The sequence below is a fragment of the Lentzea sp. CC55 genome, assembly GCF_021056325.1.
In the GTDB taxonomy this organism is placed as follows: domain Bacteria; phylum Actinomycetota; class Actinomycetes; order Mycobacteriales; family Pseudonocardiaceae; genus Lentzea; species Lentzea jiangxiensis.
The window spans coordinates 782,918-838,184 of record NZ_JAJCXE010000022.1 but is presented as its reverse complement, the minus strand read 5'-3'; the positions used below and the strand labels follow the sequence as shown (position 1 = coordinate 838,184).

Genomic DNA, 55,267 nt, shown 5'->3' with positions numbered 1-55,267 from the left:
TCCAGGGGTGATCGTGGCCGACAGCGAAGCCGAGAACGGCGACCGCGTCGATGAGCCCGTGGAGGCGAGTGGCGCCGGCCAGTCCTCGCCCGCGGATGATCTGCAGGCTGCGGGAGGCAGGCAGGAAGAGAAACACGAGGATGACGTTCTCGCGGCCGAGGAGTTGCGCGGCAGCCAGGTCATCAACAACTTCTACGGGCGCGTGGACGCTGAAAACGCCAGGTTCGGGGTCTCGATCTCGGCGTCGGCCAGGAGGTCGACCGGTCCGATCAGCAGCGTCGAGGTCGAGACGATCGTTGAGCGCTACGTCGGTTCCGAGTGCTTTGACAGCCTGGTGGAGCTGTTGCGGGAGAAGCACATCGCGTTGCTGGTCGGGGTGGATGGCACCGGCAAGCGAACCGGAGCCATCGCCGGGCTGCATTCCGTGCTCCCGCCTGGTTGTCAGATCACGGCGCAAGCCCCGTCGGCAGACCTCGGTGAACTCGTGGTCAAGCGGAACAAGGGCTACCTGGTGGCGGACCGGCTGGACAGCGGCGCCGCGTCGGTGCAGCAACGGTTCGAGATCGAGCGGGTCAGGGACGAGCTGGTGCGGAACGGTTCCTACCTGGTGATGACGCTGAGTTCGGCGGGCTCGTTGCGCAAGCTCGTCCGCGAACTCGTCGTCGAGTGGCAACCGCCGGATCCGCGACTGTTGTTCGACCGGTACGTCGGTGCCGCCGCGATCGAGGATCCCGATTTGGAACTCGTGCGCAAGCGCGTCTCCGATCTGACCTTCCCGCGCACGGTCGTGACCATCGCCAAGGCGGCGTCCGTCAGCTGCCGTGACGCGCTCGCTGCTCTTGACGGCTCGTCGAAGGACAACGTTCGGGACTGGTTCGACGACGAGAGCCGAACGCTGGGCGACGTCCTGTCGGCAGCGGCCGCCGTCTTCGCCCACGGTGTTCCGCTCAGGAAGTTCGAAGTGTTGCACCAGCGTCTGCTGGCTCTCGGCGCATCGGGCGGTAGCGAGGTGACGACCTCCCCGCCGCTCGACCTGGGCGACAAGGTCGTGCAGAGCCGAGTCGGCTGGACGAAGGAGGAGGGTCTTTTCGTCGTCAGGCGCGACGCCGCCGCGGGACCGGGTGATCCCGACCGTGAGCGAATGGTGGTGTTCCGCGCGGACGACTACCGCGAGCACGTGATCGCAGAACTGTCGGAGCGCTATGGGATCGAACTCTGGGCGCCCGTGCGGACGTGGGTCAGGGAGATCGCCGCAACGGCCCCCGTGTCAGAGGTGCAGGTCCAGGTCGCGCTCGGACTGGCGTTGTTGTGCCGCGACTCCTGGGGTGAGGTGGAGGAGTCGTTCCTGGACCCGTGGTCGGACGGCGCCGGGCCGGAGCGCGCGACGGCGGCCTACGTGTTGTCCTGGATGTGCATCGACGACTCCCTGGCGTCCGTCGCGCTCGACCTCGCCCTGAAGTGGGTGCGTGACGGGAGCATCCGGCGCAGGATCACAGCGGCAGCCGCTTTGGGCAGCACGCTGGGCATTCGCTACCAGGTTTCCGCACTGACCTGGTTGTGGCACCTGGCCTCCCGCGGTGGTGTCGAGCCGCGGGTCGCCCGCCAGTCGATCGCGTTGCTCTTCTGCGCGAACACAGCCGAGGGCGAAGACGCCGGCAGCCTGCTCCGGTTCATCCAACGTGGACTCGACACCGCCATTGACGCGGGCAGGGACCTTCCGGCGCTGGACGCGGTGAGCACCGTGCTGGCCGCCAGACAGCCCGATTCCGGTGAGGCTGCGATGGCTGCGGTGTTGCGCAACCAGCCGCAGAACGTCGAAGTCATCGGTGAGCTCTGGGCTGAGGCGTTGCGAAGCGGCCGGCACCGCGGCAAAGCGATCGATGCCCTCCGCAGCACTCTTGCCGGGCTGGGCGGTGACGATGTCGCTCGCCAGGTGACGGGGCGACTCGGCGAAGCCGTACGAGCCTGTCTGACCGATGCAGAAGTCGATCTTCTCCGGCGATCTCTCGACTACGAGTTCGGCTCCGCCGGCGGTGGGGGCATCGCCGATCAAGTCACTTCTGCACTGCTCACCGCTTTCTTGACCGCAAACGTTCGTTGAGGGGACCCGCGGAATGAACAGCAGCACGAACTACCCGATTTGCGAGGAGCGGACGCTCAGTCCTGTGAAGCGACGCGTGTTCTCCCGCCGGCGCGACGTGGACGAACTCCCACCGCAGGTCTCCGGCACGGTCCTCGTGTTCGAAACCGGCGGGCGGTACGAGGCCTTCACCGAGCGCAGGCACCTGACCGGCGCTGAGGAGGCGGTGGTCGACGCTGTCGCAGTCAGTCTGGTCGACGTGCGGCAGCAACTCGTGACCGTCGACCTCCCCATCCCGTCTTCCAACCCCGGCAACGACTTCTACGTGCGCGTCCGCTTCGACTGCGTCGTCACGCACGCCGAGACGGTCGTGGCCCGGCGGTTGACGAACGTCGTGCAGGTGTTGGGCGAACACCTTCGCCGTGATCGGAAGCTGGTCGAGTTGGGCATCGACCACAGCATCGACGAACTGAACGCGGTTCGCAGCATGGCCAACGCGCGGGTGACGGCGTACTGCACGCTGGAGCCTCCCATGATTCCCGGTCTCAGCGTCAAGCTGTCCACCGTGGACGTCCTCACCCCTGGCGAACTCCGCAGCCACGGCAAGCAGATCCAGGCCGTCGAGTGGAAGAGGAAGCTCAAGGAGTTCGAGCTCAGCGGTCAGCGGGCGTCCGCGGAGTTCCTGAACGAACTCATCAGCCGCGGGCCGGAGATGACCAGCGCGCTTGCGCTCGACCGAGGCGAGGTCACGGCGGCTCAAATCGCGGACCAGCTTCGCGAAGAACGGCACAGGCAGGACGAGAACCTGCTGACGGTGCTCAAACACCTGAGCGAGAACAACGCGTTGAACCGGATCGGTTACGACCCGGTCGACCTGATCAACCGCGTCACCCAGGCCCAACTGGGCATCCAGCCGGCGCAAGAGGTCGGCCCCAACCACCGTCGGCGCTCCGTGACCTCGGCCGACAGCGAGAAGCCCGGCTTCGCCCCCAACGAGGACGACGTTGTCTGAGAACAAGATGTCGATGAGCAGAAGGCTGCGCGTTTTCGCGGGTGTTGACGAGGAAGTGCTCGCCAAGGTCCCCCAAGAACGTGCTCGGTACACGGGTGTCGGCGGCGCGGTGTTGGGCACGGCGACCATCGCCACCGCTTCTTTCGGGCTCGCGCTCTCCCAGATCTTCGACGGCTGGAGCTTCTTGCTGGTCGTGCCGATGCTGATCTGGGGACTGTTCGTGCTGAACCTCGACCGATGGCTGGTGTCGAGCTCGACCGGGTCGAAGTGGACGAGGCGCGCGTGGTTGCTCGTGCCGAGGTTGCTGCTCGCGTGCTTCTTCGGTGTGACGATCGCGGAGCCGCTGGTCCTGAGCATCTTCGGCAAGGCGATCGAACAGCACGTCAACGAGGAACGGCGTGCGGAGATCGAGACGTTCGAGAAGAGGCTGGCCGGCTGCAACCCCGTTTCGGGTGCCGAACCGTCCGGAGGGTGCTCCGAGGCCGACCGCATCCGAGCGGGCATCTCGCCGGCCGCCGTGGAGCAGGAGCTCGCCGCTCGCCGCGTCGATGCGAAGAACCTGCAGGACACGGTGAAACGCGACTCCGAGGAGCACGGCAGGCTGGAGGAGCTCGCCCGGCGTGAATGTGCGGGTGCAAGCGGCGAAGGGTTGACCGGCGTACCCGGCGCCGGCCCGGAATGCCTCCGCCTGCGCAAGCAGGCCGACGACTACGCCGCCGCACACCCCGTCGCACCTGCGAAAGCCCAGCTCGACGAGCTGACGAAGCGGGTGGACGAACTCGAGGCGCAGACAGGAACCGCGAAGGCCGACTATGAGAAGGCGATCACAGCAGAGATCCAGAAGCGGGTGCAGGGCAAGCGCGACACCTACGACGGCATCGGCCTGCTCGAGCGCTTCAGGGCACTCGACGAACTGACCAGGGACAGCGGCTTCCTCCTCGCTGCGTTGTGGTTCATCCGGCTCTTCCTCATCGTGATCGACTGCTTGCCCGTGCTCGTGAAGATCTTCGGAGGTGTCAGCTCGTACGACCGGCTCATCGAGGGGCGCCTGACGAGTGCGGTCAAGGTCGACGGTGACGAACTGCGTGTCGAGGAGGCACGCCGGTTGAGTGCCACCCGCATCGCACTGCGTGAGATCGAGGCCGCCGAGCAGAGGAAGTTCTCGGAGATCGACATCGATCTCCGCGGGCACAAGGTGACGATGAGCCAACAGGCCGAAAGCGCGGTTGACCAGCTGACCGAACTGCTGCTCAAGGAGTCGCAGAAGCAGGAGACGCTGGTCAACGGGCATCGCTTGTAGGTGCGCCCTGCCGGTCGACTGAGCGCTGAAAAACCAGCTGCTGTCACCAGGCTCATGGCCGACCATGTCGCCATGAGCCTCGAACCCGCGCTGAGCACCATGAGTGATGCCGTCGCGCTCTGGTACGTCGGCGCGGGCAGCGCCGCCGGCATCGTCCGCGCGGCCTGCGAACTGCTTGTGGCGGGAGCGGACGGCCCGTCCCTGTGCGCGCTCGCGGCGGTGTCGTTCCGGCACGCCGACGAGGAGGTGCCCGAACTGCTCGAAGCGGCGATGCAGGAGGTGGGACTCGCCTTCCACCCGAGGGGCACGATCGCCGCTCACGAGGCCGGCATCAGGGTCATGGCGTCACGCGTGCTGACGGGCGACCTCACTCCCAAGGCGCTGGCCGTCTGGGCGTGGAGCACCTTCCCGATGGCGCCGGTGGAGCTGCCCCGGGAGCTCAAGCTGCTGGGTTTCGACTACGAGTACCTCGACGAGTACGCGGAGGTCGGTGTCACCCTCGAACGGTCCGCGGAGCAGCTCGACGCCGAGATCGTGGCCGAGGCGCGGAGGATCGTCGCGTCCGGGCGGCGGTGACGTGGCGGTGCACAGCGAAGGCCCCAGGTCGTGATGACCTGGGGCCTTCGGCGTGGAGCGGGTGACGGGAATCGAACCCGCCTCTACAGCTTGGGAAGCTGTCGTTCTACCAATGAACTACACCCGCGAAGCACTGCGTCGCCGATCATACACAAGCGTGCAACACGGCCCGCAGCCGTCTTCGGCTAGCCTGTCCCGGTGCTGCTGAGTGACCAGGATCTGCGCAAAGAGGTCGAGTCCGGCCGTCTCCTCCTCGACCCCTTCACGCTTGAGATGCTCCAGCCGTCGAGCATCGACGTGCGGCTGGACCGGTTCTTCCGGGTCTTCAACAACACGAGGTACACGCACATCGACCCCGCGCAGCAGCAGGACGACCTCACGAGCCTGGTCGAGACGCCCGAGGGTGAGCCGTTCGTGCTGCACCCCGGTGAGTTCGTGCTCGGCTCGACGTACGAGATGGTCACGTTGCCGGACGACCTGGCGGGGCGGCTCGAGGGCAAGTCCAGCCTCGGCCGGCTGGGGCTGCTCACGCACTCCACGGCGGGCTTCATCGACCCCGGCTTCTCCGGGCACATCACGCTGGAGCTGTCGAACGTCGCCAACCTGCCGATCACGTTGCACCCCGGCATGAAGATCGGGCAGCTCTGCCTGTTCAAGCTGTCCAGCCCGGCCGAGCACCCCTACGGCTCGACGCAGGCCGGGAGCCGGTACCAGGGGCAGCGCGGGCCCACGCCGAGCCGCGCGTACCTGAACTTCCACCGCACGGACACGCGCCGCTAGAAGCCGTAGCGCTCCAGCACCCGGCGCCGCAGGTCCGGGTCGGTGCGGGGTACCGGTTCCAGGAAGATCTCGTCGAGGTCGGGGAACTCCGCGTGCAGCTCCGAGGAGATGCGGACGCAGGCGTTCTCCAGTTCGGCCGCCGTCAGCGTGTCGACGAAGTCCAGGCGCGCGCAGAGCAGTACGCGGTCGGTGCCGATGAGCATCGTCAGCAGGTCCACGACGGCGTCGACCTCGGGTTCCCCCGCCAGGCGGTGCCAGATCGCCTTCACCACCACCGGGTCCGCCTGGCGGCCGATCAGCAGGCCGCGGTTGGTGCGCGCCAGGGTGTAGGCGACGAGTGCCAGCAGCACGCCGATCGCCAGCGAGGCGAGGCCGTCCCACACCGACGAGCCGGTCAGCTGGTGCAGGCCCAGGCCGAGGAACGCCAGGACCAGGCCGATCAGGGCGGCGGAGTCCTCGAGGAAGACCGTCTTCACGGTCGGGTCGTCGGACACGCGCAGGAAGTCCCAGAAACCGCGGCCGTGCTTCTTCGACTCGGAGCGGACCTGCCGGAACGCCTGGGTCCACGACACCGACTCGAGGGCGAAGGCCAGGCCCAGCACGATGTAGCCGACGAGCGGGCGGGTCTGTTCCTCCGGGGCGCCGAAGACCGTGCGGAAGCCCTCGTAGAACGCGAACACCGCACCCGACGCGAAGATCGAGACGGCGGCCAGCAGCGACCAGAAGTAGCGCTCCTTGCCGTAGCCGAACGGGTGTCGGCGGTCGGCGGGGCGGTCGGAGCGGCGCAGGGCCGTCAGCAGCAGGGCCTCGGTGAACGTGTCGGCCACCGAGTGGGCCGCTTCGGAGAGGATCGCGGCCGAACCGGTCACAACGCCCGCGATGGCCTTCATGACCGCGATAGCCAGGTTGACCAGCAGCGCGAGGACGACTGTCAGCGTGCTCTCGCCTGATCCCGCCGGCTTCTCGCTCATGGTGATCAGCCTAGGACCGGTGGGGTGCGCCAGCCGATCGTTACTGCATTCGAGTGACATTCGGCGGACGGGGCAACATCCGCCGCACCTGAGGTGTCTTACAGGCGGGATCCGCAACCGGGGGGACGCTGATCACCAGGGGGTGAGACGGAACGGCCCGCGTCCGGGAGAGACGCGGGCCGTTCTGCATTTCCGTTGGGGCGCAACGGGAATAACGATCAGATCACTGCGGCAACCGGCTTGCCCGCTCGTGCGAGTGACCTCTGCGGGCCCGGAAGGGCCTCTGGGGAAATCTCGAACATGGGGGAAAGCACCGATGCACAAGTTCACCGTGGGCCTCTTCGTGTCCGCAGCAGTCCTGCTCGCCGCCTCACCCGCGATCGCCGAGCGGCCGAACACCGTCAACGGCGAGGTGTGGCTCGACGTCAACGAGGACGGCGTGCGCCAGGCGGGCGAACCGCCGATGGCGGGTGTCCTGGTCGGTCTGCCGGGCAAGCCCGCCAACGCCACCACCGACGAGCACGGCCGCTACCGCTTCACCGGGCTCGCCGACGGCACGTACGAGATGGAGTTCGCCCGGCCGCTGGGGCACGGCCTGACGAAGCCGGGCCGGGACTCCGACGTCGACTGGCTGCGCAGCGGCCGGCATACCGTCACCGTCCGGCACGGCTCGCGGCAGCGGGTGGACGCCGGCTACCGCAAGGCGGTGCACGACAAGAGCGTCGGCGTCGTCGTGGCGGACCGGCCGGTGGTCGCGGTCGGCGAGCGCGTCACGTTCCAGGTCTTCTACGGCAACCGCGGCAACGTCGCCGACCAGATCCAGCTCGACGCCCGCTGGGGTGCGGGGCTGAGGCTGGAGAGCATCACCGGCGACGTCCACCACGTCTGGGAGCGCGAGGCCACCACGTTGCTCGGCGCGGTCGCGCCGAACACCGGTGAGCCGAACTTCGTGCTGGCCACGTTCGTCGCGACGGCTCCCGGCGACCTGGTGGTCGAGTTCAGCGCGCCGGCGGACCTGGAGGGCGACGTCACCCCGCAGAACAACGCCTGCAACGGGTACGTCAGCGTCACCGGCTGACGGGGAGGGCGGCCCGCGTCCGGGAAGGGCGCGGGCCGCGCCGCAACTACCATCGTGGGATGGGCAACCGTGGTGCTGGCGACACCGATGCCGAGGTCGAGTCGTGGAGGGCCCTGGTTCCGGCGATCGATCCGGTGGTCGAGGGTGTGGTCGACCGCGTGCACCAGATCAGCAAGTACCTCGACTTCCTCGCCGCGGAGATCGCCGCGCCGCACGGCCTCAACCGCGCCGACTACGAGATCCTCGCGCGCCTGTTCTGGATCGGGCCGCCGCACCGCCTCACGCCCAAGCAGCTCGCGAACGGCACGCTGAGCCCGGCCACGACGATCACCAGCCGGCTCGACCGGTTGGAGAAGGCCGGTCTGGTCGTGCGTGAGCTCGACCCGAGCGACCGGCGGTCGTTGCCGGCGACGCTCACGGACGCGGGCCGCGCGATCTTCCTGCAGATCGTCGCAGGTCAGGCGGAACGGGAGCGGGACCTCCTCACCGCGCTGCCGGAGGCGGACCTCGAAACCCTGCGCGATCTGCTGCGCCAGGTCATGGAGGTGCTGTCGGGCGAGCTGGGGCCCGCTCGCCGGCGCACGCGGCTCGCACTCGACAGCAAGGAGTAATTGCTACGAACTCGTACTGTCCGACATCGTGCTAAATGGCACGCGAGGGGGTGCGAGATGGGTGGCTACCCGCTGTCCGAGTGACGGAGTTCACGCAACACCGGAACCCCCGGATTCCGATACCCGGATGGAGTATCGGAACCTGGGGGAACTGTGCGCAAGATCTGCGCGGCCGCGCCGGCGGCTGCCTTCCTCCCGCCCGTGGCCGGTACGGCCGCCGCGTCTACGACGTCGACGCGGACTTCTCCTCTGCGCCGATCGACGTCCTCTACTTCAACCCCAAGGACGACACGTTCACGATGAAGGACCTGCTGCTGCCGGGGAAGAGCATCGACGTCAAGCTCCGCGTGAAGCTCACCTCGACCGAGCTGCCGCACGTCTTCCCGTTCGTCACCCCGAGCAGGTGGGGCGAGGACAACTTCGCCGACAACAAGCAGAAGCTGCTGATCGAGGTCGTGGAGAAGGGGGCGGAGACCACCGCGACGACCACGTCCTCGCCCGGACCTCGTCCACGCAGACCTCGGCCGCACCCGCCGCGACGACCGGCCCGGCCGCCGGCGAGGCGGGCAACGGCTCGGGCCTCGCGTCCACGGGTGCGTCGCCGCTGGGCTTCCTCGGCCTCGGCGCGCTGCTCCTGGCGCCCGGCACGCGTGCGTTCCTCGTGGCGCGTCGCCGCTCCTGAAAAACTGAAACCATTGGGGGACAACGTGAAGAAGGTGTTCGCCGTCGCGATGACGGCAGCCCTCGCCCTGCCCGTCGCGGCCACCACCGCGGCGGCGCAGGACGAGACGATCAGCATCGAGGGCCGGGTCTACCTCGACCGCAACGGCAACAGCCGGTACGACGAGGGTGAGGTCGCGCTGGCCGGGGATCCGGGCGGCACGATCGTCAAGGCGGACTCCGGTGAGAGGGTCGCCAAGTACGCCACCGACGAGGAGGGCCGCTACCGGGTGGAGAACCTCCCGGCGGGCAGGTACCGCGTCGAGTCGCCGGCGCTCCAGCGGTACAACGCGGGTACCTCCAGCACGTTCGACCGCACCACCACGGGCGGCACGGTCGACGTCCGCCTCTACGGTTCCCGCGTCGTCGGGTACTCGTACGTGGACGCCAACCTGGACCACGTGCGCCAGCCGGACGAGCAGCTGCTCGATCCCGGCACCCTGAACGGCAAGCCGCTGCCGGCACCGGACGAGAAGGGCTACTTCGAACTCACCGACCTGCCCTTCGGCGACTACGCGTTCGTCCCCGCCGACCACTCGGCCAGGAATCTCCGCCCGGTCGGCACGACCGGTTCGAGCACGTTCAAGCTCGAGCGGTTCAACAACGTCAACACGTTCGACCTCCGCCACACGGCGATCAAGGGCGACCTCGCGGTCGACGTTCCGGTGCTCACGCCGGCCAAGGACGTCTACGTCCTCGGCGAGGAGGCCGACGTCGTCATCAGGATCAGCAACAAGGGCGAGGCCGCCGAGAAGGCGTCGTTCGTGCTCGCGAGCTACGACGCGGAGACGCTGTCCCACAGCGACAACGTGGTGGCGCCGAACGGCACCGGGTTCGAGTTCGAGTCGAAGGACCCGATCGCGCCGGGCAGGAGCGTCGACGTGCGGCTCAGGATCAGGTTCACCGAGCTGGAAATCCAGAACCTGCACGTCATCGTGCGGCCCAGCAAGTTCTTCAAGGACCCGTTCCAGGACAACGTGGCGTTCCGCGCGGTGAGGGTCGTGGAGAAGGGCCCGGAGACCACGACTCCGGGCACCCCGGCGCCGACGACCACCACGACCGCTCCGGCCGTGGCGCAGGCGGGGAACAAGACCGGGCTGGCGTCCACGGGCGCCTCACCACTGGGTTTCCTCGGCCTGGGCGCTCTGCTGCTCGCGGCCGGCACGGCTGCGTTCCTCGTGGCGCGCCGCCGCCGGTCCTGACCACTTAGGACCCGCCACGGCTAGTCTCGCGGCATGGGCATCTTGGTGCACGTGCTGCTGACCGCCGTGGCGGTTTGGGTGTCGACCGCCCTCCCGGGCATCGACCTGGGTGAGGGCACCACCGGGGCGAAGGTCCTCACGCTGCTCGGCGTCGCGGTGATCTTCGGCCTGGTGAACGCGGTCGTGAAGCCGGTGGTGAAGTTCTTCGGCTGCCTGTTCTACCTGCTCACGCTCGGCCTGATCGGGCTCGTGGTGAACGCGCTGCTGTTCATGCTCACCGGCTGGCTGGCCGAGCAGCTCGACCTGCCGTTCCGCGTCGACGGTTTCTGGCCCGCGTTCTGGGGCGCGATCATCGTCGCCCTCACCGGCTGGGTCCTGAACGTCGTCTACGACAAGGTCACCGACAAGGACTGACCCGGTGACGAAGAAGGCCCTCGGTCCGATGTGGACCGAGGGCCTTCGTCTTGCCGTGGGACTCAGGCCTTCGCCTTGTCCTCGTCCGGCAGCGGCGTGCCGGTCGGGACCTCGTCGGTCGGCGTGTCCTGCTTCTCCGTGCCGCGGCGCACGGACTCCAGCAGCATCTGCGCGACGTCCACGACCTCGACGTGCGCACCGGCCTGGCCGTCGGACTGCCGCGCGGTCACGCCGTCGGTCAGCATCACGCGGCAGAACGGGCAGCCGGTCGCGATCTTCGACGGCGCGGTGCCGAGGGCCTCGTCCACGCGGTCGAGGTTGATGCGCTTGCCGATCCGCTCCTCCATCCACATGCGAGCGCCACCGGCACCGCAGCACATGGAGCGCTCCTCGTGGCGCGGCATCTCGCGCAGCTTCGCGCCGGACGCCCCGATGAGCTCGCGGGGTGCCTCGTAGACCTTGTTGTGGCGGCCCAGGTAGCACGGGTCGTGGTACGTGACGTCCTCGGTGACCGGCGCGACCGGCACCAGGCGGCGTTCGCGGACCAGCTTGTTCAGCAGCTGCGTGTGGTGCACGACCTCGTAGGTGCCACCGACCTGCGGGTACTCGTTCGCGAGCGTGTTGAAGCAGTGCGCGCACGTCACGACGATCTTGCGCTGACCGGCCGGGCGGTCCTCGAAGACCGCGTTGAGCACCTCGACGTTCTGCTGCGCGAGCATCTGGAACAGGAACTCGTTGCCGGCGCGGCGGGCCGGGTCACCGGTGCAGGTCTCCTCCGGGCCGAGCACCGTGTACTTCACGTCCGCGGTGTGCAGCAGCTCGGCGACGGCCCGCGTGGTCTTCTTCGCGCGGTCCTCGAACGCGCCGGCGCAGCCGACCCAGAACAGGTACTCCGCGTCGCCCAGGTCGCCGTCGAACACCGGCACCTCGAAGTCGAGACCCTCGGTCCAGGCCAGGCGGTCCTTGGCGTTCTGGCCCCAGGGGTTGCCCTTGTTCTCGAGGTTCTTGAACATGCCGCCGAGCTCGGTCGGGAAGTTCGACTCGATCAGCACCTGGTAGCGGCGCATGTCGACGATGTGGTCGACGTGCTCGATGTCGACCGGGCACTGCTCGACGCACGCGCCGCAGGTCGTGCAGGACCACAGCACCTCGGGGTCGATGACGCCGAGCTCGTCGGGGCCGCCGACCAGCGGGCGCTCCGACTCGGCCATCGCCAGCACGTCGATCGACTCGAGGCGCTTCTTGTAGTCCTCGTACTTGTCCTCGACCAGGCCGACCTCGTCACCGGCCATGTCGCGCGATCCGCCGGCGAGCAGGTACGGCGCCTTGGCGTAGGCGTGGTCGCGCAGCTGCGTGATGACCATCTTGGGCGACAGCGGCTTGCCGGTGTTCCAGGCGGGGCACTGCGACTGGCAGCGGCCGCACTCGGTGCAGGTGGAGAAGTCGAGCCAGCCCTTCCAGCTGAAGTCCTCGACCTTGCCGACGCCGAACACGTCCTTGTCCGGGTCGGCCTCCTCGAGGTCGAGCACCTTGCCGCCGGACATCATCGGCTTGAGCGCGCCCAAGGCGACGCCGCCGTCGTCCTCGCGCTTGAAGTAGATGTTGAAGAACGCCGAGAACCGGTGCCAGGCGACGCCCATCGTGAGGTTCCGGCCGACGACGACCAGCCAGATCATGCCGCTCAGCAGCTTGACCAGCGCCATCACCGACACCCAGATGGGCGCGGAGGGCAGGAGCTGCGCGAGCGGCTGCGTCACGAACGACGTCCACAGCGGCGCGGACTCGAGGCCGCTCGACTGCTTGAACGCCTTGACCAGGAGGATGCCGATGCCCTCGATGATCACGACCGCCTCGACGAAGTAGGCGGAGCGGAAGCTCGAGCCCGCGAAGCGGGAGATCCGGTCGGCCCGGCGCGGGTGGTTGAGCTGGCGGATGATCGCGAGGGCCACACCACCGACGACGGTGCCGAGGCCCAGCAGTTCGACCAGCAGCAGCCAGATCGACCACGTGCCGATGACCGGCCAGTGGAAGCGCGGGTCGAACACCTCGCCGTACGCCTCGAACAGCACCGCGGAGCCGATGAGGAAGCCCCACATCACCATCCAGTGCCACGGGGCGACCGAGCGGAACTTCGCCATCCTGGTGTGGGCGACGAACTCGACGATCATCGTCTTCATGCGCGGCACGAACGGCCCGAAGCGGGTGCCGTCCGGCTGCCCGAGCCGGATGATCCTGATCTGCTTCAGCACGCCGGCGACGAACACGCCCCAGGCGACGACGCTCACCGCCACGGCGACGAGTCCGAGAACCAGCTGGAGGGTCATGGCGGGAGTCTAGGCCAGGTTACCGCTGAGTAACCACTTGGACGTGGCCGGTGTCTCCTCACGGACCGGTCAAGAAGGCGGAACTGGCCCCCAAACTTCTGGAACAATCGTTCAGGTATCTGGTTCCAGTCTCCGGGGGTCGCCGTGTTGTACCTGCTCCTCGCCGCGGCGATCGTGGCGGAAATCGGGGCCACGGTCTCGTTGAAGCTGTCCGAGGGATTCACCAGGCTGTGGCCGTCGGTGGTGGTCGTCGTCGGGTACGCCATCGCCTTCACGGCACTTTCGCGCGCGTTGAAGTTGGGTATGCCCGTGGGTGTCGCCTACGCCGTGTGGTCGGCCGTCGGCGTCTCAGCCGTCGCGATCATCGGCTGGAGGTTCCTGGGCGAGACCCTCAACCCGACGATGGTCATCGGACTGGCGCTGATCATCGGAGGCGTGGTGACGCTCGAACTCGGGAGGACGCACTGACCGCCGTGGTGGAGAGCCAGAAGGTCGACGGCCGCAAGGCGCGCGGGGAGAAGAAGCGGCGGGCGATCGTCGAGGCCGCGCTGCGCGTGATCGAGCGCGAGGGCATCGCCGGCGTGACGCACCGCAGCGTCGCCCGTGAGGCTGGCGTGCCGACGACAGCGCCCACCTACTACTTCGCGACGCTCGACGAACTGCTGATCGCGACATTGCTGTGGTCGGCCGAAGCGCTGTGCGACGACATGCTGAAGATCGTCGCGAGCGGCACCGCGCGCGAGATCGCGTCGAGCCTCGCGAAGGCGGTCGGCCGCGACCGGGGGCGGACGCTCGCCGAGTACGAGCTGTACCTGCTGGCGGGCCGCCGGCCCGAGCTGAAGCCCGCCGCGCGCCGCTGGCTCGACCTGGCGGTGCAGCTCGCGCGGCCTGCCGACCCGGTCGCGTTCCGCGCGTTCCTCGCCGCGATCGACGGGCTGCTGGTGCAGGGCCTGATCGCGGACGTCGCCCCGACCGAGGACGAGCTGGAGCCAATCGTGTCCTTCTTGATCCGCGGTCGCGACGATCCGGCCCCGCCCGCCGGGGAAGAATGAGGGCATGAAGTTCGCGCGAGAGGTGTCCGGCATCAGCCACGGGGTGAGCCTCGGGCTGCTGGCCGCGCTGTACGTGCGCGACTCCCTCGCGTTGTCGGTGGACGTCGAACCGCACGTGCCCGGTCTGGACCCGCCGCTGCCGGTGCGGGTGCCGGCCGGCGTGGACCGCGTCGCGGTGACGGCGGAGTGGCCGGGCTGGTGGGCCGACGCGCTGGACGCGTGCACGCACGGCGCCGAGTCCCTGACGCCGGAGGACGCCGCGGCGTTGCTGACCCGACCGGCGAGCCGGGCCGCGGTGCTCGCGCTCAAGCCGGGCATCGAGCGGCTGCACCGGGTGCAGAGCCCGGCCCCGCTGCCGATCGGGGACGTGCTGCGCGGCGTCGAGTCGCGCATCGGCCGGTGGGCGCAGAGCGTGGAGCTGCACATCGCCGAGGTGCCGGTCGAGGGCCTGCTGTGGGAGCGGATCGCGCCCGCGCACGTGCTGGCGTCCACGCGGTTCCTGAACGACCCGGCGCGCACGGCGCCGGCGCTGCGCGCGGTCCTCGAAGACCTCGTCTGACGGGGTAGGGCCAGCCCCACCCCGTCTTCGGGGGCTGACTGCCGTGTCGCGGAGCCCCGCCACCTCTAGTTTTGTGCGCATGATGAGGACGGCGCTGGTGGCGTTGCTGGCCGGGGCGGTGCTGACAGGGCTGTCGGGCTGTGGCATCCGCATCGTGGAGTACGAGTTCTCCGACGACCACGTCGTCGCGGAGAAGTTCACGTCGGTGCGTGCGCGCAACGGCTCGGGGGACGTGACGATCAGGTACCGGCAGGGCCTGACCGAGACGAAGGTCCACCGCAGGGTGGAGCACAACAAGAACAACAAGCCGGCCGGCGCCACCCACCGGATCGAGGGCGACGCGCTGGTGCTGGACACGTGCGGGGACAGCTGCGAGGTCAACTACGAGGTCCTGGTGCCCTCGGCCGACATCGCGGTCGTCGGGGACGTCGGGTCGGGCGACGCGGTCGTCGAGGGCCTGAAGTCCGTCGAGTACCAGACCGGCTCCGGCGACATCGCCGCCCTGGACATCGCGGGGGACGTCAAGGTGAGCACCGGGTCCGGCGACTTCCGGGCCACCAGGGTGGGCGGCACCGCGACCGCCGACCTCGGGTCCGGGCGCATCGAGCTGAACACGGTGAAGGGCAAGGTCCTCGCCGTCACGAGGTCCGGCGACATCGACGGCTCCTTCCTCGGCGGCGACGTGATCGCCGACGCGAGCTCCGGCCGGGTCGAGCTGACCCTGGCGGAGCCGAGGTCGGTGCGGGTGATGAGCGGCTCCGGCGACGTCAACGTCCGGGTGCCGGGCGGCCCGTACAGGGTCACCGGGACGTCGGGCAGCGGGGAGCGCGAGGTCCACGTCGCGACCGACCCGGACGCACCGCTCGAGCTGAACCTCACCACCGGGTCCGGTGAGGTGCGGGTGTTCGCGATCTGAGCTCGTCCGAGGGGACTGTGTCGAGGGCCACTCCACAAGGGGTGGCCCTCGTCGCGTTGTGAGGGAACAACGAGACTTTCCCGGCCGTTGAGCCAGTCAGAAAGCTTGAGTCGGATAGACTCAAGGTTGAGCAGGTGGCAAACTTGAGCCAGCAACGCTCAACAAGTACTAGCGGAAGGAACTCCAATGGCGCGTGCAGTCGGCATCGACTTGGGGACGACCAACTCCGTCGTCGCCGTTCTCGAGGGCGGTGAGCCGACGGTCATCGCCAACTCGGAGGGCTCGAGGACGACCCCGTCCATCGTCGCGTTCGCGAAGAACGGCGAAGTTCTCGTGGGTCAGCCCGCGAAGAACCAGGCCGTCACCAACGTCGACCGCACCATCCGGTCGGTCAAGCGCCACGTCGGCACCACCTGGAAGACCGACGAGATCGACGGCAAGCAGTACACCTCGCAGGAGATCTCCGCGCGCGTGCTGATGAAGCTCAAGCGCGACGCCGAGGCGTACCTCGGTGAGGAGATCACCGACGCCGTCATCACCGTCCCCGCCTACTTCGAGGACGCGCAGCGCCAGGCCACCAAGGAAGCCGGCCAGATCGCCGGCCTCAACGTGCTGCGCATCGTCAACGAGCCGACCTCCGCCGCCCTGGCCTACGGCCTCGACAAGGGCGAGAAGGAGCAGACCATCCTGGTCTTCGACCTCGGTGGCGGCACGTTCGACGTCTCGCTGCTCGAGCTCGGCGACGGTGTGGTCGAGGTCCGCGCGACCTCCGGTGACAACCACCTCGGTGGCGACGACTGGGACCAGCGCATCGTCGACTGGCTGGTCGACCGCTTCAAGCAGGCCAACGGCATCGACCTGACCAAGGACAAGATGGCCCTGCAGCGGATCCGCGAGGCCGCCGAGAAGGCCAAGATCGAGCTGTCGAGCTCCAGCAACGCCTCGATCAACCTGCCGTACATCACCGTCGACGCGGACAAGAACCCGCTGTTCCTCGACGAGACGCTCTCGCGCGCCGAGTTCCAGCGGATCACGAACGACCTGCTCGAGCGCACCCGCGCGCCGTTCAACAACGTGATCAAGGACGCCGGCATCTCCGTCGGCGACATCGACCACGTCGTGCTCGTCGGTGGCTCGACCCGCATGCCCGCCGTCGCGGAGCTCGTCAAGGAGCTGACCGGCGGCCGTGAGCCCAACAAGGGCGTGAACCCGGACGAGGTCGTCGCCGTCGGCGCCGCCCTGCAGGCCGGTGTCCTCAAGGGCGAGGTCAAGGACGTCCTGCTGCTCGACGTCACCCCGCTGTCCCTCGGCATCGAGACCAAGGGCGGCATCATGACCAAGCTGATCGAGCGCAACACCACGATCCCGACGAAGCGCTCCGAGACCTTCACCACCGCGGACGACAACCAGCCGTCGGTGCAGATCCAGGTCTTCCAGGGCGAGCGCGAGATCGCGGCCCACAACAAGAAGCTCGGCATGTTCGAGCTGACCGGCCTGCCGCCCGCCCCGCGTGGCGTGCCGCAGATCGAGGTCACCTTCGACATCGACGCGAACGGCATCGTCCACGTGTCGGCGAAGGACCTGGGCACCGGCAAGGAGCAGTCGATGACGATCACCGGTGGCTCCGCGCTGCCGAAGGACGACATCGACCGCATGGTCAAGGACGCCGAGGCCCACGCGGAGGAGGACAAGCGCCGCCGCGAGGAGGCCGAGGTCCGCAACCAGGCCGAGACCCTGGTCTACCAGACGGAGAAGGTCGTCAAGGAGAACGACGACAAGCTCCCGGCGGAGATCAAGGAGAAGGTCACCGCCGCGATCACCGAGGCCAACGAGGCGCTCAAGGGCACCGACATCGCCGCCATCAAGGCCGCGGTGGAGAAGCTCGCGACCGAGTCGCAGGCCATCGGCCAGGCGATCTACGCGAACGCTCCGGGTGCTCCCGGTGCCGAGGGCCCCGGTGCGGACGCTCCGGGTGCCGCCGGTGCGGGTGCCAAGAAGGACGACGACGTCGTCGACGCCGAGATCGTGGACGAGGACGAGAAGAAGTGACCGAACCGAGGCACGCCGCCCCTGACGAGGAGCAGCCTCAGGTCGTCGTGAACGACCGGCGCCGGATCGACCCCGAAACGGGCGAGGTCCGGGCGCCGGCCCACGCGGCACCCGAGGACGGCCTTGGTGAAGGCACTGCTCCGGTTTCCGAAGAGCCCCTGGTCGCCGAGGTCGTGGACTCCGTCGCCGCCGAGCTGAAGACCCAGCTCGACGAGCGCACCGCCGACCTCCAGCGGCTCACCGCCGAGTACGCGAACTACCGCAAGCGGGTGGAACGCGACCGCGAAGCGGTGATCAACAACGCGAAGGCGTCCGTCGCGTCCGAGCTGCTCTCCGTGCTGGACGACATCGAGCGGGCCGCCGCGCACGGCGACCTGACCGGTGCGTTCAAGGCGGTGGCGGACAAGCTCGTGTCCACGTTGCAGAAGACCGGCCTGGAGCCGTTCGCGCACGAGGGCGAGGCGTTCGACCCGTCGGTGCACGAGGCCGTGCAGCACAGCACGTCCCCGGACGTCGAGGGGCCGACGGTCACCGCCGTCCTGCGCCGCGGCTACACGTTCGGCGACAAGCTCGTCCGGCCCGCGCTCGTCGCGGTGACCGACCACGAGCCCGGTGCGCCGGCTGAAGAAGCGTAGGGAGGAGGAGACGTCCGGTGAGTGCTAGGGACTGGATCGAAAAGGACTTCTACCGCGAGCTGGGCGTCTCCTCCGACGCGTCGGCCGACGAGGTCAAGAAGTCGTACCGCAAGCTCGCCCGCGAGCTGCACCCCGACGCGAACCCGGGTGACGCCAAGGCCGAGGCCCGCTTCAAGGCGGTCTCCGAGGCCTACGGCGTGCTGTCGGACCCGGCGAAGCGCAAGCAGTACGACGAGGCCCGCCGGCTGTTCGCGGGCGGTGGGGGCTTCCCCGGCTCCGGCGGGTTCGGCTCGGGCGGCTTCGACGTCAACGACCTGTTCGGCCGTGCCGCGCAGGGCGCCGGTGGCGGCGGCCTGGGCGACCTGCTCGGTGGCCTGTTCAACCGCCGCGGTGGTGCGTCGGCCGGCTCGGCCACGCGCCCGCGCCGCGGCGAGGACGTCGAGACCGACGTCCGCATCGACTTCACCGAGGCGGTGAGGGGAGCGACGGTGCCGCTGCGCCTGTCGTCCCCCGCCGCCTGCACGACGTGCAACGGCTCGGGTGCCAAGCCGGGCACCACGCCGCACACGTGCGCGACCTGTTCGGGGTCCGGCCTGGTCACGCGGTCGCAGGGCGCGTTCGCGTTCAGCGAGCCGTGCCGCGACTGCCGCGGCACCGGCCGGATCATCGACGACCCGTGCCCCGAGTGCGGCGGCGACGGCGTCAGCACCCGCACCCGCACCCTGACGGTGCGGATCCCGTCGGGGGTCGACGACGGCCAGCGGATCCGCCTCGCGGGCCAGGGCGAACCGGGCCGCAACGGCGGCCCGAACGGCGACCTGTTCGTGCGGGTGCACGTCAACCCGCACGGCATCTTCGGCCGCCAGGGCAACGACCTGACGCTGACGGCGCCGATGACGTTCCCCGAGCTCGCGCTCGGAACGACGTTGACCGTGCCCACGCTCGACGGCAAGGTGACCTTGAAGGTGCCCGCCGGAACCGCCTCCGGGCGGGTGCTGCGGGCTCGGGGCAAGGGCATCACCAAGCGCGACGGCTCCGCCGGGGATCTCCTGATCACCCTGGAGGTCGCGGTGCCGAACAACCTCTCGTCCGAGGCCCGCGCGGCACTCGAGGCGTACGCGGACGTGACGAAGGGCCACGACCCACGTGGTGATCTGAACGCACTGCTTGAAGGGCGGTGAAAGCGGTGGGTTTTCCGTTCCCTCCCGGGACCGATGAGGACACGCCGTTCTTCGTGATCTCGGTGGCGGCGCAGCTGTCCGGGCTGCACGCCCAGACCCTGCGGTCCTACGACCGGATGGGCCTGGTGTCGCCCGGCCGCACGCCCGGTGGCGGGCGCCGGTACTCGATGCGCGACATCGTGCTGCTGCGCGAGGTCCAGCGGCTCTCGCAGGACGAGGGCGTGAACCTCGCGGGCATCAAGCGGATCATCGACCTGGAGAACCAGGTCGACGCCCTCCGCTCGCGGGTGGCCGAGCTCCAGCAGGAGCTTGCGCAGGCGCACGCGGCAGCCGACTCGGCCGCCGCCGCCGTGCACGCCTCCTACCGGCGGGACCTGGTCCCGATCCGGCAGGAGACGGCGCTCGTCGTGTGGAAACCGAAGCCCCGCAAGTGATCGAGCGCCTTTACGAGGTCTTCGCGACGCCGCGTCCCCGCGTGGTCGAGTTCTGCGACCACTGCGTGGACGCCGCGAGCGTCGCGCCGTTCACCGAGGTTCCGCTGCGCCGGCTGACCTCCGAGCACGTCGGGGAGTTCTGGCTGCGGTCCGGGACGATCGGCGACGAGACCTTCGTGCGCTACCTGCTGCCGCGCGTGATGGAGCTGATCGCGGCCGGTGAGCTCGACGCCGACTTCTTCTGGCTGCGCCTCGTGACCGAGGCCCACGAGAACGGCGACCCGGACGAGCGGGCGGCGATCGAGGCCTACTTCCTCGCCACACCGCCCGCGCTGGCGGGTCTCGTCACCGGACGCCTGCGCGACCTGCCCCCCGGCGGTTCGGTGGCCGCGTGGCTGCGTGGACCGGAACCCCTCGCCGTGCTGGAGGAAGCCGCGCTGACCGAGCCCGATCCGGACGGCGCGTTCTCCGAGGCGCACCTCGAGCTCGAAGCTCACCGCTCGAAGTAGAACCCGGCTTCCAGGTCCTCCAGGAGGCCGGGTTCCCGCGGTTCCCAGCCCAGCAGGGCCTTGGTGCGCTCGGCCGACGTCGGTGAGTCGCGTGACACCATGAACGCCAGGGCGCCGAAGTGCTCCTGTGCTCGTTCGGCCGGGATGCTCTCCGTCGGCACGCCCAGTTCGCGGCCGATGACCTCGGCGATCTCCCGCATGGTCACGGCCTCCTCCGCCACCGCGTGCAGCACCGAGCCGGCGGGCGCCTTCTCCACGGCCAGGCGGTAGAGGCGTGCCGCGTCCAGGGTGTGGCCCGCTGACCAGCGATTCGTGCCGTCGCCGGGGTAGCAGGAGATGCCGGTGGCCCTCGCGATCCCGACCAGGATCGGGATGAAGCCCGCCGTGTCCAGGCGGCTGTGGACGGTCGGCGGCAGGACCACCACGGAGCCGCGGACGTCCCGGGCGTCGATGATCGCGTTGCGGGCCGCGCCGCGGGGGCTGTCGTCCGGGACGCGTTCCTCCTCGGTGGCCGTGCGACCCAGGTCCGAGTACGACAGGGTGCCGCTGGTGCCGACCAGGGGCTTGCCGGTGCCCGCCAGCTCGTCCAGGAACGCCCTGACGACGGTGAGGTCGGCGTCGGCGGCGCCCTGGTAGTCGCCCGCGTACATCTCGTCGTGCTTGAACGCCAGGTGGATCACCGCGTCGGACTCGGCCGCGCCCTTGCGCAGGCCGTCCAGGTCGTCGAGGTCGCCCAGCCGGGCGGTGGCGCCTCGGGCCTCGACCTTGGCGGCGGACGCCTCGGAGCGGGCCAGGCCCACGACCTGGTGGCCTGCCCGCAGGAGTTCGGGGACCACTGCTGATCCGACGTGGCCGCTGGCGCCCGTGACGAAGACCTTCATGGGTGCTTCTCCAGAAAGTGATGGGACTTGGTCTCATCAACCGTAGCAGAGTGATGGGACCAAGTCGCATCACTTAGGATGGGCGCATGGGTCGATGGGAGCCGGACGCGCGGGAGCGGTTGGTGCGCGCCGCACTCGACCTGTTCGGCGAGCAGGGGTACGACAACACCGCGGTCGCGCAGATCGCCGAACGCGCCGGGCTCACGAAGAGCACGTTCTTCCGGCACTTCCGGGACAAGCGGGAGGTGCTGTTCGGCGGTCAGGACGAGCTGGCCGAGGTGCTGACGACCGGCATCACCGAGGCACCGGAGGGGGCCGGACCCCTGGCCGCGGTCGGGGCGGCGCTGGTCGCCGTCAGCGCCTGGTTCACCGACGAACAGCGGGCGTACGGGCCGCAGCGGCGAGCGGTGATCGCGGGCAACGACGAGCTGCGCGAGCGTGCGGCGTTGAAGATGGTCGGATTCGCCGTCGCGATGACGGACGCGCTGAAGCGGCGCGGGGTCGCCGAGCTGGAGGCCTCCGTGGCCGCCGAGCTCGGCGTTCTCGCGTTTCAGCGCGCGTACGACACGTGGCTGGAGGCCGGCGGGGACTTCGGTGGGATCACCCGCCGGACGCTCCGCGACGTGCGCGAGGCCGTCAGCTCGCTAGAGGGCGCCGAGTAGTTCCTCGACCTCGGCCGCGATGCGGTCCAGGGCCTGCTCGTCGTCGTGGGCGGCGATCGCGCGGTCCATCCAGTCCGCGATCAGCGGCATCTGCTCCGGCTTCAAGCCGCGGGTGGTGACGCCGGGCGTGCCGAGGCGGATGCCGGACGGGTCGAACGGCTTGCGGGTGTCGAACGGAACGGCGTTGTAGTTGAGCTCGATGCCCGCCCGGTCGAGCGCCCGCGCGGCCGGCTTGCCGCCGATCAGCTTCGACGTGAGGTCGATCAGGACCAGGTGGTTGTCGGTGCCGCCGGACACCAGGTCGAAGCCGCGTTCCAGCAACGCCTCCGCGAGGGCCCTGGCGTTCTCCACGACCAGGTGCGCGTACTCGCGGAACTCCGGCTGCGCGGCCTCGTGCAGCGCCACGGCGATGGCGGCCGTGGTGTGGTTGTGCGGCCCGCCCTGCAGACCGGGGAAGATCGCGCGGTCGACGGCCTTCGCGTGCTCGGCGTCGCTGAGGACCATGGCGCCGCGCGGGCCCCTGAGGGTCTTGTGCGTCGTCGTGGTGATCACCGGGGCGTGGCCGACCGGAGACGGGTGCGCGCCGCCCGCGACCAGGCCGGCGATGTGCGCGATGTCGGCGACGAGGAGTGCGCCGACCTCGTTCGCGATCTCCGCGAACGCCGGGAAGTCGATGGTGCGCGGGATCGCCGTGCCGCCGCAGAAGATCACCTTCGGACGTTCGGCCAGCGCGAGGGCACGGACCTCGTCCAGGTCGACGCGGCCGGTGTCCTTGCGGACCTCGTACTGCACGCTGCGGAACCACTTGCCGGTGGCCGAGACGCTCCAGCCGTGCGTGAGGTGGCCGCCCATCGGCAGCGACATGCCCATCACGGTGTCGCCCGGCTGCAGGAAGGCCAGGTAGACGGCGAGGTTCGCCGGGGAACCCGAGTACGGCTGGACGTTCGCGTGGTCCACGCCGAACAGCGCCTTCGCGCGCTCCTGCGCCAGCAGTTCGACCTGGTCGATGACCTGCTGGCCCTCGTAGTACCGCTTGCCGGGGTAGCCCTCGGAGTACTTGTTGGTCAGCACCGAGCCTGTTGCCTCAAGCACGGCGGCCGACACGTCGTTCTCGGACGCGATCATGCGCAGTTTCCGGGCCTGCCGCTCGGCCTCTGCGGTGAGCAGGGCGAACACGGCGGGATCTGTCTCAGCGAGCACAGCGCGACTCCACGCCGGGCACCCAGGCGTTCGGTGCGCACGGCAGTCGCTTCCCGGTGGTCGCTTCCACCCTCGGCACGCCAGTCGCGGACGTGCCGAGCTTAGTCCAGCGTGAACGGGTCGTACTTGATCCGGTCGAGCGGAGTTCCGGCGACCAGCATGCGGGACACCGTCGACCTGATCATGGCGGGGCTGCCGCAGACCAGGACGTCGCGTTCCTCCCACGCGCCGTAGCGGGTGACCACGTCGGCGAGGCTGCCCTGCTCGACACCCCGGACGCCGGGGTCGGACTCCAGCACCGGCACGACCGTGAGCCACGGGTTCGTGGTCGCGATGCGCTGCAGGTTGTCCAGGTCGTAGAGGTCCTCGCGGGTGCGGCCGCCGTAGAACAGGTGCACGCGCGGGTTCTCGCCGTACTGCGCCATCTCGTCGATGATCGCGTGCATCGGCGCGACACCCGTGCCGCCGGCCACCATCAGGATGTCCGACCCGGCCGTGCGGTCGACCGAGAGACGTCCCATGGGCGGTCCGATGCGCCACGTGTCACCGGCCTGCGTGTGGCCGACCACCGAGCGGGACACCCAGCCGCCGTCGACGGACCGGATGTGGAACTCGATGACGCCGTCCTCGCGGGGGGCGTTCGCCGGCGTGTAGTACCGCCACAGGCGCTTGCGCTGCGGCGTCTCCACGCTGACGTACTGACCGGCCTTGTAGTTGACCGGGTGGTCGGGCTGCAGCCGCACGACCGCCAGGTCCCACGAGACGCGCTGGTGCTCCAGCACCGTCGCGTGCCAGTACGCGGGCCCGTTGTCGGCGTCGGCCGCCTCCTGCATGGCCCTGGCCATGAGGGTGTAGGCCTCGGCCCACGCCATCTCGACCTTCGGCGTCCAGGCGGCACCGGCGAACTTCTTCACCGCGGACAGCAGTGCCGTCCCGACCGCCTCGTAGTGGACGTTGATGACACCGAACTTGCGGTGGTCGCGGCCCAGCTGGCGCAGGAACGGGATGAGGTCGTCCGGGCGGTCGACCATCTGCACCACGTGCACGAGGGCACGCAGCAGACGGCTGCGTTGCACCTCCATGTTCGCGGGGAACATCTCGCGTGTGGCGGGCGAGAGCGAGAAGAGCATTCCGTAGAAGAACTTCGCCACTTCTTCGGAATGCGGCTCCACCACCGCGAAGCTCTCCCGGATCATCCGCACCATCGCGGTGACGCCGGGGGGTGGCTCTCGGTGGGGCGGGGCAGGGATGGGGCTCAGCACAGCGTTCGCAGTCATGGTCCGCGCGCAGTCTCCACGTTCTGGTTGGCGCCAGCAAGGCGCTGTCGTCCTCGTCAAGCATCCGTCCCCCGACAGGGTGGACAGTAACCCCTGCTCGGGCCGCTTGACTCCTTGATGCCACCTTCGAGCGAAGCACGATTACTTTAGGTGAGTGGTTGCTACCGCAACAGTGTGAATGTGAGGGTCCTTCTGTACCGGGTTGCGTGCTTGCGTGCTTGGGTAGGCCGCGTGTCCCCGCCTGAGTTGACTGAAACCACCTCACCCAACCGTGTCGAGCTCCCCGGCTCACGCGGAGAGCACTTCCTCCAATGTGCCCTGGAGACGTCCGATCGCGCCAGACGCTTCTACACGGACCAGGTGCTGGACCACCTCAACCCCGCGATGGCCGAGTTCGTCGGCCGGATGGAGATGGCCTTCATCTCGACGGCCGACGCCGACGGCGAGTGCGACTCGACACTGCGCTGCGGGCCGGCCGGGTTCCTCCACGTCGTCGACTCGCGGACCGTCGTGTACCCCGAGTACCGCGGCAACGGCGTCATGGCGTCGCTGGGCAACATCATGGAGAACCCGCACGTCGGAATGCTGATGGTGGACTTCACCGAGGACCTGATCGGGCTGCACGTGAACGGGCGTGCCCGGATCGCTCCCCTCTCCGAGTTCGCGGAGCTCGCCGGAGGGGACCGGAAGGTCGAGCGGTGGGTGGTGGTGGAGGTGCAGGAGGCCTACGTCCACTGCCGCAAGCACATCCCCCGGATGGTGCCCGTGGACCGGATGCGCGACTGGGGGACCGACGACGTCCGGCGCAAGGGGGGCGACTTCTTCGGGGTCAAGGCGGATCGGATGAGTTCGGCGGAGAGCTGATCCCGGCGGTGTGATGACGGCCTGTGCACCTGGTGCGCGGGCCGTCTCGTCGTTCGAGGGCCTGCCTGCGCGACTTCGCTGCTCCCGACTTCCCGGAGCGCGCCCGACTTCGCCTCCACCGGGGCGCGCGAGCCTGGTGTGACGTATCAGCCACCGAATTAGTTGGCCTAGCTAACTATCTCCAGATATAGTTGTATGGCGTCAACTAACTACTGGAGGTGTGCTTGAACCGGCCCTCGTCACACAGGGAGATCCTCGAAGCGCTGTCCGGCATCTGGGTCGCGCTGCTGGTCGCCATTCTCAGCTCCACCATCGTCTCGAACGCTCTCCCGACGATCCTGGCCGAGCTCAAGGGCACGCAGACCCAGTACACGTGGGTCATCACGGCGATGTTGCTCGCTTCCACGGCGAGCACGCCGTTGTGGGGCAAGCTCGCGGACCTGTTCGACAAGAAGAGGTTGTTGCAGGCGGCGATCGTGCTGTTCGTCGTCGGTTCCGTGCTGGCGGGGTTCAGCCGGAACATGGAGCAGCTCATCGGGTTCCGGGTCGTGCAGGGGCTCGGGATGGGTGGTGTGCAGGCGCTCGGGCAGGTCGTCGTGGGGGCGTTGCTCAGCCCGCGCGAGCGCGGGCGCTACAGCGGCTACACCGGCATGGTGATCTCCGCCGGCACGGTCGGCGGGCCGCTGGTCGGCGGGTTCCTCGTCGACTGGCCGGGGTGGCGGTGGTGCTTCTTCGTCTGCGTGCCGCTGGCGCTGGTGGCGCTGGGCGTGCTGCACAAGACGCTGCACCTGCCGGTGAAGAAGCAGCACGTCAAGATCGACTACCTCGGGGCCACGCTCATCACCGGTGGTGTGAGCCTGGTGCTGATGTGGGTGTCGTTCGCCGGCAAGGACTTCGCCTGGGTCAGCCGGGAGAGCGCGCTGTTCGTCGGCGGGGCGTTGCTGGCGATCACCGCTGCCTACTTCGTGGAGCGGAGGGCTTCCGCTCCGGTCATCCCGCTGCACCTGTTCCGGAACCGGACGGTGGTGCTCGCGATGCTGGGTGGTGTCGCGGTGGGCACGGCGATGTTCGGGGCCTCGGTGTTCATGGGGCAGTACTTCCAGATCGCCCGCGGGTTCTCGCCGACCAAGGCCGGGTTGCTGACGGTGCCGCTGGTGCTCGGGCTGAGCGTGTCGTCGACGGTCAGCGGGCAGCTGATCGCCAAGAGCGGCAGGTGGAAGAGCTACCTCGTGTGGGGGTCGTTCTCGCTGGTCGCCGGGTTGGCGCTGCTCGGGACGATCGACCACCGGACCAACCTCGTGCTCATGGGGGCCTACCTGGCGCTGGTCGGCGTCGGGGTGGGGCTGACCATGCAGAACCTCGTGCTCGCCGTGCAGAACGGGGTCGGGATGGCGGACCTCGGGGCGGCCAGCTCCACGGCCACGTTCCTGCGGTCGCTGGGCGGGACGGCCGGCGTCTCGGTGCTGGGGGCCGTGCTGGCGGCCCAGGTGAGCACCAAGACGCTCGACCCCGGGTCCCTCTCCCCGGTCGTGCGGGACTCCTACGGCGACGCGATGGGCGAGCTGTTCCTCATCGCCGCCGGGCTCGCCGTGTTCACGGTCATCGCGGTGCTGCTGATCAAGGAGCAGCCGTTGCGGGACTCCGTGGACGAGGACGTGGTTGTCACTCCAACGGGTTCTGGCGCACAGACGGTCGCCACTGAACTTGCCTCACCTGTGGATACTGACCAGCGGATTGTGGACAAGTCGGCACCTGCTGTGGACAAGCTGCTGGTGCTTTCGAGTGACGACGATCAGGACGTCGCGGCGCGCTCGGCTGCGCTGCGTTCCACGCAGAACTCGTTGCCCTCGGGGTCGCGGAGGGTCACCCAGCCGGTGCCGTCGGGCCTGCGCTGATCGTCGAAGAGCGTCGCGCCCAGGCCGATCAGGCGCTCCACCTCCTCGTCGCGGGTGGTGCCGACCGGCTGCAGGTCGAGGTGGAGCCTGTTCTTGAGCTCCTTGCCCTCCGGCACGGTGATGAACAGGTAGCGGATGCCGCTCGGCAGGTGGATCAGGCACTCCGGGTCGCCGGGGTTGTCCTCCGGGTCGAGCGGCAGGCCCAGGACCTGGCCCCACCACGAGGCGATCTCGTACGAGTCGCGCGCGTCGACCGTGATGTTGTGGATGATTGAGGTCATGGCGCTGATCTTCGCCGAACCCGCGCCGCCGGCCGCCTGGTTTTCCGGGCGGGCGTGTGATCCGCGCCGTGTTCAGGGTTGAGCGGAACACACTCAACTTTTCTGACGTTGTGCGGGATGATGGTCCATGCTTGACGCTGACCACGAGGTGGAGGAATGGACGCTTTCAACCCGACGACCAAGACGCAGCAGGCCGTGTCCGCGGCGGTGCAGGCCGCGACGCTGAACGGGAACCCGGACGTGGGTTCCGTGCACCTGCTCAGTGCCCTGCTGGCGCAGACGGACGGGTTGACCGCGCCGTTGCTCGAGGCGGTGGGCGCCGACCCGGCCCAGGTGCGCAAGGAGCTGGAGCAGCTCTCGCGCTCGTTGCCGAGCGCTTCCGGCTCGACCGTCTCCGCCCCGCAGCTGTCGCGCGACGCCGTGCGGGTGCTGAACAAGGCGCAGGAGCTCGCGACCGGGATGGGCGACGAGTACGTCTCCACCGAGCACCTGCTCGTGGGGCTCGCGCAGCACGGTGGCCAGGTGGCCGACCTGCTGCGGCGCAACGGTGCCACGCCCGACGCGCTGACCGAGGCCTTCGCGAAGGTGCGCGGCTCGGCGCGGGTGACCTCGGCCGATCCCGAGGGCACCTACAAGGCGCTGGAGAAGTACGGCGTCGACCTGACCGAACGTGCGCGCAAGGGCGAGCTCGACCCCGTGATCGGCCGTGACTCCGAGATCCGGCGGGTCGTGCAGGTGCTGTCGCGGCGCACGAAGAACAACCCTGTGCTGATCGGCGAGCCCGGTGTCGGCAAGACGGCCATCGTCGAGGGCCTGGCGCAGCGCGTCGTGGCCGGGGACGTGCCCGAGTCGCTGCGCGGCAAGAAGGTCGTGTCCCTGGACCTCGGCTCGATGGTCGCGGGTGCCAAGTACCGCGGTGAGTTCGAGGAGCGGCTCAAGGCCGTGCTCAAGGAGATCACCGACTCGGCCGGGCAGGTCATCACGTTCATCGACGAGCTGCACACGATCGTCGGCGCGGGCGCGACCGGTGAGTCCGCCATGGACGCCGGCAACATGATCAAGCCGATGCTGGCCCGCGGCGAGCTGCGCATGGTCGGTGCCACGACCCTGGACGAGTACCGCGAGCACATCGAGAAGGACGCCGCCCTGGAGCGCCGCTTCCAGCAGGTGCTGGTCGGCGAGCCGTCCGTCGAGGACACGGTCGGCATCCTGCGCGGGCTCAAGGAGCGCTACGAGGTGCACCACGGCGTGCGCATCACCGACGCCGCCCTCGTCGCCGCCGCCACGCTGTCCGACCGCTACATCACCGCGCGCTTCCTGCCGGACAAGGCCATCGACCTCGTCGACGAGGCCGCGTCCCGGCTGCGCATGGAGATCGACTCCCGGCCCGTCGAGATCGACACCGTCGAACGCGCCGTGCGCCGCCTGGAGATCGAGGAGATGGCGCTCGCCAAGGAGTCGGACGCGGCGTCGCTGGAACGGCTGTCGGCCCTGCGCGCCGAGCTCGCGGAGAAGCACGAGGAACTGGCCGCGCTGACGGCGAGGTGGCAGAACGAGAAGGGGTCGATCGACAAGGTCCGCGCCCTGAAGGAGCAGCTGGAGTCGCTGCGCGGCGAGTCGGAACGAGCCGAGCGCGACGGCGACCTCGGCCGTGCCGCCGAGCTGCGCTACGGCCGGATCCCGCAGCTGGAGAAGGAGCTCGGCGTCGCCGCCGAGTCCACCCAGGAGGCGGCCATGCTCAAGGAGGAGGTCGGCCCGGACGACGTCGCGGACGTGGTGTCGGCGTGGACCGGCATCCCGGCCGGACGGCTGCTGGAGGGCGAGACCGCCAAGCTGCTGCGCATGGAGGACGAGCTCGGCCGCCGGGTCGTGGGCCAGGCCGAGGCCGTGCGGGTCGTGTCCGACGCGGTGCGCAGGACGCGTGCCGGCGTCGCGGACCCGGACCGCCCCACGGGCTCGTTCCTGTTCCTCGGCCCGACCGGCGTCGGCAAGACGGAGCTCGCGAAGGCGCTGGCGTCGTTCCTGTTCGACGACGAGCGGGCGATGATCCGCATCGACATGAGCGAGTACTCCGAGAAGCACTCGGTGGCCCGCCTGGTCGGAGCGCCTCCCGGCTACGTCGGCTACGACCAGGGCGGCCAGCTGACCGAGTCGGTGCGCCGCCGCCCGTACTCGGTCGTGCTGCTGGACGAGGTCGAGAAGGCGCACCCGGACGTGTTCGACGTGCTGCTGCAGGTCCTCGACGACGGCCGCCTCACGGACGGGCAGGGCCGCACGGTCGACTTCCGCAACACGATCCTGGTGCTGACGTCGAACCTGGGCTCGCAGACGATCGTGAACCCGTCGCTGACCGACGTGGAGCGCAAGGACGCGGTCATGGCCGTCGTGCAGCGGCACTTCAAGCCGGAGTTCCTGAACCGGCTCGACGACGTCGTGGTGTTCCACGCGCTCGCCACCGAGGAGCTGACGTCCATCGTGGACATCCAGGTCGCTCGCCTGGCTGACCGGCTCGCGGCCCGTCGCCTGGCGCTCGACGTCACGCCGGCGGCGCGCGACTGGCTCGCGCTGAACGGCTTCGACCCGATCTACGGCGCCCGGCCGCTGCGGCGCCTCGTGCAGTCGGCGATCGGCGACCAGCTCGCCAAGGAGCTGCTGGCCGGCGAGGTGCGCGACGGCGACGCGGTGCGGGTCGACGTGCTGGACGACAACTCCGGCCTGATCGTGGGCCGCAGCGCCTGACGTGCGAACGCGTGAGGGGGATCCGGGAGGGTCCCCCTCACGCGTGTTCAGCGGCTCCCGATCTTCAGGTCGCCCGCCGTCACCGCCCGGACGTGGTCGCCCGCGAGCCGGTGCGGGACCCGGACCACCCGCTGGTGGTCCACCGCGCCGCGGACGAGCGGAGCCAGGCGGCGATGGACCGGTTGCGGGCCCGCGACCACGCCGAATAGGCACTCGGCGGCACGACGCGCGGAAGTGATCTTCGTTCCTCGCGTCCGACCCACTACGCTTCAGCTGTGGGCATACCGGCGTGGGTCTGGTTCACCGTCGCCGCGGTGGCGGCCGTGGCGGGGTTCGCCCTGCTCGCGACCGACCGGGCGCAACGAACCGCGCGTAATCGTGAACGGCGCCGTTGGGCTGCCCTGCGCGGCTGGCAGTTCGAGGAGACAGACCACGTGCTGCCGACCCGCTGGGAGGCGGGGGCCATCGCGTACTACGGCACCGGGCTCGCCCGGGACGTGGTCGCGGGCTCCACGTTCACCGCGGACGGCCGCCGCCAGGTCTACGTCCTCGACCACGAGACGGCCGGCAAGGTCAACTCGGTGCTGGTCGGCGTGCGCTGCCGCAGAGCGCTGCCGGTGGTGATCGAACTGTGGCTGTCGACCGTGCCGTTCCAGCGCGACAACGACAAGATGCCGATGCCCGACCTGCTCGGACCGGTCGGCTCGCGGTACGCGTTCGTCACGGACGTCCCGGCCGCCCGGAAGATCATCACTCCGGACCTGATCGACGCCGCCGAGGAGATCGGCGGCGACGTCACGGTCGTCTGGATGGAGAACGACTGGGTGCTGGCCGCCGCGCCGCCGAACTCCTCACCCGCGCGCCTGGAGCGGCTGCTGCGCGACATCGGTGAGCTCGCGGACGTCATCGACCCGTTCGACCCGGACCCCTCCGAGCGCGAGGAGCTGGTCGAGGAGGACGAGGGCGGCGAGGTCTACCGCCCGTCGTTCGGCCGCAAGCAGCCCTGACGACCATCTCCGGACGCCGTTGCCGAACTGCTCGGCAACGGCGTTTTTCGGTTTCACGCGATCCGCTTGATGTGACTTTGAGTAATCATCCACAGCCTGCGCTGTCATCCGCACGTTCTTGATCAGCGTATTCAGCCTTGATGTGAGCTACATCACATCGCACTCCGTGTAAAACATCCGCCGGTGATTCGGATAACCCGTGAGCAAGGCGTCGTGTCCCCGAACCCCAGGAAGGGATCCACGATGTACGGAGGAAAGGTTGTTCCGCCCGCAGCCGTCGCGGGGACGGCGTCCGTCGTGACGCTGGCCAACACCGGTGCGTCGGTCGGGTGGTTGCTGTTCGGTGGCGTGGCGCTGGTCGTGTCCGGCCTCGCGCTGCGCCTCGTCGTGCTCCGCCGCCCGGCGAAGCGCGGAACGTGATCATCGGCGGCCTTCGACCCCGGCGATTTTCCGACTACCGTGCGGTGGCATGCCTACCGCACTGGTGACCGGATCGACCGTCGGGATCGGGGCCGCCTTCGCCCGCAGGCTCGCGGCGGAGGGGTACGACCTCGTGCTGGTCGCGCGCACCGCGTCCGCACTCGAAGAAGTCGCGAAGCAGCTGCACGACCGCCACGGCGTCCAGGTGGACGTCCTGCCGGCCGACCTCAGCGACCACGGAGACCGCCTCAAGGTCGAGCAGCGGCTCGCGGAGTCGGCCGTCGACCTGCTGGTCAACAACGCGGGCTTCGCCAACTCCGGCGAGTTCTTCGCCGCCGACGTCGAGAACCTGCAGGCCCAGCTCGACGTCAACGTCGCGACGGTCCTGCGCCTGTCCAGGGCCGCCATCCCCGCCATGATCGCCCGCGGCAGGGGCGACGTGATCAACGTGGCGAGCGTCGCCGGCTTCCTGCCCGGCCGCGGCACGAGCTACAGCGCCGACAAGGCGTGGGTGACGATGTTCTCCGAGGGCATGAACCTCGCGACCGAGGGCACCGGCGTGCGGGTCATGGCGTTGTGCCCCGGCTTCGTGCGCACGGAGTTCCACAAGCGCGCCGCGATCGACATGTCGAAGACGCCGGGCTGGCTCTACGTCGACGTGGACAAGCTCGTGCACGAGGCGCTGCGCGACCTGCGCCGCGGCAAGCCGCTGTCGATCCCCGGCGCGCAGTACAAGGCCATCGTGACGGCGACGAAGCTGATCCCGAGGGCGGTCGTGCGCAAGATGGCGTCGCGGTTCGCGGGTGGGCGCGGACGCACCTGACCCGGCCGGTCGCCCGTGCGCGGTGACGCAGCGTACGAGGCAACGGGCGCGCGTATGTGCGAAGCTGACGACCCGTGCGAACTGAAGTGGTCTTGGACGCGAACGCTAAGTCGGAACTCGCTCGCCTGGTGAGCGAATTGGCCGTGGTGCACGGCAAGGTGACCCTCTCCAGCGGCAAGGAAGCCGACTACTACGTCGACCTGCGCCGCGCGACGCTGCACCACGCGGCGGCCCCGTTGATCGGCAAGCTGCTGCGCCAGCTCACGTCCGACTGGGACTTCGTCGCCGTCGGCGGCCTGACGCTCGGTGCGGACCCCGTGGCCTACGCGATGATGCACTCCGCCGCGAACGACGGTGACGTGCTCGACGCGTTCGTCGTGCGCAAGGCGAGCAAGGCCCACGGCATGCAGCGGCAGATCGAGGGCATCGACGTGCGCGGCCAGCGTGTGCTCGCCGTCGAGGACACCTCCACCACGGGCGGTTCGGTGCTCACGGCCGTCACGGCGCTGCGCGAGCACGGGGCCGAGGTCATCGGCGTGGCCACGGTCGTCGACCGCGGCACGGGCGCCAAGGAGGCCATCGAGGCCGAGGGGCTGCAGTACCGCTACCTGCTCGACCTGGACGACCTCGGGCTCGCCTGAGGTTTTGCCGAGAGCGCTTCGAGCCACCCCGTCCTAGTCTGGAGGGCGGGGTGGTGAGAATGGCCGGGTTCTTGGCGGAAGCGGTCGTGGTGCTGCACTTCACGGTGCTGGCGTTCCTGCTCGCGGGGGGTTTTCTGGCCTGGCGGTGGCGGTGGGTGATCTACCCGCACCTGGCGCTGGGCGCGTGGGCGGTCCTCAGCGTCGTCACGCCGACCGTGTGTCCCCTCACGGTGTGGGAGAACGACCTCCGGGCGATGGCGGGGATGCCGGTGCTCGAGACCGGCTTCATCGACCACTACATCGACGGCGTCTGGTACCCGCAGAGCGCGTCGACGCTGGTCCAGCTGGTGCTCGGGACGATCGTGATCGTCTCGTGGATCGGCTTCTATGCTGGCAACCGTGCTGCTCGAAGGCTTTCACGCTGTTAAGCACGCGTTGCGCTTCGGCGCCGACGTGCACCCGTTGATCACGACGGACCTCGCCGCCGCGGTCAGCCTCGCCGAGACGCACGCTCCCGACCTGCGCGAGCGGTTCGCCGCCGCCACCGAGGTCGACCAGAACCACTTCAAGCTGCGCGTCGGCCGCACGCACCCGACGGGCGTGGCCGGGTTCGCCGAACGGCCGGAGCTGCCGTTCGACCGGCACGCCCCGGTCGTCCTGCTCGACAACCCGCGCAACCTCGGCAACTTCGGCGCCGCGATCCGGGTGGCGGCGGGCCTCGACGCCGGAGGCGTGCTGTCCACCGGCGACGTCGACCCGTGGCACCCGAACGTCCTGCGCGGCTCCGCCGGCCTGCACTTCGCGTTGCCGGTCGCCAAGGTCACGAGCCTCGACTTCGAGGGCGAGCTCATCGCCTTCGACGCCGACGGTGACCTGCTGGAAGGCCCCATCCCGGACGACGCCGTGCTGGCGTTCGGCTCGGAGCGCCACGGCATCTCCGACGAGGTCAGGGCGAAGGCCTCCCGGACCGTCCGGCTGCCGATGCGCGCGAAGGTCAGCAGTTACAACCTGACAACTTCTGTGGCCATGGGCCTGTACCACTGGGCGGTTCACCGAGCTTCTTGAGCGATCAAGCACGCACGATGGCCAAGTGGTGATCGCGAAACTGCTGGCGGCGCGTGCGGGCGTCGCGGAGCGCGCGGTGTACTCCAGGCACCTGCGGCGTGTCTGGGGTGTGCCGGGCACGCTCCTCGGGGCGGGCGCGTGGCCCCCGCTCTTCAAGGACAAGATCCACACGAGCTTCAACTACTGGTGGCAGGCCCACCTGCTCGACTGCATGGTCGACGGGTACCTGCGCTCGCCGAGCGAGCTGCGCAGGAGGGCCATCGGCAGGCTCGTCCGCGGCATCCGGGTGCGCAACGTCCTGGGCTGGACCAACGACTTCTACGACGACGTGGCGTGGCTCGGCCTCGCGCTGCAACGCGTCCAGCGCGACGTCGGCATCGCGAAGCCCAAGGCGGTGAACGCGATCGCCGAACGCCTGCGCGACGGCTGGACCGACCACGCCGGCGGCGGCATCTGGTGGAAGCGCGACGACGACTTCAAGAACGTCCCGGCCAACGGTCCCGCCGCGATCTTCCTGGCCCGCCAGAACGAACGCGCCGACCTCTCCCGCGCGCGGTCCATCGTGGACTGGGTGGAGGAGCACCTGGTCGACCCCGGCAGCGGCCTCGCGTGGGACGGCCTGCACGTGCACCCCAACGGCGAGATCCGCGAGTACGAGAAGAACATCTACACGTACTGCCAAGGGGTGCTCATCGGCGCGTGCGTCGAGCTGGCCAAGCACGGCCAGACGGGCAAGTGGCTCGACAAGGCCGCCCGCACGATCACCGCCGTGCACGACGACCTGGCCACCAACGGCGTCATCAAGGGCCAGGGCGGCGGGGACGGCGGCCTGTTCGGGGGCATCCTCACCCGCTACCTCGCCCAGGCCGCGCTGGCGATCCCCGATCTCGACCCCGACCGGCACGAGACCGCGGACCTGGCCAGGGAACTCGTGGTCCGGTCGGCGGAGGCCGCGTGGCTCAACCGCACGGTGGCCATCAGCGGGCCGCTCTTCGGTCCCGAGTGGACCGAGCAGGCGCGGGAGGAGGAGGGCCGCGACCTGTCCGTCCAGCTGGGCGCCTGGATGTGCCTGGAGGCGGCCGCCCTGCTCGAACGGAGCGGCCTGGACGTCGCCACGGCCTGATGGCGCGTCCGTCAGCGTGTGCGGTGGTTGCTCCAGCGAGATCTTCGTGCCCATCGCGTCGGCGTGCTGCCGGGCCCCGGTCCGTCACCGCCCCACGCGACGGCCCGCAGCCTGCACTCCGCAAACACCGGGACGAATCCCGGGATCAGCACCCGCAGGACTGCCTGTGCATGAGCGAGGGCGGGAGCCGGATGGTCTCCGGTGCCCTCTCCGGGTCGGCGATCCGGGACAGGAGCAGCTTCACGGCGGTCCGCCCGATCTCCTCGACCGGCTGGGCCAGCGTCGTGAGCGGCGGCTCGATCAACGTCGCCCACTCGACCTCGTCGTAGGCGACGACGGCCAGGTCGGTGCCGAGCTTCAGGCCGCGGGCGCGGGCCTCGTGCAGCATGCCGACCGTGACGAGGTGGTCCGCCGCGACGACGGCCGTCGCCGGGTCCTCCTGGTCGAGCAGCGGCGCGAGCCAGCCGCTCTGCGAGACCAGGGCCTCGTCCCACTTCAGCCCGGCACGGCCGAGGCCGAGGCGGTAGCCGAGGATGCGCTCCTCGGTCGTCGCCACGCCCGCCTTGCCGCAGACGATGCCGATCCGGCGGTGGCCCAGCTCGGCGAGGTGCTTGACCAGCCCTGACGTGGCCTGCACGTTCTCCGGGCCGACCTGGTCGATGTCCTTCGCCACGGTCAGCCGGTCCACCAGCACCGTCGGGATCCCGAGCCGCTTGAGCTCGGGCAGCACCAGGCTGCCGGCGCCGGCCGACGGCGTCAGCAGCAACCCGTCGACTCTGCGCGAGCGCAGCATCCTCACCGCGGCCTGCTCCGACTCGGGGGTGTCCCTCGTGTCGATCAGCACGAGCGAGTAGCCGCAGCGGGTCGCCTCCGACTCGATGGCGGCGATCAGCTCGGCGAAGTACGGGTGGGAGACCAGCGACACGGCCAGCCCGAGCGACTTCGTGCCGCCCATGACCAGCGATCGCGCGATGGCGTCGCCCGTGTACCCGGTCTCGTCGATCGCCTTCTGGACGCGCTCGCGCGTGTCCCCGGCGACCGGTCTCGTCTCGTTGATCACGTGTGACACCGTGGTGATGGAGACCCCCGCGAGAGCCGCGACATCCCGCATGGTGACCATGGCTCGGACCTTACCCGTTTGGAGGAAGCCCTGATGGCAGCCGTGCTGTGTGTCGGGCTCACAACTCTCGACGTGACCCAACGGGTGGACGCCTTCCCGGAGCCCGGGCAGAAGGTCCGCTCGCTCGGCGCGGTGCTGTCGCCGGGCGGTCCCGCGGCCAACGCCGCCCGCGCCGTCGCCGCGCTGGGCGGGAGGGCCTCGTTGCTCACCGCGTTGGGTGGCGACGCACTGGGTGAATTCGTGAGGGCTTCCTTGGACCCGGTCCACGTGACCGCCGTGCCCGGTACGACGCCCGTGAGCATGGTCGTCGTCAGAGACGCTGATGGGGAGCGCACGGTCGTTTCCCGCAACGCGTCGGTGCCCGTCGAGGCGCCTGATTTGACCGAATTGATGGCCGCCGTGGACGTGGTCCTCTTGGACGGGCACCACGACGGCCTGGTGCTTCCCGCCGCCCGGCGGGCGAAAGCTCTCGGATTGCCTGTGGTGCTCGACGCCGGGAGCTGGAAACCTGTCCTCGATCACCTGTTGCCGCTGGTGGACGTCGTCGCCTGTTCGTCGGGGTTCGAGCGGTCCGAGGCCGAGGTGCACTCCCGCGGGGTGCCGCTGGTCATTCGCACGCAGGGTGCGAAGCCGGTGACCTGGTCTCGGAACGGCTCGACCGGCGAGGTGCCCGTGCCCGCGGCGGAGGTGAAGGACACGAACGGTGCCGGCGACGTCTGGCACGGCGCGTACGCCTACGCGCTCGCGTCAGGGGCGGACCCGGTGGCAGCCATCGGCTTCGCGTCGGAGGCGGCCGCCGTTCGCGTCGGTGCGGTCGGGGACTGGGTTGAGGAGCTGGCGCGGTGGCAGGACAGCAGGTCAGGTTCGACGAGCTGCTAGAGCGGGCTCGGGTGCTCACGGACCAGGGAGAGCGGAAGATCCTCGGCATCGGCGGGGCACCCGGTTCGGGCAAGTCGACACTCGCGCGACGGCTCGTCGAGGCGCTCGACGGCCAGGCGGTGCTCGTCGAGATGGACGGCTTCCACCTCGCGCAGAGCGAGCTGGAACGGCTGCGGCTGGTCGAGCGCAAGGGCGCGCCCGACACGTTCGACATCCCCGGCTACGTCGACCTGCTCGGCCGGATCAAGGCGTGCGGGCCGGACATGATCTACGCGCCGCAGTTCCGCCGCGAGATCGAGGAACCGATCGCGTGCGCCGTGCCGGTGCACCCGGACGTCCCGCTCGTCGTCACCGAGGGCAACTACCTGCTGCTCAACTACGACAAGTGGAAGCGCGTGCGGATCATCCTCGACGAGGCGTGGTTCCTGTTCATCGACGAGGACGTGCGCGTGCAGCGGCTGATCGAACGCCACCTCCGGTACGGGCGCACCCTGTCGGAGGCGGAGGAGCGCGTGCTGCACGGCACGGACCACGTCAACGCGCTGATGGTGAACTCGTCCAAGGGCGCGGCGGACCTGCTGATCACCGAGGTGCTCTGAACTCAGCCCGCGTGCGGGTGGCTGATGTGCTCCAGGTCCTCGCCGGCCTCGTCGATCGGCTTGCGCATCTCCTGGCGGTAGCGCCAGATGCCCCAGCCGGTGCCGCCGAGGAAGAACCCGACGCTGACGACGATCGCCGCCGTCTCGAGCCACGGCAGCTTCTGCAACACGCCCGCGCCGTAGTAGCCGGCGAGCACGAGCGTCGGCACCCAGGCGATCGCGCCGATGGTCGTGGCCAGGGTGAACCGGCGGACGTCCATGCGCGCGGCACCGGCGATCATCGGTGCCAGCGTGCGGATCCACGGGATCCAGCGGGCCAGCACGACGGCCCAGAACCCGCGGCGGTCGAGGAACTCGCCCGCTCGTTGCAGGTTCTGCCGGTTCAGCACCTTGCCGCCCTTGCGCGCGAGCACGCGCGTGCCGGTACCGCGGCCGATGTAGTACCCGACCTGGTTGCCGACGACGGCCACGACGAGTGCCACCAAGGACAGCGCCCAGGCCGACAGCTCGCTGTTGTGCGTGGCCAGCACGACACCGGCGGCGAACAGCAGCGAGTCACCGGGCAGGAACAGCCCGAAGATGAATGCGCACTCGACGAAGATGAAGCCGAGCACGATGACCCACACGGCCACCGGACCCGCGGTCTCCAACGAGGCGAAAGCATGCGCCACGGTGAGCCAGCCTACGTCGTGCCGTGCCGGCGGCAGGGCGACATCGCGTCGACGCGTGGGCGAAATCTGGATTGAGCACGCTGAGTCACCGCGTGAACCTCTTCCTGGTGGGCCACTTCGAGTGAACCAGCCGCTCCGGTGCCGTGCGCACTAGCGTGGAGCGCATGGAGACGTTGCTCGCCGAACTCCGCACCGCAGTGGGTGACCAGGGCGTCCTGACCGATGCCGACGTCACCGCGAGCTACCGGCGCGACATGATGCCGTTGGCGCCGCACGGCAGTCCGTTGGCCGTGGTGTTCCCGGTGAGCACCGAGCAGGTCCAGGCCGTGGTGCGGGCGTGTGCGCGCCACCGCGTCCCGATCGTCCCGCGCGGCGCCGGCAGCGGCCTCTCGGGCGCCGCGAACGCGATCGAGGGCTGCGTCGTGCTGGTCACGACCAAGATGAACGCGATCGTCGAGATCGACGCCGACAACCGCCTCGCCGTGGTCGAACCCGGCGTCGTCAACCTCGACCTGCGCGGCGCCGTCGAGAAGAACGGCCTGTTCTACCCACCGGACCCGAGCAGCTACGACTGGTGCACGATCGGCGGCAACCTCTCCACCAACGCGGGCGGCCTGTGCTGCGTGAAGTACGGCGTGACCACCGACTCGGTGCTGGGCCTCGAGGTGGTGCTGGCCGACGGCGAGGTGCTGCGGACCGGCCGCCGCACGGTCAAGGGCGTCGCGGGCTACGACCTCACGAAGCTCTTCATCGGCTCCGAGGGCACCCTCGGCGTGATCACGCGGGCCACCCTGGCGCTGCGACCCCTCCCGCAGGCCCCGGCCACGCTGGTGGCCGCGTTCGGCAGCACCGCCACCGCGGGGGCCGCCGTGAGCCGCATCGTCCGCGAGGGCCTGGTGCCGTCGTTGATGGAGATCATGGACCGCACCTCGATCGAGGCCGTCGAGCAGTACCTGAAGACCGAGATCGGCGCCGGACCCGGCTGCGCGGCGCTGCTGATCTGCCAGTCCGACGCGGGCGGCGAGCAGGCCCGGCACGAGCTGCAGCAGATCGAGGCCATCTGCGACGAGGCCGACCTCGTCTACGCCACCCACGACGTCAACGAGGGCCGCGACCTGCTGACCGCGCGCCGGGCCGTGCTGACCGCGCTGGAGATCTACGGCTCGTGGCTGACCGACGACGTGTGCGTGCCCCGCACCCGCATCGCCGAGCTCATCCAGGGCTGCGAGGACATCTCGGAGGAGGTCGGGCTGAAGATCGCCGTCGTCGGTCACGCGGGCGACGGCAACATGCACCCGACGATCGTCTACGACCCCGCCGACGCCGACCAGTTCGCACGGGCCCGGAAGGCGTTCGACGGCATCCTCGCGCTCGGCCTCGCGCTCGGCGGCACCATCACCGGCGAGCACGGCGTCGGCAAGGTCAAGCGCGAGTGGCTGGCGCGGGAGATCGGACCGGTCGGGCTCCGGGTCCACCGCGAGGTCAAACGGGCGCTGGACCCGGAGAACCTGTTCAACCCGGGCTCGATGTTCTCGTTCTAGGCCGTGTCCCGTGGGTCCGTTCGATGGGAGTCACGGGCGAGAGACCCGGTGGCGGTGCCGTCGCGAGGCCCTCATACCGGGCGTATTCGGGCCTTGCGACGGTGCCGCCACCGGGGCCCTCGGCCGCGACTACCGCGGACGAGACCTACGGGACACGGCCTGGCAACAGGTGGTGGTGACAGTCGGCGGCATCGGTTCCTGCGCCGCCTTCTCCACCTCGTGGAGCATCCGCTGCCTCTCCGCCGGCCCGAGCACCCGCCCGCGCGTGAGCACGGTGTGGATCCGCCGCGTGTTGCGGATGTCGGCCAACGGGTTGCCGTCGAGCACGACGAGGTTCGCGGGCGCGCCGGGCTTCACGGCGGCGTTGCGGGTGCCGGACTTCAACGCGTCCCCTGGTGAGAGTCCGGCCTCCACCAGCAGGTGCAGCTCGTCGTGCACCGAGAAGCCGGAGAACGAGTACGGGTTGCCGGCGTCCGTGCCGACCAGGACCTCGACGCCGTGGGCGTGCATCTCGGCGACCTGGTCCTGGCGGCGCCGGAAGAACTCGGCCTGGTCCCGGACCTCCCGCGGGGTCACCGGCGCCCAGTTCTCCAAGCCGTCGCGCCAGTAGTCGCGGTAGAAGGCCGGCATGTACTTCATCCGCGGATCGTCGGCGAACGCGTCCGCGGGGCTGGAGTACACCCGCATGGCGACCAGCGTCGGGCACAGCGCGGAACCGTTGCGCCGCAGGCGGTTCGCCAGTCGCGCCGCCTTGCTCCCGCTGTGCGAGAGGGTTGCCTGGCGTTCGAGCTCCAGCACCTGCTTGAACCACGCGAAGGAGTTCGCCGGGTCGAGGGGCAGGTCCGCGATCGCCTGGCGCAGCCGGGTTTCCCGTGTGCTGGTGGCGAGCGGGAGGCCGTACACGTGCTCGAAGGTGCGCTGACCCAGGTCGCTCGCGTCGCCCAGCGCCACGTGGTTTGAGCAGTGGCCCGCGAACGTGATGGCCTGCCGCGCGCACTCGTCGGCGATGGCCGCGAGCGTGGGGCGGTCGAGGTACGAGTAGACCTTCACGAAGTCCGCGCCCTGCGCCTTGGCGTCGCGCACGGCCTGGCGGCCCTCGTCCGGGGTGCCGACGACCAGGGCGCCGGGCAGCGTCGAGTGCGGGCCGTCGATGATCGAGCTGCCGACGACCAGGCGGGGGCCGAACACCTCGCCGCGCTCGATCCGCCCGCGCAGCTCGTAGATCGGCGGGAAGCCCCACATCTCCCGGATGCCCGTCACGCCGTTGACCAGGCACAGCGGCAACGTGATGCGGTCCAGGAACGCGCCGTGCACGTGCATGTCCCACAGACCGGGGATCACGTACCTGCCCGCGAGGTCCAGCACCGCGCAGCCGCGGGGCAGCGGCAGGTCGTGCGAGCCGACGGCGAGGACCTCGTCGCCCGCCAGGACGATCGTGGTGCCGGGGCGGACCCCGGACGAGTCGACGAGCGTGACGCCGCGCAGCGCGGTGACGCAGGCGGAGGCGTCCGCCCGGCCCGGTGCGAGCAGGCCCGCGCCCGCCGCCACACCGAGTCCGGCCAGCCATCCCAGCACCTCACGTCGAGTGGTGTCAGTCATGCCGTTCAACCAACACCCTGACGTTGCGGGAGGCTCAAGTCCGCCGCTGGAGGCCTAGAGGTGGTATCCGAGCTGGAGCAACACCTTGTGGAGGTAGGCCTCCAGCTCTTCCGGGGTGTTGTGCTCCGGACGGGTCAGCGCGCGGTAGAAGAGCGCGCCCGCGGCCATGTCCACGACGACGTCGAGGTCCGTGCCGGGCGGGAAACCGGAACGCACCACGTCCTTGAGCACCGCTCGCCGCGGCGCGATGAACAGCTCCCAGTAGCGCCGCATCAGCTCGAAGTTGTCCGCCGAGGCACCGACGATGCGGCGCAGCAGCTGCACGGACTGCCCGTTCGACAGCAGTGCCGCCCACCCCTTGAGCGTCTCCTCGGGCGGCGCGACCGCCATGCGTCCCGGATCGAGCGCCGCGACGGTGCGCGGCAGTTCGATCACGCTGAACAGCAGGTCCTCCTTGGTGGCGAACCGGCGGTAGACCGTCGCCCGCGTCACGCCCGCGCGCTTGGCGACCTGCTCGATCGAGGTGCCGTCGAGACCGCGTTCCAGGAACAGCTCGAAGGCCGCGGTCAGGATCGCGGTGTCCGCCTCGGGGTCGCGGGGACGCCCAGCACTTCGTTCAGCCACGCGGAAAGCCTCTCGGGGGAAGACGGGCCGCGCCACGCCAGGCGCGCGTCCGGACGCACCAGCAGCGTGTCGCCGGCGCGTTCATGGTGCACGACGTCCCCCAGCCGCTCCCGTGCCACCTCCAGGCACGCCGGCGGCCCCGCCAGCACCCACCTGCCGACGCGCGCGAACGCCGGGACGCGCTCGCCGCCGCGCCTCCCCGTGGCGAGCGGCCCGCTGTAGGCCACGTCGAGCTGCGAGGTGAACCTGACCAGCCGGCGCTGGACGGGCCCGGTGGCGAGCAGCGGCCACAGCAGCCGGTCGCGGATCGTGCGCGTCAGCAGGCCGGGGCCGAGCACCAGCCTCGTCGCCGGCGTGGTCGAGGCGAGGACCCGCGCGCCGATCGGACGCCGCTCCGCCTCGTAGGTGTCGAGCAGGCGCTCCGAGGCCCGGTTCCGGACCACCAGAGCCAGCTTCCAGGCCAGGTTCTCCGCGTCGCCGAGACCGGTGTTCATGCCCTGGCCGCCCACCGGGCTGTGGATGTGGGCCGCGTCGCCCGCCAGGAAGACCCTGCCCCGCCGGTAGGTCGCGGCCTGCCGGCGGTGGATGCGGAACGTCGACTCCCACTCGACGTGGTCCACCGGGCCCGGCGTCCAGCGGCCGCCGTTCGGTGACATCACCCGCCACTGCCCGCCGGGGAGCGGGAAGATCGTCGTCATCGACGGGCCGTCGGTGTGGACGTGGATCGACTCCCGGTCCAGGTCCCAGGCCGCGTGGACGTCCCGCAGCAGGAAGTTCTCCATGACCTGCGAGCCCTCGAACGGGATGCCCGCCCTCTTGCGCACGGCCGAGTGGGCACCGTCGCAGCCGACCAGCCAGTCGTCGGCCGGGACGGACTCGACCGGCGTGCTCCACTCGACCTCGACGCCCAGTTCCGACAGCCGGGTGCGCAGGCGTTCCTCGACGCGGGCCTGCGACACGACCAGCTGCCCGGCCTCGCGCAGGGCGGTCATGTCGAGCGCCTTCTCGCCGTTGATGCGCAGCGACCGCAGGCGCACCGCCTTCTCCGCCAGGTCTCCCAGGGCGCCGAGTCTTGCCAGCACCTCGGCTCCCCCGGGTTGCAGACCCATCGCCCTCGACGTGGTGGTTGGTCCGCCGGCCGCGTCCACGACGCGCACTTCCACTCCGCACTGCCTGAGCCCGCACGCCAGCGCCATGCCGGTCGGGCCCGCCCCCGCGATGATGACCATACGAATACAGTACAGCTCTGTATTCGAATCTGACAGGAGAAAAGCCCGCCCGTGCTCCGGGCGGGCTCTCGGGTCAGCGTTCGACGCGCGGGATGACCTGCGTCGAGTCGTCGTGGAGCGTCGCCTCCATGACCTGGGTGATGTCGTCGGCCTCTTCCTCGATGAGCGACTTCTTCTCCCGCCGCGCCTTGATCACCTCGACGATGATCGGCACGATCGACAGGAACACGATGGCGAGCAGCGTGATCTCGAGGTTGTCCTTGATGAAGGACACCTGGCCGAGGAAGTAGCCGAGCACCGTCAGGCCCGCGGCCCACGCGACGCCGCCGATCGCGGAGTACGTGAAGTACTTCTTCGGGTCCATCTTGCCGACGCCCGCCATGGCCGTGATGAACGTGCGGACGATCGGCACGAAGCGGGCGAGGACGATGGCGCGGGCGCCGTACTTGTCGAAGAACTCCTGCGTCTTGTCGACGTACTCCTTCTTGAAGATCTTCGACTCCGGCTTGGCGAACAGCGCCGGACCGGCCTTCGCGCCGATGTAGTAGCCGACGACGTTGCCGACGAAGGCGCAGACCGTCAGCAGCACGCAGACGAGCCAGAGCGGGGTGTCGATGGTGCCCGCCGCGACGAAGAGACCCGCCGTGAACAGCAGCGAGTCGCCGGGCAGGAAGAAACCGACGAGGAGCCCGCACTCCGCGAAGATGATGAGGCACAGACCGATGAGCATGTACGGGCCGAGCCCGTTCAGCAGCACGGTGGGGTCCAGCCAGTCAGGGCCCAATGCAATCGTCACGGCGACAACGGTACAGGTCAGCTCAGCGTGATCACTGCCGCCACCGTGCCCGCTGCCAGGCCCAACAGCAGGGCGAGGCCCAGCACCCACCACGCGGACATGGGTGCGGGGCGCTCTTCAGCGATCTGGACAGGTGCGACAAATCCGGCATTCGTGCTGGTCGCCTGCGCCCGCAGCGCGTCGGTCACCAGTCGCTCCGGATCGTCCGCCATCCACCTAGTCCTTGACCCACTCGCCCCTGACCATCACGTCCCTCGGCTTCAATTCTGCATCCAGCACGACGAGGTCGGCCGCGCAGCCCGCCTGCAGCTTGCCGGTGTCGAGGCCGAGGAGCTCGGCGCCGCGGGTCGCGGTGGCGTACGCGGCTTCGACGAGGGTGAGGCCGCAGGAGTTGACGGCGTTGCGGAACGCCACGTCCATCGTCAGGGTGCTGCCGGCCAGCGCGGCGCCTCCCGCCAACGTCGGCACCCCGTCGACGACGCGCACCTCAAGACCGCCGACGTCGTACACGCCGTCGCCGACACCGGCGGCCGCGATGGCGTCGGTGATCAGGATCGTGCGCTCCGTGCCCGCGTGGCGCGCGGCCAGGCGGACGGCGGTCGGGTGCAGGTGCACGAGGTCGCAGATCAGCTCGACGGTGACGCGTTCGTCGTCCAGCAGGGCGCCGATCGGGCCGGGCTCGCGGTGGTGCAGCGGGCGCATGCCGTTGAAGAGGTGCGTCGCCACGGACGCGCCGGCGTCGACGGCCGGCCGGACCTGGGCCTCGGTGGCGTCGGTGTGGCCGATGGCGGCGATGACGCCGTTGTCGACGAGCTGGTGCACGGCCCGCACCGCGCCTTCGAGCTCGGGGGCGACGGTGATCATGCGGACGGTGCCCTTGCCCGCGTCGAGCAGCTTCGTCACGGCCGTCTGCTCCGGCGGGCAGAGGATGGCCGGGTCGTGCGCGCCGCAGCGGGCGGCGGACAGGAACGGGCCCTCCAGGTGGATGCCCGCGACGACACCCTCCTGCACCAGCTCGGCCAGCGCGGACACCTGGTCGGCCAGCTCCGGGACCGGGCGCGAGACCAGCGAGGCCAGCAACGTCGTGGTGCCGTGCCTGCGGTGGGCGGTGGCCGCCTTGCGGATCTTCACCGGGTCGCCGCTGGTGAACGCGTCGCCGCCACCGCCGTGGCAGTGGATGTCGACGAACCCCGGCACGACCGTGCCGCCGGCGACGTCGGTCGTCGGACCGTCGGGCGCGGCGCCCTCACCGACCCCGGCGATCCTGCCGTCGCGGACGCTCACCCACCCGTTCTCGAGCACCCCTCCCGGCGTGACGACCCGACCACCGGTCAGGGTCACGTCGACTGGTCCACCCCACGTGCTCATCACGCCTCCAGCGTGTCGATGGCCAGCAGCGCAGCGCCGAGGAAGCCCGCCTCGTCGCCGAGCGCCGCGAGCCGCAGCTCCGGTCGGCGCTGGAAGGCGATCAGGCCGTCCAGCCTTTCCTTCAGCGGCTCCACCAGCAGATCTCCCGCCAGCGCGAGCCCACCGCCGAGCACCACGGCCTCCGGTCCGAGCAGCGTCGCCAGTACCAGGATGCCCCTGGCGAGCGCGTCCACGGCCTCGTGCCACACGGCGACGGCGTCCTGCTCCCCGTCCCTCACCCTGCGGGCGACCTCGGCGGCACCGTGGACGGGGACGCCGGTGCGCGCGGTGTACCGGCGGGCGATCGCCGCGGAGGACGCCACCGTCTCCACGCAGCCGATCTGGCCGCAGGCGCAAGGCACGCCGTGGCCGACGTCCACATGTCCGATCTCACCCGCGTAGCCCGCGCCGCTGAAGATCTTGCCGTCCAGCAGCAGCGCGCCGGCGATCCCGGTGCCGATGGGCATGATCACCGCATTGCGCAGGTCCTTCGCGGCCCCCATGCGGCACTCGGCCAGACCCGCGGCACGCACGTCGTGACCGAACGCGACGGGGACCCCCAGCCGTTCGGTGAGGACTGTGCTGAACGGGAACCGGCTCCACGGCAGGTTCGTCGTGTACACGCCGACGCCGTTGGCCTCGTCCACGATGCCCGGCGCCACGACCCCCACGGCGTCGATCTCGTGCTCGGAGGCGTTGCTCAGCTCGGCGACGAGCTCGGCGATGACGTCGAGGAGGGGCTCCAGCTCGCCGGGAGTCGCGCGGCGGGCGTGCTTCTGCGCCGCCACCGCCTCCGAGGTCCCGGTGACGAGCGCCGCCTTGGTTTCGGTGCCACCGATGTCGACGGCGACCACGTGTCTGCGTGCCACGGGGACTGATCCTGCGGCATGAGAGGCCTATTGGTCTATACCAAGTACCGATTTGGGCGCGTGCTTCTACGAGCTGGAACCGCCCGCAACGGACGAAACGGCCTCAGCTGGGGAAACGGTGAAGTTTGCTTACTGCTCAGACGGTACGGGTTCGCGACCGGTTGCGCGCGTCGAGCAGGCGTCGCCCGGCCCGGTGCGCGCCCGTCGAGCGGTGTGGCCGAGCTAGCCCGCCATGATCTTCTGCAGCGCGTCGAGCGCCCGTGAGGCCGTCGACTTCACGGTGCCCTTCGAGATGCCGGTGGCCTCGGCGATCTCCGCCTCCGACAGGTCGCCGTAGTACCGCAGCACGAGCACCTCGCGCTGGCGCGGCGGCAGCTGCTGCAACGCCTTGACCACGGCCTGGTGCTCGGCGGTCAGCATCGCGAGCGACTCGGCCGAACGGGCGTTCGCCACGTGCGGCGGGGTGTAGTCGCGGGCGGTCTTGCGCCGGCGCAGCACGCTGCGCGAGCCGTTGACCACGGCGGTGCGGAGGTAGCCGACGGCCGCCTGGGCGTCGCGCAGGCCCTTCCAGTTGCGGTGCAGGCCGGTGAAGGCCTCCTGGACCACGTCCTCGGCCGTCGCGGGCTCGTCCACGAGCAGCAGCGCGAGCCTGATCAGGCGCATGCGGTGCTGCTTGTAGAGGTCTTCGAGCGTGAGCGGCCCTGTGGGAGGTCCTGCGACGCCGTCCTTGATTCGCAGGTTGGTCAGGGTGTCCTGCACGGTGCGCGGGGTTTCTTCGCCAACCACGGGGTAGGACGGTACCGGTCAGCTTCACTACGGTGGTGGCATGGCCCGCTTTGCAGTCGAATTGGTGTTCGGTACCGACAGCGAGAAGCGCCTCGCGGTGCGCCCGGCACACCGCGAGTACATCGCCTCCCTCGCCGAGAAGGGCGTGGTCCTGGCCGCAGGCCCGTACGCGGACGACACCGGCGCGTTGATCATCTACGAGGCTGCCGACGAGACCGCCTTGCAGGAGGTCATTGCCGCAGACCCCTACTCGCCCGCGAACGTCGTCACGAAGTGGGACGTCCGCCCGTGGAACGCGCTGCTGGGCTCCTGGCTCACCGACTAGCGGCCTGACCGCCCGGCCCGACCAGACCCGACGTGTCCTGCCGGGCCATCTGCCGGTCGGCGTCGGCCACCTCCGCGACCGCCTGGCGGTCCACGACCACCGGCGTGAACGCGCGGAAGTACTTCAGAGCGCCGACCCAGCCGGGGACGTGGACCGCCTTCGCCCGCTTCTCGATGCCCCTGACCACGGCCCTGCCGACGTTGCGGACCGGGTACTTCTTGCCCGCGAGGCCCGGCATGCCCTGGCGCAGCTTGCCGAAGACCGGGTGCTCGTCGGCGCTGTTGACCATGTCCGTGGAGATCCACGAGAAGTACGCGGTGCCGACGTCCACGCCCAGGTGCCGGACCTCGGCGCGCAGGCTGTCCGCGAACGCCTCGCAGCCCGCCTTCGCCGCCGAGTAGGCCGCGTTGCCGGGGATGTGGACGATCGCGGCGAGCGACGACACGACCAGGCAGTAGCCGCGGCTGCGGATCAGGTGCGGCAGCGCCGTGCGGACCGTGCGCCACACGCCGAGCAGGTTGACCTCGATGACCCGCTCGAACGCCTTCGGGTCCATCGACCGCACGAAACCCGTGGCGGCGATGCCCGCGTTCGCGACCACGACGTCGATGCCGCCGAAGTGCCCGGCGACCTCGTTCATGACGCGTTCGAGCACGTCCCAGTCCGTGACGTCGACTTCCCACGCCTTGCCGCCGGTCTCCCGCGCGACCTCTTCGAGCTGGGCCTTCTCCAGCCCGACGAGCGCGAGGCGAGCCCCCCGCGCGGCCAGCTGCCTCGCCACCTCGGCGCCGATGCCCCTGGCCGCGCCGGTGATCAGTACCACCTTGCCCGTGACGTCCATGCCGTCACGGTAACGCAACCTACTCCCAGTAAGCTACTGGCAAGTTAAATTACGCTCAGGCGGTCCACCTCGGCCTGGGTGAGTTCGAGGGTCAGCATCGGCAGCAGGTCGTCGAGCTGCTCCGACGTCCGCGCGGACGCGATCGGCGCGGCCACCGTCGGCTGCCGGGCGAGCCACGCCAGTGCGACCGCGGCCACCGTGGTCCCGTGCGTCTCGGCCAGGTCGTCGAGGACCTCCAGCACCTGCAGGCCGTGTTCGTCGAGGTGGACGGAGGCGGCCTTCGCCCGGACGCTGCCGACCTCCACGCCCGGCCGGTACTTGCCGGTCAGGAAGCCCTTCGCGAGCGACCAGTACGGCACGGTGGCGAGACCGTGCCCGGCCACCACGTCCCGCAGGCCGCCCTCGAACTTCGCGCGGCTGACCAGGTTGTACTCAGGCTGCAGCGCCACGAACTTCGCGAAGCCCTCGCGCTCCTGGACCTCCAGGGCCTGCGCCAGCCGCTCGGCGGAGAAGTTGGACGCGGCGACGTAGCGGACCTTGCCCTCGCGGACGAGCCGGTCGTAGGCGGCCAGCGTCTCCTCGAGCGGTGTGCCGGGGTCGTCGCGGTGGTTGTAGTAGAGGTCGATGTGGTCGACGCCGAGCCTCTTCAACGACCGTTCGGCGCTGCGCAGAACCGTGTCGCGCTTCTGGTTGTCGAACCCGGCGAGCATGCCGACCTTCGTGGCGACCACGACCTGGTCGCGGTCGCGCCCGGCCAGCCACCGGCCGATGATCGTCTCCGACTCGCCGCCGGAGTTGCCGTCGGCCCAGGCCGAGTACGAGTCGGCGGTGTCGACGAAGTTCCCGCCCGCCTCGGCGTAGGCGTCGAGCACGGCGAACGACCGGTCCTCGTCGGCGGTCCAGCCGAACACGTTGCCGCCCAGGCACAGGCGTGAGACGTCCAGGTCTGTCGTGCTCAAGATCGGCATACTGCGCAAGGTAGTCCGCCACGACGAACGGGGTTCGCATGCTGGGAACGTTCGGTGTCTGGGGCTCGCACTTCGAGTGGGCTTCGAAGATCGGTGAGATCGCGCGGCTGGAGGAGCTCGGCTACGGCACGTTCTGGATCGGGGCCTCGCCCGACATCGCCCTCGTCGGGCAGGCGCTCGACGCCACGAGCTCGATCACGATCGCCACCGGCATCACGAACGTCTGGCAGACCGAGCCGGAGCAGGTCTCCGCCGAGTTCCACCGGCTCGCGAGCGACCGGTTCCTGCTCGGCGTCGGCGTGGGCCACCGCCAGCTCGACCAGGCCTACGAGAAGCCCTACGACAAGCTCGTGGGCTACCTCGACCGCCTCGACGTGCCGGCCGACAGGCTGGTCCTCGCCGCGCTCGGCCCGAAGGTGCTGCGACTCGCCGCCGACCGCACCGCGGGCGCCCACCCGTACCTGGTGCCGGTCGAGCACACCGCCGAGGCGCGCAGGGCGCTCGGCGACAAGCTCCTCGCACCCGAGGTCACCGTCGTCGTCGAGGAGGACCCCGAGGCCGCACGGGCCATCGCCCGCGAGCAGTTGGCGCTCTACTTCACCCTCACCAACTACGTGAACAACTGGCGCCGGTACGGGTTCTCCGAGGAGGACGTGAAGGGCTCGGACCGCCTGATCGACGCCCTCGTGGCGCACGGCAGCCCGGACCAGGTGGCCGCCAAGCTGCACGCCCACGTCGAGGCGGGCGCAGACCACGTGGCCGTCCAGTCGCTGAACGGCCACTACGCGGAACTGGCCGCGGCCCTCGGGCTCAGGCGGTGATCTCGACGCCCTTCCAGAACGCCACGCGGCCCTTGATCTCCGCGGCTGCCTCCTTGGGCTCCGCGTAGTACCAGGCCGCGTTGGTGTTCTCGGCGCCGTCGACCACCAGCGAGTAGTAGTTCGCGTCGCCCTTCCACGGGCAGTGCGAGGTGTGGTCGGTCGGCTTCAGGACGTCCGGGTCGACGGACTCCAGCGGGAAGTAGTGGTTGCCCTCGACGACGACCGTGTCGTCGCTCGAAGCGATGATCTTGCCGTTCCACTCAGCGGTTGCCATGTCCTCCAGTGTCCCCGTACTGGCGAGTAGCGCAGACCGGCTGGTCAACTGGTACTTGATCGATCACTCTGTGAGGACGGCCACTGCGGTGGCCCCCTGACACCGCCTCGTAGGATGCGGGCTGACACCCGTTCAGGGCGCCTGAGGAGGACCACCGATGCCCATCGCAACTCCCGAGGTCTACGCGGAGATGCTGGACCGGGCCAAGGCGAACGAGTTCGCCTACCCCGCCATCAACGTCACGTCGTCGGAGACGCTCAACGCGGCTCTGCGCGGCTTCGCCGAGGCTGAGAGCGACGGCATCATCCAGGTCTCGACCGGCGGTGCCGAGTTCGCCTCGGGCACCAAGGTCAAGGACATGGTGACCGGCGCCGTCGCGCTCGCCGAGTTCGCGCACGTCGTGGCCGCCAAGTACCCGGTGAACATCGCGCTGCACACCGACCACTGCCCGAAGGACAAGCTCGAGGGCTACGTGCGTCCGCTGATCGCCATCAGCCAGGAGCGGGTGGACAAGGGCGGCAACCCGCTCTTCCAGTCGCACATGTGGGACGGCTCCGCGGTGCCGCTGGAGGAGAACCTCCAGATCGCGTCCGAGCTGCTCGACCTCTCCGCCAAGGCCAAGCTCGTCCTCGAGATCGAGGTCGGCGTCGTCGGTGGCGAGGAGGACGGCGTCGACAACGAGATCAACGACAAGCTCTACACGACGCCCGAGGACTACCTGAAGACCGTCGAGGCCCTCGGCACCGGCGAGAAGGGCCGCTACCTGCTGGCCGCGACCTTCGGCAACGTGCACGGCGTCTACAAGCCGGGCAACGTGAAGCTGCGCCCGGGGATCCTCAAGCAGGGCCAGGACGTCGTGGCGGAGAAGCTCGGCCTCGCCGCCGGCTCCAAGCCGTTCGACCTGGTCTTCCACGGCGGCTCCGGCTCGCTGCTCGAGGAGATCCACGAGGCCGTGTCGTACGGCGTCATCAAGATGAACATCGACACGGACACGCAGTACGCGTTCACCCGTCCGATCGCGGCGCACATGTTCTCGAACTACGACGGTGTGCTGAAGATCGACGGCGAGGTCGGCAACAAGAAGACCTACGACCCGCGCAGCTACCTCAAGGCCGCCGAGCAGGCCATGGCCGCCCGCATCGCCCAGGCGTGCGAGCACCTCAAGTCGTCGGGCCGCATGATCGCGGGCTGATCCACGGCTTCGGACGAAGGCCCCCGGTGTCCACCGGGGGCCTTTCTCGTCAGCGGAACGCCTCGACGTGCCGGGCGACCCAGTCGGCGAACGTGCGCGGGGCGCGGCCGAGGACCTTCTCGACGTCCGGGCTCACCGCCACCTCGTCCAGCGTGGGCGCGCCCAGGATGTCCAGCGTGTCGTCGGCGAGCTCGCCCGGCATCAGCCGTTCCAGTCCCGCCTTGGCCTCGGCGCGGGTGAGCTCGTGGAACCGCACGGGTTCGCCGAGCGCGTCCGCGATCGCCTCCGCCTGCTGCCGCGGCGTGATCACCTCCGGCCCGGTGAGCTCCAGGACGCCGTTGTCGTCGCTGAGCAGGGCGGTGGCCGCGACCTCGGCGATGTCCGCCGGGTCGATGATCGGCAGGCCGGTGTCCCCGAACGGCGCCGCGACGGTGCGCTGGGCGCGCACGGACTCGGCCCACCACAGCGCGTTGGACGCGAACCCACCCGGCCGCAGGACCGCCCAGTCGAGACCGGACTCGCGCAGCACGTCCTCCAGCCCGCGCAGCTCGATCCGCGTCGTGCCGAACGGCCTGGTCCGCACGCCCAGCGACGACAACAGCACCACCCGGCCCACCCCGTGCGCGACGGCCCGTTCGACGAGCCGGACGGGACTCGCTCCCACGGCGTGCAGGTCTCCGGACAGCAGCAGGAACAACGCCTTCGCGCCGTCCAGCGGGAGGGTGTCCGGCAGGGAGAGGTCGGCCCGGACGTGCCGCACGCCCTCCGGCGCCTCGGCGGCGTTCCGCGACACGGCCACCACCTGCTCGCCCGCCTCGGCGAGTGCCTTCGTGAGGGGTCGTCCGATGTTCCCGGTCGCCCCGGTCACCACGATCATGTCCAGCTCCTTCGTCGTTGGTGGGAGCAACGCTAGGAACCGGGCTTACTTTTGGTAAGGACGTACCTGGAGGTAAGTTCCGGACGTGGAGGTCGGAAAACAGTTCACGCTGACCGGCGCGACAGGGCGGTATGAGGTGTTTCACACCACCTGCCCCGCGCGCGAGATGGTCGACCACGTCACCAGCCGGTGGGGCATCTGGGTGCTGATCGCACTGCAGACCAACGACCTCAGGTTCTTCGAGCTGCGCGAGAGCATCGTCGGCATCAGCGAGAAGATGCTGTCCCAGACGTTGCGCGGACTCGTCGCCGACGGCCTGATCTGGCGCAGGGTGGAGCCGACGACCCCGCCCCAGGTCACCTACGGGTTGACCGAGTTCGGGCGGGACGTCGGCGAGCCGCTGGCCGACCTCTTCGGCCGGATCACCAAGAGGCTGTCAGCCCAGCTCGAGGCGTGACGCGACCAGGTGCGCCCGCGGCCGCCGGACCGCGAGGTCGCCGGCCGTCCACAGCACCGCCAGCAGCACGGCCGTGACCGCCGCCGACGAGAACGAGATGGGCGGCCCCCACAGGTGCTCCTGCTGGAACCAGATGCCGACGTACCCGACCGTCGTGACGGCCGCCGACCCCAGCACGGCCGCGGCCGGCGTGGGCATCTCGACGGCGTGCACCGCGTCGATCGCGAGCCCGACGAGCACCAGGAACAGCGGCACGGCGGACTTCGGGAAGTCGATGCCCGCGAGCAACGGCCAGATCAGGCACCGGTAGGCGACGTAACCACCGACCACTGCCGTGGCCGCCCACGGCCTGTTGATCGTCCTGCGTGCGATGACCAGCACGATCGCCGCCGCCACCAGACCCCACACCGGGTACACCCAGTCCGCGATGGGCAGTGCGAAGTTCACGACCGCCTCGCGCCCGACCGGGACGCCGAGCTGGTCGGCCGCGAACTGCAGCAGGATCGGCTCGGCCTCGGGCCGGCCGCTGTCGTACGCCTGCAACGCGCGCACGCCGTACTCCTGGTGCTGGTTGGGGAACCAGACGTTCTCCAGGAAGAAGAACCACAGCGCGACGAGCCCGAACGTCCGGGCGCGGCCCTCGGGGAAGAACTTCATCCACCCGCGGATGGCGCCGGCCAGCATGACCGCCGTCCCCAGGTACAGCAGCGCGTGCGACCCGCTCCAGCTCGTGATGTCGAGCCCGTTGACGCGGTGGTTGATGACGTCGATCGGCAGCGCGACCAGGAAGATCCCGCACCCGACCTGCATGAGCCGCAACGTCAGCCTGTCGGCGCCGTACCCGGTGAACGTGTGGAACAGCGTCAGGCCGACCACGATCACCGTGCCGACCGTGTTGATCAGGTGTGGCGGCGCCAGGTCGTCGCGCAGCCACTTGAAGTGCCACGAGACGTCCCACGACGACCCGATCAACTTGAGCAGCAGGCCCACGAGCCACAGCTGGTAGAGCTGCTTCGTGAGCACCGCCGGTGTTTCCCTGCCCGGTGCGCCGCGCTCCCAGTAGCGGTCCCGGAACTGCCTTGCCCCCTGGATCATCCGAACATCATGAGCGCGGCCCTGGTGTCCAGGAAGGCCGAACGGCCCTGGTTTTACCCTGATGTTTCCGATTCGTGTGCACGATGGGGTGAACGGAGTTGAACTCCTGTGGTGCCGATCGGCAAGGTGCACGGCCATGAGCAGTGACTCGACCGACAACTACAAGGCGACCAGGAGCCAGCGGATCGTCGCCGGGGTGCTCGTCACCGTGCTGATGCTGGCCGTGGTGGCCACCGTCTTGAGGATGTTCGTCTAGCCCGTCGATCAGGATGCGGCACGATGGGGCGCATGCGTGAGAACCTCCTCGGACCCGAACCGACCCGTCTTCCCGAGCGCCCTGAGGCGCAGGCTGCTGCTGATGGTGGGACCGATCCCGGCAAGATCGTCCGGGCCTACCCGGACTTCTCCGAGGCCTGGGCCCTGCTGGCCGAGCGGGCGCTGCACGCCGGTGATCCGGTGGCGGCCTACGCGTACGCCCGGACCGGCTACCACCGCGGGTTGGACCAGTTGCGGCGATCCGGGTGGAAGGGCTTCGGACCCGTGCCGTGGGCGCACCGGCCCAACCAGGGCTTCCTGAGGGCGCTGGCCGCTCTGGCCCGGGCAGCCCGGGAGATCGGGGAGGACGAGGAGTTCGAGAGGTGCTCGAAGTTCCTCGCCGACTCCGATCCCGAGGCGCCTGCCGCGTTGGGGCTCGGCTGAGGTTCGGCTGGTCGTCGGACCCGCTGGCTGTCGGGTCCCGGTTGTCGGATCCGCTGGTTGTCGGACCCCTTGAGTAGGTTGTGTTGCGAGGGGTCCTGAGGGTGGGGGGACGCCTGCGTCAGCTTGCGGTTTGCGCTGGTTGTGGCGGTTTTGGGTGGCGTCCCCCGTGTTGGGGTGCGGCCTGGTTGCGTACGCCTGTGGCGTGCGGCCTGGTTGCGTACGCCTGTGGCGTGCGGCCTGGTTGCCTTGCGTGCTTTCCCCTGGGGGCGCTGCCCCCAGACCCCCGGCAATCTGATCGGGGGCTCGCGCCGGTCGCG

At 69.8% G+C, this 55,267-nt stretch carries 59 protein-coding genes, 1 tRNA gene and 1 riboswitch (1 of these 61 only partly in view); of the genes, 38 read left to right on the top strand and 22 right to left on the bottom strand.

Annotated elements, in window-relative coordinates; all coding sequences use genetic code 11:
- The 5 genes from L6E10_RS19940 to L6E10_RS19920 all read left to right on the top strand — a co-directional run.
- On the top strand, positions 1-11 hold the final stretch of the coding sequence (locus L6E10_RS19940; protein ID WP_236220977.1) for a hypothetical protein. It extends 775 nt beyond the left edge of the window; only the last 11 of its 786 coding nucleotides appear in the window; its start codon lies off the left edge, out of view; it ends in the stop codon at positions 9-11.
- The gene (locus L6E10_RS19935) at positions 8-2,101 is read left to right on the top strand and encodes a hypothetical protein (protein WP_236220976.1); all 2,094 of its coding nucleotides are present in this window, start codon (positions 8-10) and stop codon (positions 2,099-2,101) included. Before L6E10_RS19940 ends, L6E10_RS19935 begins: the two co-directional genes overlap by 4 nt.
- A gap of 64 nt (positions 2,102-2,165) precedes the next feature.
- Positions 2,166-3,092 (top strand): hypothetical protein, encoded by a 927-nt coding sequence (locus L6E10_RS19930; protein WP_236220975.1) that lies wholly within the window; start codon positions 2,166-2,168, stop codon positions 3,090-3,092.
- 13 nt (positions 3,093-3,105) lie between these two features.
- A complete protein-coding gene (locus L6E10_RS19925) occupies positions 3,106-4,392 on the top strand; it encodes a DUF4407 domain-containing protein (RefSeq protein ID WP_236220974.1) in 1,287 nt (428 codons plus the stop codon).
- 72 nt (positions 4,393-4,464) lie between these two features.
- On the top strand, positions 4,465-4,968 hold the full coding sequence (locus L6E10_RS19920) for a hypothetical protein (RefSeq protein WP_236220973.1): 504 nt from the start codon (positions 4,465-4,467) through the stop codon (positions 4,966-4,968).
- Positions 4,969-5,021: 53 nt separating this feature from the next.
- On the opposite strand, the gene L6E10_RS19915 is transcribed toward L6E10_RS19920, so the two are convergent.
- Positions 5,022-5,095: transfer RNA gene (locus L6E10_RS19915), tRNA-Gly, on the bottom strand.
- A gap of 71 nt (positions 5,096-5,166) precedes the next feature.
- On the opposite strand from L6E10_RS19915, the gene dcd reads away from it, so the two are divergent.
- Positions 5,167-5,748, top strand: a complete 582-nt coding sequence (dcd, locus tag L6E10_RS19910; RefSeq protein WP_236220972.1) for a dCTP deaminase — start codon at positions 5,167-5,169, stop codon at positions 5,746-5,748.
- Here the strand turns inward: dcd and L6E10_RS19905 are convergent.
- A complete protein-coding gene (locus L6E10_RS19905) occupies positions 5,745-6,719 on the bottom strand; it encodes a cation diffusion facilitator family transporter (RefSeq protein ID WP_236220971.1) in 975 nt (324 codons plus the stop codon). The genes dcd and L6E10_RS19905 overlap by 4 nt on opposite strands.
- Before the next feature lie 316 nt (positions 6,720-7,035).
- Between L6E10_RS19905 and L6E10_RS19900 the strand changes: the two genes are divergently transcribed.
- From L6E10_RS19900 to L6E10_RS19885, 4 genes are all read left to right on the top strand, one after another.
- Complete coding sequence (locus L6E10_RS19900) at positions 7,036-7,797, top strand: SdrD B-like domain-containing protein (RefSeq protein WP_236220970.1); 762 nt, start codon at positions 7,036-7,038, stop codon at positions 7,795-7,797.
- Between the two features lie 59 nt (positions 7,798-7,856).
- On the top strand, positions 7,857-8,408 hold the full coding sequence (locus L6E10_RS19895; protein WP_236220969.1) for a MarR family winged helix-turn-helix transcriptional regulator: 552 nt from the start codon (positions 7,857-7,859) through the stop codon (positions 8,406-8,408).
- Between the two features lie 299 nt (positions 8,409-8,707).
- On the top strand, positions 8,708-10,330 hold the full coding sequence (locus L6E10_RS19890) for an SdrD B-like domain-containing protein (RefSeq protein ID WP_236220968.1): 1,623 nt from the start codon (positions 8,708-8,710) through the stop codon (positions 10,328-10,330).
- 33 nt (positions 10,331-10,363) lie between these two features.
- Positions 10,364-10,744, top strand: coding sequence for a phage holin family protein (locus L6E10_RS19885; RefSeq protein ID WP_236220967.1), 381 nt, complete (start codon positions 10,364-10,366; stop codon positions 10,742-10,744).
- Between the two features lie 62 nt (positions 10,745-10,806).
- Here the strand turns inward: L6E10_RS19885 and L6E10_RS19880 are convergent, their stop codons facing one another.
- The gene (locus L6E10_RS19880) at positions 10,807-13,068 is read right to left on the bottom strand and encodes a (Fe-S)-binding protein (RefSeq protein ID WP_236220966.1); all 2,262 of its coding nucleotides are present in this window, start codon (positions 13,066-13,068) and stop codon (positions 10,807-10,809) included.
- A gap of 144 nt (positions 13,069-13,212) precedes the next feature.
- Between L6E10_RS19880 and L6E10_RS19875 the strand changes: the two genes are divergently transcribed.
- From L6E10_RS19875 to L6E10_RS19835, 9 genes are all read left to right on the top strand, one after another.
- On the top strand, positions 13,213-13,536 hold the full coding sequence (locus L6E10_RS19875; RefSeq protein WP_236220965.1) for a multidrug efflux SMR transporter: 324 nt from the start codon (positions 13,213-13,215) through the stop codon (positions 13,534-13,536).
- 8 nt (positions 13,537-13,544) lie between these two features.
- Positions 13,545-14,120: a TetR/AcrR family transcriptional regulator gene (locus L6E10_RS19870; protein WP_236221135.1), complete on the top strand. Its 576-nt coding sequence runs from the start codon at positions 13,545-13,547 to the stop codon at positions 14,118-14,120.
- A gap of 4 nt (positions 14,121-14,124) precedes the next feature.
- On the top strand, positions 14,125-14,679 hold the full coding sequence (locus tag L6E10_RS19865; protein WP_236220964.1) for a hypothetical protein: 555 nt from the start codon (positions 14,125-14,127) through the stop codon (positions 14,677-14,679).
- 79 nt (positions 14,680-14,758) lie between these two features.
- Positions 14,759-15,595: a DUF4097 family beta strand repeat-containing protein gene (locus L6E10_RS19860; protein ID WP_236220963.1), complete on the top strand. Its 837-nt coding sequence runs from the start codon at positions 14,759-14,761 to the stop codon at positions 15,593-15,595.
- A gap of 186 nt (positions 15,596-15,781) precedes the next feature.
- Positions 15,782-17,644 (top strand): molecular chaperone DnaK, encoded by a 1,863-nt coding sequence (gene dnaK, locus L6E10_RS19855; RefSeq protein ID WP_236220962.1) that lies wholly within the window; start codon positions 15,782-15,784, stop codon positions 17,642-17,644.
- Positions 17,641-18,279 carry a nucleotide exchange factor GrpE gene (gene grpE, locus L6E10_RS19850; RefSeq protein WP_236220961.1) on the top strand — a complete coding sequence of 213 codons (639 nt, stop codon included), beginning with the start codon at positions 17,641-17,643 and terminating at the stop codon, positions 18,277-18,279. Before dnaK ends, grpE begins: the two co-directional genes overlap by 4 nt.
- A gap of 17 nt (positions 18,280-18,296) precedes the next feature.
- Positions 18,297-19,460, top strand: coding sequence for a molecular chaperone DnaJ (gene dnaJ / locus L6E10_RS19845; RefSeq protein ID WP_236220960.1), 1,164 nt, complete (start codon positions 18,297-18,299; stop codon positions 19,458-19,460).
- Positions 19,461-19,465: 5 nt separating this feature from the next.
- Positions 19,466-19,894, top strand: coding sequence for a heat shock protein transcriptional repressor HspR (locus L6E10_RS19840; RefSeq protein WP_090103635.1), 429 nt, complete (start codon positions 19,466-19,468; stop codon positions 19,892-19,894).
- Entirely contained in the window at positions 19,891-20,403 is a 513-nt protein-coding gene (locus L6E10_RS19835) for a hypothetical protein (RefSeq protein ID WP_236220959.1), read from the top strand. The genes L6E10_RS19840 and L6E10_RS19835 overlap by 4 nt, the downstream gene beginning before the upstream one ends.
- On the opposite strand, the gene L6E10_RS19830 is transcribed toward L6E10_RS19835, so the two are convergent.
- Positions 20,388-21,284 (bottom strand): SDR family oxidoreductase, encoded by an 897-nt coding sequence (locus L6E10_RS19830; protein ID WP_236220958.1) that lies wholly within the window; start codon positions 21,282-21,284, stop codon positions 20,388-20,390. The genes L6E10_RS19835 and L6E10_RS19830 overlap by 16 nt on opposite strands.
- An 86-nt stretch (positions 21,285-21,370) precedes the next feature.
- Here L6E10_RS19830 and L6E10_RS19825 point away from each other — a divergent pair, with 86 nt between their 5' ends.
- The gene (locus L6E10_RS19825; protein ID WP_236220957.1) at positions 21,371-21,946 is read left to right on the top strand and encodes a TetR/AcrR family transcriptional regulator; all 576 of its coding nucleotides are present in this window, start codon (positions 21,371-21,373) and stop codon (positions 21,944-21,946) included.
- Here L6E10_RS19825 and glyA read toward each other — a convergent pair.
- Both glyA and L6E10_RS19815 read right to left on the bottom strand, forming a co-directional pair.
- Entirely contained in the window at positions 21,929-23,146 is a 1,218-nt protein-coding gene (gene glyA, locus L6E10_RS19820) for a serine hydroxymethyltransferase (protein WP_236220956.1), read from the bottom strand. The two genes, L6E10_RS19825 and glyA, sit on opposite strands and share 18 nt — an antisense overlap.
- Positions 23,147-23,159: 13 nt before the next feature.
- Positions 23,160-23,241, bottom strand: a riboswitch (ZMP/ZTP riboswitch).
- Positions 23,242-23,247: 6 nt separating this feature from the next.
- A complete protein-coding gene (locus L6E10_RS19815; protein ID WP_236220955.1) occupies positions 23,248-24,351 on the bottom strand; it encodes an FAD-binding oxidoreductase in 1,104 nt (367 codons plus the stop codon).
- 432 nt (positions 24,352-24,783) lie between these two features.
- Here L6E10_RS19815 and L6E10_RS19810 point away from each other — a divergent pair, with 432 nt between their 5' ends.
- Both L6E10_RS19810 and L6E10_RS19805 read left to right on the top strand, forming a co-directional pair.
- On the top strand, positions 24,784-25,287 hold the full coding sequence (locus L6E10_RS19810; protein WP_308102828.1) for a pyridoxamine 5'-phosphate oxidase family protein: 504 nt from the start codon (positions 24,784-24,786) through the stop codon (positions 25,285-25,287).
- A 224-nt stretch (positions 25,288-25,511) separates the two neighbouring features.
- Entirely contained in the window at positions 25,512-27,182 is a 1,671-nt protein-coding gene (locus L6E10_RS19805) for an MDR family MFS transporter (protein WP_236220953.1), read from the top strand.
- Here the strand turns inward: L6E10_RS19805 and L6E10_RS19800 are convergent.
- Entirely contained in the window at positions 27,080-27,463 is a 384-nt protein-coding gene (locus tag L6E10_RS19800; protein WP_236220952.1) for a VOC family protein, read from the bottom strand. The genes L6E10_RS19805 and L6E10_RS19800 overlap by 103 nt on opposite strands.
- Positions 27,464-27,619: 156 nt before the next feature.
- Between L6E10_RS19800 and clpB the strand changes: the two genes are divergently transcribed.
- The 8 genes from clpB to L6E10_RS19760 all read left to right on the top strand — a co-directional run bounded on the left by clpB (position 27,620) and on the right by L6E10_RS19760 (position 35,281).
- Entirely contained in the window at positions 27,620-30,202 is a 2,583-nt protein-coding gene (clpB, locus tag L6E10_RS19795) for an ATP-dependent chaperone ClpB (RefSeq protein ID WP_236220951.1), read from the top strand.
- A 275-nt stretch (positions 30,203-30,477) separates the two neighbouring features.
- Entirely contained in the window at positions 30,478-31,209 is a 732-nt protein-coding gene (locus tag L6E10_RS19790) for a hypothetical protein (protein ID WP_236220950.1), read from the top strand.
- A gap of 243 nt (positions 31,210-31,452) precedes the next feature.
- A complete protein-coding gene (locus L6E10_RS19785) occupies positions 31,453-31,629 on the top strand; it encodes an LPXTG cell wall anchor domain-containing protein (RefSeq protein ID WP_236220949.1) in 177 nt (58 codons plus the stop codon).
- Positions 31,630-31,678: 49 nt separating this feature from the next.
- Complete coding sequence (locus L6E10_RS19780; RefSeq protein ID WP_236220948.1) at positions 31,679-32,452, top strand: SDR family oxidoreductase; 774 nt, start codon at positions 31,679-31,681, stop codon at positions 32,450-32,452.
- A gap of 92 nt (positions 32,453-32,544) precedes the next feature.
- The gene (gene pyrE, locus L6E10_RS19775) at positions 32,545-33,093 is read left to right on the top strand and encodes an orotate phosphoribosyltransferase (protein ID WP_236220947.1); all 549 of its coding nucleotides are present in this window, start codon (positions 32,545-32,547) and stop codon (positions 33,091-33,093) included.
- 59 nt (positions 33,094-33,152) lie between these two features.
- Positions 33,153-33,521, top strand: coding sequence for a DUF2784 domain-containing protein (locus tag L6E10_RS19770; protein WP_236220946.1), 369 nt, complete (start codon positions 33,153-33,155; stop codon positions 33,519-33,521).
- Positions 33,493-34,158 carry an RNA methyltransferase gene (locus L6E10_RS19765; RefSeq protein ID WP_236220945.1) on the top strand — a complete coding sequence of 222 codons (666 nt, stop codon included), beginning with the start codon at positions 33,493-33,495 and terminating at the stop codon, positions 34,156-34,158. Before L6E10_RS19770 ends, L6E10_RS19765 begins: the two co-directional genes overlap by 29 nt.
- Positions 34,159-34,183: 25 nt before the next feature.
- Complete coding sequence (locus L6E10_RS19760; RefSeq protein WP_236220944.1) at positions 34,184-35,281, top strand: glycoside hydrolase family 76 protein; 1,098 nt, start codon at positions 34,184-34,186, stop codon at positions 35,279-35,281.
- 145 nt (positions 35,282-35,426) lie between these two features.
- Here the strand turns inward: L6E10_RS19760 and L6E10_RS19755 are convergent, their stop codons facing one another.
- Positions 35,427-36,401 carry a LacI family DNA-binding transcriptional regulator gene (locus L6E10_RS19755; RefSeq protein ID WP_236220943.1) on the bottom strand — a complete coding sequence of 325 codons (975 nt, stop codon included), beginning with the start codon at positions 36,399-36,401 and terminating at the stop codon, positions 35,427-35,429.
- A 33-nt stretch (positions 36,402-36,434) separates the two neighbouring features.
- On the opposite strand from L6E10_RS19755, the gene L6E10_RS19750 reads away from it, so the two are divergent.
- Both L6E10_RS19750 and L6E10_RS19745 read left to right on the top strand, forming a co-directional pair.
- Positions 36,435-37,280, top strand: coding sequence for a PfkB family carbohydrate kinase (locus tag L6E10_RS19750; protein WP_236220942.1), 846 nt, complete (start codon positions 36,435-36,437; stop codon positions 37,278-37,280).
- The gene (locus L6E10_RS19745; protein ID WP_236220941.1) at positions 37,244-37,879 is read left to right on the top strand and encodes a nucleoside/nucleotide kinase family protein; all 636 of its coding nucleotides are present in this window, start codon (positions 37,244-37,246) and stop codon (positions 37,877-37,879) included. Before L6E10_RS19750 ends, L6E10_RS19745 begins: the two co-directional genes overlap by 37 nt.
- A gap of 2 nt (positions 37,880-37,881) precedes the next feature.
- On the opposite strand, the gene L6E10_RS19740 is transcribed toward L6E10_RS19745, so the two are convergent.
- Entirely contained in the window at positions 37,882-38,550 is a 669-nt protein-coding gene (locus L6E10_RS19740; RefSeq protein ID WP_236220940.1) for a DedA family protein, read from the bottom strand.
- Between the two features lie 164 nt (positions 38,551-38,714).
- Between L6E10_RS19740 and L6E10_RS19735 the strand changes: the two genes are divergently transcribed.
- Positions 38,715-40,091 (top strand): FAD-binding oxidoreductase, encoded by a 1,377-nt coding sequence (locus L6E10_RS19735; protein WP_236220939.1) that lies wholly within the window; start codon positions 38,715-38,717, stop codon positions 40,089-40,091.
- Positions 40,092-40,220: 129 nt separating this feature from the next.
- On the opposite strand, the gene L6E10_RS19730 is transcribed toward L6E10_RS19735, so the two are convergent.
- The 8 genes from L6E10_RS19730 to L6E10_RS19690 form a co-directional block, all read right to left on the bottom strand.
- Positions 40,221-41,690 (bottom strand): amidohydrolase family protein, encoded by a 1,470-nt coding sequence (locus L6E10_RS19730; protein WP_236220938.1) that lies wholly within the window; start codon positions 41,688-41,690, stop codon positions 40,221-40,223.
- A gap of 54 nt (positions 41,691-41,744) precedes the next feature.
- Complete coding sequence (locus L6E10_RS19725) at positions 41,745-42,314, bottom strand: TetR/AcrR family transcriptional regulator (protein WP_308102827.1); 570 nt, start codon at positions 42,312-42,314, stop codon at positions 41,745-41,747.
- Positions 42,257-43,543, bottom strand: a complete 1,287-nt coding sequence (locus L6E10_RS19715) for an NAD(P)/FAD-dependent oxidoreductase (RefSeq protein WP_236220937.1) — start codon at positions 43,541-43,543, stop codon at positions 42,257-42,259. The genes L6E10_RS19725 and L6E10_RS19715 overlap by 58 nt, the downstream gene beginning before the upstream one ends.
- A gap of 73 nt (positions 43,544-43,616) precedes the next feature.
- The gene (locus L6E10_RS19710; protein ID WP_236221133.1) at positions 43,617-44,333 is read right to left on the bottom strand and encodes a DedA family protein; all 717 of its coding nucleotides are present in this window, start codon (positions 44,331-44,333) and stop codon (positions 43,617-43,619) included.
- Positions 44,334-44,356: 23 nt separating this feature from the next.
- Positions 44,357-44,551 carry a hypothetical protein gene (locus L6E10_RS19705; protein WP_236220936.1) on the bottom strand — a complete coding sequence of 65 codons (195 nt, stop codon included), beginning with the start codon at positions 44,549-44,551 and terminating at the stop codon, positions 44,357-44,359.
- A 4-nt stretch (positions 44,552-44,555) separates the two neighbouring features.
- Positions 44,556-45,707 (bottom strand): N-acetylglucosamine-6-phosphate deacetylase, encoded by a 1,152-nt coding sequence (gene nagA, locus L6E10_RS19700; RefSeq protein WP_236220935.1) that lies wholly within the window; start codon positions 45,705-45,707, stop codon positions 44,556-44,558.
- A complete protein-coding gene (locus L6E10_RS19695) occupies positions 45,707-46,615 on the bottom strand; it encodes an ROK family protein (RefSeq protein ID WP_236220934.1) in 909 nt (302 codons plus the stop codon). The genes nagA and L6E10_RS19695 overlap by 1 nt, the downstream gene beginning before the upstream one ends.
- Before the next feature lie 222 nt (positions 46,616-46,837).
- Positions 46,838-47,401: a SigE family RNA polymerase sigma factor gene (locus tag L6E10_RS19690; protein ID WP_030465839.1), complete on the bottom strand. Its 564-nt coding sequence runs from the start codon at positions 47,399-47,401 to the stop codon at positions 46,838-46,840.
- A gap of 40 nt (positions 47,402-47,441) precedes the next feature.
- Between L6E10_RS19690 and L6E10_RS19685 the strand changes: the two genes are divergently transcribed.
- Complete coding sequence (locus tag L6E10_RS19685; RefSeq protein ID WP_236220933.1) at positions 47,442-47,726, top strand: YciI family protein; 285 nt, start codon at positions 47,442-47,444, stop codon at positions 47,724-47,726.
- On the opposite strand, the gene L6E10_RS19680 is transcribed toward L6E10_RS19685, so the two are convergent.
- Complete coding sequence (locus L6E10_RS19680) at positions 47,716-48,567, bottom strand: SDR family oxidoreductase (RefSeq protein ID WP_236220932.1); 852 nt, start codon at positions 48,565-48,567, stop codon at positions 47,716-47,718. The two genes, L6E10_RS19685 and L6E10_RS19680, sit on opposite strands and share 11 nt — an antisense overlap.
- A gap of 44 nt (positions 48,568-48,611) precedes the next feature.
- A complete protein-coding gene (locus L6E10_RS19675; protein ID WP_236220931.1) occupies positions 48,612-49,535 on the bottom strand; it encodes an aldo/keto reductase in 924 nt (307 codons plus the stop codon).
- Positions 49,536-49,573: 38 nt separating this feature from the next.
- Here L6E10_RS19675 and L6E10_RS19670 point away from each other — a divergent pair, with 38 nt between their 5' ends.
- Complete coding sequence (locus L6E10_RS19670) at positions 49,574-50,356, top strand: TIGR03620 family F420-dependent LLM class oxidoreductase (RefSeq protein WP_236220930.1); 783 nt, start codon at positions 49,574-49,576, stop codon at positions 50,354-50,356.
- Here the strand turns inward: L6E10_RS19670 and L6E10_RS19665 are convergent.
- On the bottom strand, positions 50,346-50,630 hold the full coding sequence (locus tag L6E10_RS19665) for a DUF427 domain-containing protein (protein WP_236220929.1): 285 nt from the start codon (positions 50,628-50,630) through the stop codon (positions 50,346-50,348). The two genes, L6E10_RS19670 and L6E10_RS19665, sit on opposite strands and share 11 nt — an antisense overlap.
- Before the next feature lie 157 nt (positions 50,631-50,787).
- Between L6E10_RS19665 and fbaA the strand changes: the two genes are divergently transcribed.
- The gene (gene fbaA, locus L6E10_RS19660; protein ID WP_236220928.1) at positions 50,788-51,822 is read left to right on the top strand and encodes a class II fructose-bisphosphate aldolase; all 1,035 of its coding nucleotides are present in this window, start codon (positions 50,788-50,790) and stop codon (positions 51,820-51,822) included.
- 49 nt (positions 51,823-51,871) lie between these two features.
- Here the strand turns inward: fbaA and L6E10_RS19655 are convergent, their stop codons facing one another.
- Positions 51,872-52,699: an NAD(P)H-binding protein gene (locus tag L6E10_RS19655; RefSeq protein WP_236220927.1), complete on the bottom strand. Its 828-nt coding sequence runs from the start codon at positions 52,697-52,699 to the stop codon at positions 51,872-51,874.
- An 85-nt stretch (positions 52,700-52,784) separates the two neighbouring features.
- Between L6E10_RS19655 and L6E10_RS19650 the strand changes: the two genes are divergently transcribed.
- Positions 52,785-53,156, top strand: a complete 372-nt coding sequence (locus L6E10_RS19650) for a helix-turn-helix domain-containing protein (RefSeq protein WP_236220926.1) — start codon at positions 52,785-52,787, stop codon at positions 53,154-53,156.
- Here the strand turns inward: L6E10_RS19650 and L6E10_RS19645 are convergent.
- Positions 53,136-54,251, bottom strand: a complete 1,116-nt coding sequence (locus tag L6E10_RS19645) for a hypothetical protein (RefSeq protein WP_236220925.1) — start codon at positions 54,249-54,251, stop codon at positions 53,136-53,138. The genes L6E10_RS19650 and L6E10_RS19645 overlap by 21 nt on opposite strands.
- Before the next feature lie 288 nt (positions 54,252-54,539).
- On the opposite strand from L6E10_RS19645, the gene L6E10_RS19640 reads away from it, so the two are divergent.
- Entirely contained in the window at positions 54,540-54,950 is a 411-nt protein-coding gene (locus L6E10_RS19640; protein ID WP_236220924.1) for a DUF3151 domain-containing protein, read from the top strand.
- The last annotated feature ends 317 nt before the right edge of the window (positions 54,951-55,267 follow it).

Coding starts and splice junctions, on each gene's coding strand:
- L6E10_RS19925 (WP_236220974.1), top strand. CDS start 3,106: ATGAGCAGAAGGCTGCGCGTTTTCGCGGGTGTTGACGAGGAAGTGCTC.
- L6E10_RS19920 (WP_236220973.1), top strand. CDS start 4,465: ATGAGCCTCGAACCCGCGCTGAGCACCATGAGTGATGCCGTCGCGCTC.
- L6E10_RS19905 (WP_236220971.1), bottom strand. CDS start 6,719: ATGAGCGAGAAGCCGGCGGGATCAGGCGAGAGCACGCTGACAGTCGTC.
- L6E10_RS19900 (WP_236220970.1), top strand. CDS start 7,036: ATGCACAAGTTCACCGTGGGCCTCTTCGTGTCCGCAGCAGTCCTGCTC.
- L6E10_RS19895 (WP_236220969.1), top strand. CDS start 7,857: ATGGGCAACCGTGGTGCTGGCGACACCGATGCCGAGGTCGAGTCGTGG.
- L6E10_RS19890 (WP_236220968.1), top strand. CDS start 8,708: ATGAAGGACCTGCTGCTGCCGGGGAAGAGCATCGACGTCAAGCTCCGC.
- L6E10_RS19885 (WP_236220967.1), top strand. CDS start 10,364: ATGGGCATCTTGGTGCACGTGCTGCTGACCGCCGTGGCGGTTTGGGTG.
- L6E10_RS19880 (WP_236220966.1), bottom strand. CDS start 13,068: ATGACCCTCCAGCTGGTTCTCGGACTCGTCGCCGTGGCGGTGAGCGTC.
- L6E10_RS19865 (WP_236220964.1), top strand. CDS start 14,125: ATGAAGTTCGCGCGAGAGGTGTCCGGCATCAGCCACGGGGTGAGCCTC.
- L6E10_RS19860 (WP_236220963.1), top strand. CDS start 14,759: ATGATGAGGACGGCGCTGGTGGCGTTGCTGGCCGGGGCGGTGCTGACA.
- dnaK (WP_236220962.1), top strand. CDS start 15,782: ATGGCGCGTGCAGTCGGCATCGACTTGGGGACGACCAACTCCGTCGTC.
- L6E10_RS19830 (WP_236220958.1), bottom strand. CDS start 21,284: ATGAAGGTCTTCGTCACGGGCGCCAGCGGCCACGTCGGATCAGCAGTG.
- L6E10_RS19825 (WP_236220957.1), top strand. CDS start 21,371: ATGGGTCGATGGGAGCCGGACGCGCGGGAGCGGTTGGTGCGCGCCGCA.
- L6E10_RS19815 (WP_236220955.1), bottom strand. CDS start 24,351: ATGGTGCGGATGATCCGGGAGAGCTTCGCGGTGGTGGAGCCGCATTCC.
- L6E10_RS19800 (WP_236220952.1), bottom strand. CDS start 27,463: ATGACCTCAATCATCCACAACATCACGGTCGACGCGCGCGACTCGTAC.
- clpB (WP_236220951.1), top strand. CDS start 27,620: ATGGACGCTTTCAACCCGACGACCAAGACGCAGCAGGCCGTGTCCGCG.
- L6E10_RS19785 (WP_236220949.1), top strand. CDS start 31,453: ATGTACGGAGGAAAGGTTGTTCCGCCCGCAGCCGTCGCGGGGACGGCG.
- L6E10_RS19780 (WP_236220948.1), top strand. CDS start 31,679: ATGCCTACCGCACTGGTGACCGGATCGACCGTCGGGATCGGGGCCGCC.
- L6E10_RS19770 (WP_236220946.1), top strand. CDS start 33,153: ATGGCCGGGTTCTTGGCGGAAGCGGTCGTGGTGCTGCACTTCACGGTG.
- L6E10_RS19755 (WP_236220943.1), bottom strand. CDS start 36,401: ATGGTCACCATGCGGGATGTCGCGGCTCTCGCGGGGGTCTCCATCACC.
- L6E10_RS19750 (WP_236220942.1), top strand. CDS start 36,435: ATGGCAGCCGTGCTGTGTGTCGGGCTCACAACTCTCGACGTGACCCAA.
- L6E10_RS19735 (WP_236220939.1), top strand. CDS start 38,715: ATGGAGACGTTGCTCGCCGAACTCCGCACCGCAGTGGGTGACCAGGGC.
- L6E10_RS19730 (WP_236220938.1), bottom strand. CDS start 41,690: ATGACTGACACCACTCGACGTGAGGTGCTGGGATGGCTGGCCGGACTC.
- L6E10_RS19715 (WP_236220937.1), bottom strand. CDS start 43,543: ATGGTCATCATCGCGGGGGCGGGCCCGACCGGCATGGCGCTGGCGTGC.
- L6E10_RS19705 (WP_236220936.1), bottom strand. CDS start 44,551: ATGGCGGACGATCCGGAGCGACTGGTGACCGACGCGCTGCGGGCGCAG.
- nagA (WP_236220935.1), bottom strand. CDS start 45,707: ATGAGCACGTGGGGTGGACCAGTCGACGTGACCCTGACCGGTGGTCGG.
- L6E10_RS19685 (WP_236220933.1), top strand. CDS start 47,442: ATGGCCCGCTTTGCAGTCGAATTGGTGTTCGGTACCGACAGCGAGAAG.
- L6E10_RS19680 (WP_236220932.1), bottom strand. CDS start 48,567: ATGGACGTCACGGGCAAGGTGGTACTGATCACCGGCGCGGCCAGGGGC.
- L6E10_RS19675 (WP_236220931.1), bottom strand. CDS start 49,535: ATGCCGATCTTGAGCACGACAGACCTGGACGTCTCACGCCTGTGCCTG.
- L6E10_RS19670 (WP_236220930.1), top strand. CDS start 49,574: ATGCTGGGAACGTTCGGTGTCTGGGGCTCGCACTTCGAGTGGGCTTCG.
- L6E10_RS19665 (WP_236220929.1), bottom strand. CDS start 50,630: ATGGCAACCGCTGAGTGGAACGGCAAGATCATCGCTTCGAGCGACGAC.
- fbaA (WP_236220928.1), top strand. CDS start 50,788: ATGCCCATCGCAACTCCCGAGGTCTACGCGGAGATGCTGGACCGGGCC.
- L6E10_RS19655 (WP_236220927.1), bottom strand. CDS start 52,699: ATGATCGTGGTGACCGGGGCGACCGGGAACATCGGACGACCCCTCACG.
- L6E10_RS19645 (WP_236220925.1), bottom strand. CDS start 54,251: ATGATCCAGGGGGCAAGGCAGTTCCGGGACCGCTACTGGGAGCGCGGC.
- L6E10_RS19640 (WP_236220924.1), top strand. CDS start 54,540: ATGCGTGAGAACCTCCTCGGACCCGAACCGACCCGTCTTCCCGAGCGC.